The sequence below is a fragment of the Bartonella propinqua genome, assembly GCF_047263965.1.
Classification (GTDB): domain Bacteria; phylum Pseudomonadota; class Alphaproteobacteria; order Rhizobiales; family Rhizobiaceae; genus Bartonella.
On sequence record NZ_JBLEBK010000001.1, the window covers coordinates 384,336 to 442,006 of the forward strand.

Consider the following 57,671-nt stretch of genomic DNA (forward strand, 5'->3'; position numbering starts at 1 on the left):
GGGATAATTTATATGGTTCAGTCATGATAAACTTCCTTCCCGCGATAAATAACCTGTTTTGATAATGTACCTCCGAGCCAGTAACTTAATTCTGCTGGATGTTCTGCATCCCAGACAACAAAGCTAGCTTCTTTGCCTTTTTCCAGTGAGCCACACACTGCTTCTAGCCCCAGAGCTTGAGCTGCAAACAGAGTTACCCCAGCTAGAGCTTCTTCTGGTGTCATCCTGAATAAGGTACATGCCATATTCATTATTAGGCGCAACGAAAGTGCGGGAGAGGTTCCAGGGTTCATATCCGTAGAGATCGCTATGGGTACACGGTATTGCCTTAATAAATTCAGTGGTGGCTTTTGAGTTTCTTGCAAAAAGTAATATGCTCCTGGCAGCAATACGGCTACAGTGCCATGTTTTGCCATCAAAGCGATATCTTGCTCACAAAGATATTCAAGATGGTCAGCAGATAAGGCATGATATTGTGCTGCAAGAGCAGCACCGTGTTGTAATGAGAGTTGCTCTGCATGAAGTTTTACTGGTAATCCCAGCGATTGTGCAGCCTGAAATACCCTTTCAACCTGAGCTGTTGTAAATGCCAGATGTTCACAGAAGGCATCCACCGCGTCTATCAGTCCTTCTTTATGTAATTCCGGTAATAGTTTGTGACAAATATAGTCAATCCAATCGTCTGCTCGTTGTTGATATTCTGGTGGTACAGCATGGGCAGCAAGACAGGTACTACGCACAGTTAATGGCATTGTATCACCGATCTGACGAATTACGCGCAGCATTTTGCGCTCACTCTCAAGATCAAGACCATATCCAGATTTGATTTCCAGTGTTGTAACACCATCTTGACGTAGTGCATTGATTCGTCGGCTAGCACTATCTTGTAATTGTTGTTCATTGGCAGCACGAGTAGCACGTACTGTACTAGCAATTCCGCCGCCTGCAGCGGCAATATCTGCATAACTTACCCCTTGTAAGCGCTGCTCAAATTCTTTTCCACGGTTGCTGCCAAATACTGCATGGGTATGGCAATCCACTAGCCCTGGAGTAACCAGATTTCCATGGAGATCTACCTGTCGTGAAACGGGGAAATCTGGTACGGCATTTGCTTCTCCCACCCACATGATAGTAGAATCCTGAGTTAACATTGCACCATTTTGAATTAGGTTGTAATGACCACCAACCATAGTAGCTATCTGGCAATGTTGCCAAATTGTATACATGACAAACCTCTTTAATAGTTAGTGGATTGGTGTTTGCGTAAGTTGTAATAGATAACTGCAGGGATTACCAATCCGATAATCCACGAGATATCTACATTACCAAGGAGTTCCACCATTGGGCCACTGTAAAAAACATTATTGATAAACGGGATCTGTACGATCACTCCTAGAATATAAACTCCGAAACCAGTAGAATTCCAAGCTCGGTATTTCCCTTTAGGATCATTAAGAGCAGCAATATCGATAGTTCGGTGGTTAAAAAAATAGTAATCTACTAAGTTGATGGCGCTCCAAGGGGTTAAAAATGTGAGCAGAAAGAACAGGAAAGATTTGAATGCGATTAAAAAAGTGTGTTGTCCAAGGAGCGCTGCTCCAGTGGCTACAACAATAATCGCTACTAGCATCATAAACCGCTCCCACTGGCTGACTTTTCCCTTTCTGCTAATATAGCTGTATACTATTGTTAGGCACATCAGGCCGCTGTATGCATTCAGCGTGTTGACTGTCAGCTTTCCGAAAACGATACTTAAGTAGAGCACGATAGCCACCGCTCCAGTTCCACCTAGACTTACGATATAGTCCACTTCGTGTCCCATAAATTTGTTCTGGAAAATTGTTGCTGCCAACACTCCCATAGTCATTGCAGTCTGAGCACCGATCACTGAACCACCACCTACTGCATAAAAGACTTTGTATGGTGATGTATCACGAGGCAAATATCTTGAATAATCAGCAACATAAGGACCAAAAGTAATTTGCCATGAAGCAGATAACCCAACAGCTGTTAAAAATGTACTCCAGCGGAAAGGTTGTACAGTTATCAATTCAGTAAGAGGGTGGAGAGTACTAATTTTCCAAAACAGATAGACAAAGGCGATAATACCGATCAGGCTAGCAAGTTTTCCCAATACATGAATAAGGCGGTAGCCTACATAAGCAACAATTAATGTTGCGACAGTGAAGAGTAGAATACCGCTGTTTTCCGAAATACCAAACAGTGCAGAGATTGCTTGTCCAGAGAGTATGACTCCAGTTGCAATAAAGCCTAGATACATCAAGCATACCAGCAAAACAGGTAGACAAGCACCATAGACACCAAACTGCGCTTGGCTGCTAATCATTTGTGGAATACCTAATTTGGGTCCTTGCACTGCATGAAGTGCCATAACTACCCCACCAGCTACCTGACCGATAGCTAATCCTATCAGAGACCAGAAAACATCGCCACCAAAGACAATCGCTAGAGCACCTGTAATAACGGCGGTAATTTGCAAGTTAACCCCCATCCACAAAGTGAACTGACTGAAGATGTTACCATAGCGTTTGCTATCTGGAATCGGCTCAATAGAATGGGTTTCTATATAGCTGTTATTACTCATAATGGTACTCCGCTACCGTTAAACGTGTGATTTTAACCACACGTTGATTGACGGAAAAATTCAACAATCCATATTAGCCAGTAATCATTGGCAGATTTAGACCTTTTTCTTGGGCACATTCGATAGCGATGTCGTAACCAGCATCCGCATGGCGCATCACTCCAGTAGCAGGATCGTTACTCAGCACCCGAGCAATACGTTCAGCAGCTTCATCAGTACCATCGCAGACAATAACCACCCCTGAGTGCTGGGAGAAGCCCATCCCAACTCCACCACCGTGGTGCAAAGAGACCCATGTAGCCCCACTAGCAGTGTTCAGCAACGCATTCAACAGTGGCCAGTCAGAGACTGCATCAGAGCCGTCTCGCATAGATTCAGTTTCACGGTTCGGACTGGCAACAGAGCCAGAATCTAAATGGTCACGGCCAATAACAATAGGTGCTGAAAGTTCCCCTGTACGTACCATTTCGTTAAACGCCAGACCTAGACGTGCACGCTGACCAAGTCCTACCCAACAAATGCGCGCTGGTAATCCTTGAAAGCTGATACGTTCTCGAGCCATATCCAGCCAATGATGCAAATGCTTATCATCAGGAATCAGTTCTTTAACTTTGGCATCGGTACGGTAAATATCTTCTGGATCCCCAGAAAGAGCAGCCCAACGGAATGGACCTATGCCACGACAAAACAGCGGACGAATATAAGCAGGCACAAAACCTGGAAAATCAAAGGCATTTTCGACTCCCATCTCTTTAGCCATTTGGCGAATATTATTACCGTAATCAAATACTGGAATTCCCTGAGCATGGAAATCAAGCATAGCTTTCACATGTAGAGCCATTGATTTCTTAGCAGCTTGAATCACCTCATTCGGTTCCGATTTAGCTTTGGCACGATAGGTTTCCCAATCCCAGCCTGCAGGTAAATAACCATTTAGCGGATCATGGGCACTGGTTTGATCAGTTACCAAATCAGGTCGTATACCACGACGAACCAGCTCAGGTAATATTTCAGATGCATTACCGTGCAGGGCAATAGATCTTGCTTCTCCCTTAGCAGTATAGTGTTTTAATCGTTCTAGCGCATCGTTTAGATCCGTAGCTTGCTCATCCACATATCTTGTGCGCAGGCGAAAATCGATACGCGATTGCTGACATTCAATATTGAGTGAACTGGCACCAGCTAAGGTTGCAGCTAAAGGCTGTGCTCCGCCCATACCACCTAGACCTGCTGTTAGTACCCAGCGTCCACGCAGGCTACCGTTATAGTGCTGACGACCAGCCTCCACAAAAGTTTCATAGGTTCCCTGCACAATTCCTTGACTTCCGATATAGATCCATGAACCAGCAGTCATTTGGCCATACATTGCCAGCTCTTTAGCATCCAGCTCGTTAAAATGCTTCCAGTTTGCCCAGTGAGGTACCAGATTGGAGTTAGCAATTAATACCCGCGGTGCATCACGATGTGTTTTGAATACTCCTACTGGTTTGCCTGATTGAATCAGTAGCGTTTCATCATCTTCAAGTTTTTTGAGAGTATCTACAATTTTGTCGTAACAGTCCCAATTTCTAGCGGCTTTACCTATGCCACCATATACTACCAGTTCTTTTGGGTTTTCGGCTACATCTGGGTCGAGGTTATTCATCAACATACGTAGTGGAGCTTCTGTCAGCCAACTTTTGGCATTCAGTGTAGAGCCGCGTGGGGAGCGGATCTCAACATCACGAAAACGGTTTGTTTGCTTGCTCATAACCACCTTACCTCCTTAAATATGGATTGTTACTTGTTACGTTAATGCTTATTTTATGCTATAAACTATACTTGTATATACATATAATATTATTTTGTTGCAAAAAATTTTTTTAAAAAATATTCACGGCTTTTGTTTTTCTACAATTTAAAATGCTAAAAAAGCATGATTGCCTCCATTCTAGATAGAAAACAAAAATCATATCAATAATAATTTAAGTCAAAAACAAAACAGAAATGAGTGGTCAATAGTACAAATAGTGCATGTTGTACATTTGATAATATTATATATACATATTTATACGATATTTTGTTGTTCAATGGGGAATACCCATCAAACACATGGTGCATAAAAGTGATTACTTTCTAAAATGTAACCAGCACTATGATCGCGAGAGTAAAAAGAAATGGCTTGAATTTAAAAATACAAAGAGGGAAAAATACACTGTTAGTCTGTTTTAGTGACTGTGAAAAAAAATCCTATTAAGGATAATCAACGGTCTAGTAGAATTTGTAACAGGATAGACTTCCCTTGAAGAAGCAACCCATCAAATAGATATCGTGCAATTACGCAGCTGCATTTTGTTTCCCATAGCAATCTCCTAATATTGCTATGATAGTTATATTTAATGGCGTTCTTAAGCCGAAAATTTGCTAATGTTCTAGAGAATTATTGGAGATAATAGATCTTGATGTAACCAATGGTTAGATGTTTTTCATAGCTCTAAAATAAGTTTTACGTATCTAGTAGGCAATGAGCAAAATTACCTTATGGTATCCTACGATCTGAGGAAATAAAACTGGATGAGATTACATCACTACTGTATTGCAACATAGGGACGTTTGGGCTCGAATATTACCATGCTCTGCTCATTACTTTCGGCTATGATATTCATCTTCATCAATTTTTTTCATTTTGGCAAACAGGAAACAGCTCGTATAATGCTTGCTCTATTCTACGACAATGAAATTCTTGATACCTAAAAATATTATCGAAGTTTGGTATGTATACTCTTAGCTTACGGTGGGTGCATATTAAAAATTCATGGAGTAGTGCGCAATTAGCTAACTTGATAACTGCAACAAAAAACTATCACTAGAGGACTTAATAGTGTGATAGGTCAGTCGATTATTCCTAGTGGAAAACGATTAACTGGTTATTCTGCCAAGAGACAATGGTCATAATGCTCCAGTTTTTTGTTTTTGGATGCTTTGGTATAGCCATTGCCCAACTCGCTACCGTCACAGAAGCGACCTGATAAGATCACCAATGGTTATCTAATGGCTTTACAAGCTGCTTTATTGTGTTTTGTAGTACCAGATTAGGTATGGTGATCATATCTTATGACTGTGACTTTGTAGGATTTACCAGTATATACTGTGTCCACTTGTGCAGGACAGGAAAATCATATCAGTATGGGTGTATCTGCAAGCTCGTAAAGCCATGAAAGCAGTGAAAAATGTCTAAGATATCGTAAGTGGAATTGTTTTATGCCTACTAAGCGTTAGAGTTTCATTACCTTCAGAGTCTATCTTAAGGATAGTTGTAAAGTAACATTATTCAGAAAGCGAGACTTGGTTTTATACCTAGATCTGCATACTGTACGCGATTTGATCCAGAGTGGAACTCTGAGCAATTTTCTAAATAACGCTGAGCTGCTATTAATACTTATTTATGCAGAAACACTCATTGAGTGGGATGGGTAAATAGTGTGACTCTAGCAACGTTTTTTTCAGAATTTTCACTAATCATCAGCGATTCTTGACTATCCACTATGAGGCAATCGTAACGTTGCAATATAAACATCTTCCCTTCAATCTGAACTCTCAGATTATCTCCTGCATTAAATAATAACCGTATACCACGTTCATAGTCCCAGCATCCTCCACCTTCCCAGACTACAGAGGCTTGTACGCGATCAGCTCGATAAATCACATTAAAATCTAGAAGTGGACCGTTTACTACCTGACAATCAACTATAGCTTCGCCACTAAAATTTGTGGCTTGAAAACTGTTGATTAGTTTGCTCTTCTCACCATTAATGATGAGGTGCATCCCTCCACCTTCCAGCACGCTAATGTTACGGAGATAGCCATCAAAACGGGAAAATGGTCCAGAATTAGCAATAGTAGCTATCGAGATACGCCATTCATATTCTTTCATTCTCTCAGGGAAACGATATATTTCTCGAGTTACTCCCTGACCATTCTTCCATGACATGGCAGGGTAATCCTGATAACGCAGCAACCGAATCATTTACGAATACTTCCTTCGAGTCTATAACGGGAACCAGGGTAGATAAGACGTACACTGGTAACAATTTTCTTTTCTTTTTGACCAATCCAAGTTCGACGATTGACCAGCAAACAGGGAGTTAATTCATCGATCTCCAGATAAACACTCTCGGCTCGGCTCACATTTACTGCTTCAATGATGTGCTCCCCTTCAACAATCGGAATAATAGAAGAGAGATAGGCATTAGGGGTAATACGGGTAAAATCTTGTTGTAAATAGTCAGGGACTATCTGAGTATTTACTAGCCTATCTTCCAGCATCACTGGGATGCCATTTCCATAGTGGCAAATCAGAGAATTGTAGAGGCTACTTCCCTTCTGTATTCCAAAAATGAAGGCTTGCTGAATATCTGCGTTAATTTCTGTAAGCCTGAATACCCGAGCATGGTGTCGGTGACCACGACTGGCGATTTCATCAGCAATATTATTTATTTCTAGTAATGCTGATTGACCTCGTACTTCTGCTACAAAGGTACCAACTCCTTGCATCCGAACAAGTAATCCTTCTGCAGTCAGTTCACGCAAGGCTCGATTTACTGTCATTCGACTATAGCCAAAAAGCTTTACTAGCTCGCTTTCTGAAGGAAGTCGAAAGTTTACAGGCCAAACATTGCTATGAATTTTAGTTTTGATCATCGCTTTCACTCGCTCATAAAATGGAGTCGGATTATCCAGCGAATCATCTGTAATAATAAGTTTTTCTTGGCCATTCTGTACCATGATCAATCCTCATTCGGATAACAGTCTCAGTTTACTCTATGTTTAATTATATGTATATATACATATATATATAATTGTAATAAGGTGATGATATGGCTGTCTGGTTTGCAAAAAAAGCACTGTTACCTGAAGGTTGGACTAATAATGTCAGAATTACTGTATCTGATAACGGGGAAATTATCGATGTAGCTCCTAATGCGGAGCCTGATGGAGAGCGCCTGAATGGTATTGTTGTTCCTGGTATGCCAAATTTGCATTCTCATGCTTTTCAACGCGCAATGGCTGGATTAACGGAAGTAGCCACAGATCCAAGTGATAGTTTCTGGAGTTGGCGGGATTTGATGTACCGCATGGTTGGCAAGATAACTCCAGATCAGCTAGAAATTATCGCTCGCTATTTATATGTCGAAATGCTCAAAGCTGGATACACTTGCGTAGCCGAATTTCATTACTTGCACCACGATGCCAGTGGTAATCCCTATCCTCATCACGATGAACTAGCATTGCGGATTTCTAGAGCAGCTCGTCAATCTGGTATTGGGTTGACACTCTTACCAGTACTTTATAGTTATGCTGGATTTGGGGGACAACAGCCTGCACAAGGTCAGAGGCGTTTCATTAATGATACAGAATCTTACTTAGCTCTCTACGAGCAGATAACCAGCAAATTAGTCCATGAGCCTATGCAACGTACGGGGTTATGTTTTCATTCACTACGTGCGGTTACCCCACAACAAATTCAACAAGTAATGGATTATAATACTGAACCACAACCAATACATATCCATATTGCGGAACAAAAAAAAGAGGTGGATGACTGTCTTGTCTGGAGTGGTCAGCGCCCTGTCGAATGGTTGTATGATCATGTGGCAGTTGATCATAATTGGTGTTTGATTCACGCAACGCATCTTACAGATCAGGAGACGGATCGCATTGCAGATTCTGGAGCTGTGGTTGGTCTTTGTCTGACAACTGAAGCTAATCTCGGTGACGGTCTTTTCCCAGCTCAGCGTTTCCTTTCTAGAGGAGGTATTTGGGGAATCGGTTCAGACAGCCATATCACTGTTAGCGTAACGGAAGATTTACGTTGGTTCGAATACGGTCAACGGCTTAAGGATCAGCGCCGTAACCGGTTAGTTCTTCCTAAAGAAACGAATATTGGAAACGTATTATATCAGAGTGCATTGCGTGGTGGAGCACAAGCTCTTGGGCAAAATATTGGTCAGATTCAACCTGGCTACCGCGCCGATTTATTGGTTCTGAATAATGAGGATCCTTTTATTGCAACAGCTTCTGAAGATATGATTCTTAACCGTTGGATTTTTGCTTGCTCTCATAATCCTATTTCTCATGTTATTACTGGTGGACGTTGGGTTATCAAGGATGGTCAACATCGTGATGAAGAACAACTTCGTCAAGCCTTTATCCAAGTAATGATGCAATTAGCTCGTGTGTAGTGGCTTATGAAATAAAGACATAAGGATTGTGACTATCGTAGCTCAGTAATTCTGGATATTCCAATCTTATTAAGGTTAATATCTTAATCAGATGGATCATAATTAAAACGGGCAGAATTAACAGATTTTTTCCCTAGAGTTTGATTGGAAGCTATGGAGGAAATTATCAAATATCAATGCAATGTGCGTGAAATATCTCAAGGGATCAAGTTTGATCATTTTCGTAAGTAAAGTAAATTGTATAAACAAGAATTTCAGAGACTGGAGTTTTTCGGAGAGGCTGTTTTACTGCTGGATGATGCAAAATTTAAAAGATAAAAACACCAAATTAAACATTTTGAAACAAAAAAAGATGTAAGGCAAGCTGTCGTGTTAATGGGTAAGAATTCCAGAAAATGTTCTCGTTAATTGCATAGATTAAATCAAAATGGTTCATTGCCATGCTGTGTTATTTGCTCTGTATAAATCGCAGAGCCTATTATCGATTTATTGGAGGTAATTTGACATGAGGTTTTACGCTAAGTGAGAAAAAGGTGAGGGGTAGGTAGGAATTAATGATAATTCATCGTCTTACGCATGATTTTTGTTATTCAATGCGCTATTTATTAATTAGATTTTGACGCCAGAAAATCGAAAAAAGTGTAAGAGATTGCAAAAATCAAAATTGAGTACAAAAAAGGAGAGGGAGCTTTGAAAAATTTTTGAAAGCTCAGAAAACTGCTTTCGAAAGACTTTTGAAAAAAATAAATTGATACAAAGTCTCGTGTCATAATAAGCAAACTTTTAGAAAAATTCAAAAAATGGATGAAGAAACTTAACAAAAAAAATGCACATCATAGAGTGCATATTTAAAAATCCTATTCTCTTATCTTTATTTACATATCCACCATAAAAACATAAATAAAATCAATAAATATATGCAATTAAAAAGGTGCGGTGCCGCATGCCGGATTCGAACCAGCGACCCCATCATTACGAATGATGTGCTCTACCAACTGAGCTAATGCGGCGCAAATTTACGCATTGATTAGACAAAGGTCAGTTTGAGGGTAATAGCCAAAACAATACATAAAAGCAAGTATACATTTTGTTTAGCGATTTATAAGATATGGAAGCCGCTTGAGGTAAGAGGAGTAGCTTGCAGAAGTTAAGACCAACGGTATTTTTTGTCTTTATGTTATATCTCGATTTACGAGAACTGTGACTTTAGAGGTAATATCAAAAGCACATCTTTAGGATTGTAAATGATGTTAAAGTTTCTTTGTATAGAAAATACATACGATTTTTGTGAAAAAGAGAGAAGTTTATTTGGTAAGCTTTTATGTAGTAAGCTATTGAGGGAATGAGAAATATTACCAGCTATTTATCATATAGAGATAAGTTTAGTATAACAATCGTTTAATAAAAGTTGCTTCTCATTCTTATAGAATAGAAGTAAGAAGGGTAATTTGATCAAATTAAACATATTTGTCATTTAAGGTGGAGTAAGAAGTCACGTCAGATGAAAGTTGGCTGACAGACCTAGAAATGAAATTAGTGCATTACGAAAAACTCATGGAGGGATTTTTTTTTGCGTGGTAGCTGACCAATGAAAAAGTGTGAATGAAATATCTAAAAAGTAATGTTTTAATGAAGCGATTTTCAAATTTAAAAGATTACATTTGCTTTAAAACTGTTGTTCTACTCCTTCCTCTTTCTTATCAGTAAGAGCATTTGGTACTTTTGTTGAAAATTTCAAATTTTTTCTAGAAAGAATTTTTTGAACTTTTCAAGATATTACAGGGATATTATAAGCAGTGGACTACAATGGTGTGAAGTTTTTATCGCAATTGCTTGCGTTTACTGCTTAAATTTTTTCGTTTAATGTATTCTGACAGATACATGAGTAGACTTTTGCAAAATTTACACTTTCATTATTGTTTCAAAAAATGTCAATCCTATAAGAAGTATGTACGTTATTTCTTTGGTGTATTTTCTGTATGACAAGCGTGGTGTTGAAAAAAACAGAGAGAGGCTTTTTTTAGGAGATTAATTGAAAATCTAGATAATTTTCATCTAACTTTAGCATATGAGGTTTTCTCGTGCAGATTTTTTTGTAGATGGAATCCTAGGGTAAACTCTAGTGATTAAATATCTTAAATTTAAAATTTATCAAAATGGAAGTTTATAGCATAGTAACCTACGATGTTTATAAGTGATGTGTATGTTCATAGTCAGCCTTTCTTAATCTATATTTATTAACGAACTGACTTTCAAGCCTATCATAGGGTGAAGTTTTCTAAGTGTATCAGTTATATGTGGCATAGTGAATTTTAGAAAAATTTTTATAATATCAAATGTATTTTCCTTTTATAAACGAAGTTTTGTGAAAAAGTTCTTGTTTTTCATAGTTCAAGATACAAAACATTATTGCTAAAGCGCTTAAGAGAAACCGTGCTGGTAAACAAGTTAGAGTGGGGCAAATTAAAGATAGGAAAGGTGGCGTGATATTGTGTATAAATTGGTTAAAATCATAGATATTTGTTTGTAGGAAGTTTGCTAATATTTGATTAAAGGATGTTACTGTCTAATGTAATGCGCTTACAGTTATATGTTCCATCAATGACAGATACTATAATCGTCAGCATAACAAAAATAAAAACCATTAATTTAAATAAATAATAGAGTATATTTCTTCTTGTCATTTTAATGGAACATTTACGTAACACATAGAAAAACAAGTAATTGCATCATGACAAAAAAATAAATTTAGATTTGTTTTTGTGATTTTTTTGCAAAATGTACATAAAAATCATGGTTGGTTTTTTTAATAAAGTTTAGAGTGCATCGAAGAAAAGTAATGAGGAATGATGGTTGAGAATAAGCACAATGAATTAAAGCGCAGCCTTCAAAATCGTCACGTTCAAATGATTGCTTTAGGAGGTGTAATTGGAACAGGCCTTTTTTATGGATCAACAGAATCTATACAATTAGCTGGTCCTTCAACCATTTTGGCTTATCTTTTTGGAGGGCTTATTATTTATTTTATCATGCGGATGCTTGGTGAGATGTCAGTAGAAGAGCCAACTTCAGGTGCGTTTAGTTTTTTTGCTTATAAATATTGGGGAGGGCTTGCTGGTTTTATAACGGGTTGGAATTATTGGTTCCTTTATATTCTTGTTAGTATGACAGAACTTACAGTTATCGGATTTTATCTTGATCATTGGATTTTGATTGATCATTGGAAGTCATCCTTTATCGTTTTAATATTGGTTACATTGATTAATTTATTAAATGTTCGTTTTTATGGAGAGTTTGAGTTTGCTTTAGCTTTAATTAAGGTAGCTGCTGTTGTTGGTGTGATTGTTTTTGGAATTTTTCTGATTGTCACTGGAATAAGCGGGAATCAAGCAAGCATTCATCATCTTTGGGATTATGGAGGTTTTTTTCCTTATGGTGTGATGGGGGTCGTTTTGGCTACTTGTGTGGTGATGTTTTCTTTTGGGGGGACAGAGCTTATTGGCATTGCCGCTGGAGAGGTATCAGATCCACAGAAAACAATTCCAACTGCTATTCGTAAAGTTATGTGGAGAGTTGTGATTTTTTATATTGGTTCTATGAGCATTATCATGATGATAAGCCCATGGAATATGATTGGGAAGAATGGTAGTCCTTTTGTTACAATTTTTGATACCGTAGGAATTCCTGCAGCTGGTCATATTTTGAATTTTGTGGTTATTATGGCTGCCATTTCAGTTTACAATAGTGGCATTTATTCTAATAGTCGTATGCTTTATAGTTTAGCTATACAAAAAAATGCACCACATATTTTTAGTAAACTGAGTGCCGCTTGTGTTCCTTATGTTGCTATCCTTTTCTCATCGATTTGTACGGCGGTAATTGTTGTTATTAATGCTCTTGTCCCCGATAATAGTTTTATGCGTGTCATGGCTCTTGCAACTGCAGCAGCAATTATTACTTGGTTTATTATCGTTATTGTTCATTTAAAATTTCGAAAAGCACATAAAAACAGAAAGGAGCCATTTATTTATGCGTTTGGTTTGTATCCTTACGCTAACTACCTGTGTCTTTGTTTTCTTGTTTTATTGTTGTGCATTATGTTTGCAAGTGGTTTTGGAAAAAATGGATTGATGGCTCAACTTTTTAATATTGTAGGAATAAGAGTATCCTCCATTGAATCATATATCCCTGCGCAGATGCCTGATATGAGTTTGGCAATTATTATTATTCCTCTATGGTGTTTACTTTTGCTTTTGTGCTATAGACTTAAACGATAAAAAAAGATAAGATGAGAGGATTGATTGGGGGCAGTCTTGGGAATCATAAAATTTGATAAAGTAACACAGGTCTTTGGTGACTTGTGCGTTTTAAGAGATATTACTGTACAGCTTACTGAAAGACGAATTGCAGTTATTGGTGCAAATGGTTCTGGAAAAAGTACATTTGTTCGTCTTATAAATGGGTTACAATTACCATCTCAGGGTTTTGTGAGCGTTGATGGGCTTGATACAAAACGTGATGCAAAGGCAGTAAAACGTAAAATAGGATTTGTCTTTCAAAATCCTGATAATCAAATTGTTCTGCCATTAGTAGAAGAAGATTTATCTTTTGGTCTCAAAAATTTAAAATTTAGTAAAGATCAAATAAAAGAGCGTGTAGATGAGATTTTACAGCGTTATGATCTCCAAATTTTCAGAAATCACGCGGTTCATTTATTAAGTGGTGGGCAAAAACAACTAGTTGCCATTTCAAGTGTGGTGGCAATGAAACCAGATTATATTATTTTTGATGAGCCAACGACATTACTTGATTTGCGAAATAAGCGCCGTGTTACACAAGTTATAGAAGAGTTATCACAAACAGCAATCGTTGTGTCACATGATTTGGAATTTCTTAGAGATTTTGATAGAGTACTTGTTTTTGATAAGGGGGAAATAGCTGTTGATGATGTACCTTCTGTTGCAATTAAAGAATATATAAGCAGAATGTCGTGATTGGTTTATATTTTCCCCAAGATACACTTATCCATCGGCTTAGACCAGAAGTTAAGCTCGTGTTCCTCACTATTTGTGCAACCATTATAATCATGGTCTCATCGATACCCTTGCTCTCATTATTTTTGTTGTTTGTGGCTTTATTGTATAGAGTTGCGAAGATTCCTTTCGAAAATATTTTAAAACAGCTTAAATCTACGGGGTTATTTTTAGTACTTATATTTGTTTTTCAAGCTATTTTTAATAACTGGCTTACGGGATTTGAGGTCATATTACGTTTGGTTACTCTTATTTTTCTAGCTTCACTCGTTTCTCTAACAACCAAAGTTTCAGATATGGTAACTTCAATTGAGGCAGGGCTTCGACCATTTCGATGTTTGGGTATAAATCCATCAAAATTTAGTATGGTTTTATCTATGACAATCAGATTTATTCCAGTTGTTAGTGAGAAGTTTAATGAGGTGCGTGAAGCACAGAAGGCACGCGGGTTTGATACCAATATTTTCGCTCTTGCAATGCCCCTAATTCTACGAACTATCAAGATGGCTTCAGAGGTTGCTGAAGCTTTAGATGCACGCTCTTATGATAGTGATGCTGATGATGAAGTTTAATGATTGATAAAAACATTTATGATTATGAGGGAGAATAATTCATGAATACAAAAGATTTGACTTATATTGCTTTATTTGCTGCTATTTATGCAGTTTTAGGCCTTTTTCCCCCTATTCATTTACCTTTTCTTATGGGAGTTCCTATTACGGTTCAGTCTATGGGGCCGATGTTAGCGGGATCTATACTTGGGGCAAAAAGAGGAGCCTTAGCATCAGTTCTTTTTCTTGTCATGGTTGCGGCTGGATTTCCTTTATTGGCTGGAGGCAGTGGAGGTTTTGGTGCTTTTTTAAGAGCTGGAGGTGGCTATCTGGTTGGTTTTGCAGTTGCTGCATTTTTTATTGGTTTTATGGTTGAGTTGTTTTGGCATCGATTAAATTTTATTACATTAGTTGTAATAAATACTGTAGGTGGTATTGGGATTGTGTATCTTTTTGGGATTCCATGGATGGCTTATATTCTTCAAATTTCTTTACCTAAAGCTTTAATAATAGCATCAGGTTTTATAATTGGTGATTTTTTAAAGGTGCTGATTGCTTCCTCTGTAGCACTTGCAGTTAAGAAGTCTTCTCCTCTTATTTCGTCAAAGAAGGGTGGTTTTTACTTTAAATGATGGTTTTGTATAGCTATACATTTTTGGATAAAGGTGAAGAGTGATCACACGATAAATTTCCTCTTAAAATTTATTCTAATTGTTTGTGGAAAATTTTAATTAGATTCGTAAAGCACAGAAGGCACGCGGATTTGATACCAATATTTTTGCTTTTACAATGCTCTTAATTTTACGAATTATCAAGATGGCTTCAGAGGTTGCTGAAGCTTTAGATGCGCGCTCTTATGATAGTGATGCTGATGATGAAGTTTAATGACTGATAAAAACATTTATGATTATGAGGGAGAATAATTCATGAATACAAAAGATTTGACTTATATTGCTTTATTTGCTGCTATTTATGCAGTTTTAGGTCTTTTTCCTCCCATTCACTTGCCTTTTTTTATGGGAACTCCTATTACGGCTCAGTCTATGGGACCGATGTTAGCGGGATCTATACTTGGAGCAAAAAGAGGAGCCTTGGCATCGGTTCTTTTTCTTGTCATGGTTGCGGCTGGATTTCCTTTATTGGCTGGAGGGCGTGGAGGTTTTAGTGTTTTTTTAGGAGCTACAGGTGGCTATCTGATTGGGTTTGCAGTTGCTGCATTTTTTATTGGTTTTATGGTTGAGCAGTTCTGGGATCGGTTAAATTTTATTATATTATTTGTGATAAATGCTGTGGGTGGTATCGGAATTGTGTATCTTTTTGGAATACCATGGATGGCTTATATTACTGAAATTTCTTTACTTGAAGCTTTAACGATTTCATCAGGTCTTATGATTAGTGGTTTTTTGAAAGTATTTATTACATCCTCTATAGCACTTGCAGTTAAGAAATCTTTTCCTCTTATTTCGTCAAAAAAGGATAATCTTGACTTTAAATGAAGCTTTTGTACAGCGATATAATTTTGAATAAAGATGGGGAATGATAACAGAATAAAATTCCCTGTCTTATTTATTTGTTTCCATTTAATAAGAGGGAACAGACACATAAAAAATCTTATTGTATGTTATCTAAATGCTTATCTCAAAAAGAAATATTATACAATTCATGTATATTGTTATTACGAGGATAAAGCACAAAAATATTATTGATAAACTGCATAGTTTAATTTTTATGCTTTATTGTTGAAAATTGTATTATTGTAGGAAAATTAGGTGACGTATTGAACGTAAACTGTGCAAAATATTATTTTTTCTATCCGCAAATTCGCAAATTTTTGTCGAAAAAAGAAAAATTATAGCATTTTGATCATATTTTAATTTAAAGTTTAGTAATCGACGATTTATTGATAACTGTATAACATGTAATATATTTTATATTCAAAATATTATTTTAATAAGTATTTTTTATACTATATAAGTGTTAGTAAAATTGTATTGACTCCATTATGGATGTTTGTTAAATACAGTTAATACAAATTATTAAAAGTTATGAATACAATTGAAAATAAATTATAAAGACAAAGCTATGAATATGAAATATTTTTTTGCTATATGCGCTATTGTTTTGGGTTTTTCCTCTGTTGTGAAAGCATCTAATCATCCATTTCTTCAAGAAACGACGTTTGTAATTAATGCTCCTACTATTTCTGGAATAGATTTATTGTGTAGTGAACAGGTTGATTCTTTATTGAATAGAGTTATACTATACACTACTCCAAGTAATGGTGATGCATTGGAGAAAGCTGTACAATCAACGTTTAAAAAAATAAAACGTGTGTTTGTCAATTTATGGCGATATTTATACACTTCTATATTCTACATATTTAAGTAGTAGGAATATAGTATTTTTTAATCTAATTTTTCTCAGTAAAAATATAAGTATTTTAAGAAGTATTTCAATTTTTAAAAGAGCGGTGTAGTTTTTGTTTTTGCAACGCTCTTCTGAGTAGGGAGAAAAGAACTATAAATTTTTCATATTTTGATTAAGGATAATTATTATTTTATGGGTAATTTTGATGCAGCTAATTTCATCAGTATAATATATGCATCATAAAGGAAAAGCGCAAAACTTTTAAAAGATTACCTATAGGTTCTCCTGAGCATCCGCATATCATGCGTTTTTCAGAGGATGCACAGAAATTATTTTGTGAATGGATGCAGGGTCTTCATACAGAAGCAAGGTAGGGTGTATTTTTTGCTGCTTTAGAGGCTCATATACTGAAAATGCCTAAGACGATTGCAAGTTTTGCACTGATTTTTGAATTGGTCACGGGAGGGCGCTCTGATATTGGTAGAATGTCTCTTGAAAAGGCGTTTTGCTGGAAAGAGTATCTACTTAGCCATGTTAAGCGTCTTTATGCTGCAGGTGATACTATGGCGGGCGAGGGTGCAAAACTAATTGTCAAACGACGTACAGATTTACCACCAATTTTTCTTTACGTGATATTCATCAACGGAATTGGAGCAATTTAAAAGGGCATGAAGACGTTAAATGTGCTTTTTATACGAATTTTCAAATCCCTCAAAATTCCTTTTAAGGTAGTTTTGAAGGTTTTCATTTTAGGCATTTTTATAATTTTTTAGCATAGAGATCAGCTTAGTTTTATAATTCCATTTGTTTAGGAATAATTTTAAAGTCTCACTAGAGATGTTCTCAACTCTTTACAAATTATGGACATAAAACTTGCTGCTGCATGCTTCTTTGAATAGTCTAATTTTTACGTAAAAGATCAAATGTCTTGTTTACTCAAATGTGGGTTTTGTGAGCAGTGCAGTATAAGACATTTTTAAGAGCGATTTTTTACTGTTTTAGCAGTGCAGAAAAAATTTCCTACAATTCCTGATTCTTACAAAATGATATAATGTAATCTCAATCAAAATAACAAGTATCACACATAATGAATGCATAAAAAGATGGTATTGTATATGTTGTTCAAGTCCATTTAATATTTTATTGATTATAAAACAGAATATTAGAAAAAGAAGGATACTTCTTAAAATATTAAAAATAAATTGTATATAAATCATATTTTGTGTTTTATTTTATATTCAATCAATATACATATTATGATTATTATGGCTTGATGGAATTGCTGACTGATCTTCGTGAAAAAGTAGCATAACTTATGGTGATATTTTTCAATAAAATATGTGTCTGAATATGCAGATTTGTCAGGTTACGCTGAATAATCGTTCTTAATCTTATTTCGGAAAAAATAATATGAAAAAAATAGTTTTTGTCTTGATAGGAATCATCTTGGCTTCAAGTGCTGCTTCAGCTGAAACAGTGAATGTAAAGTATCATGGTCCAGTAGATTTAGATGATTTTCAATGCCAAGCTACAACGAGTTCATTTGTCCACCGTATTTGTTATCAGCCGCAACAAAATTATGTAGTGGTGCTTTTAAAGAAAACTTACTATCACTATTGTCGAGTTCCTTCCCATATCGTAAAAGTTTGGCTATCTGCACCTTCAAAAGGTAAATTTTATATTCAAAACATTAAGGGCAATTTTGATTGCCGGTTAGGTGGAATACCTAATTAACTTACATGTTAAATGCTATTACTCGGAAATATACAACTATGAGAAGATCATTAAATGTTTTTTATGCTTCCGCAAATGCTCAACAAAATGGTTTGGATAGAGCAAAAAACAGTGCCATATAAAATGTTGGCAGCAGTTCTCAATACCTCAGCGAGATTTATATTTACGGCAATGGTTTTCGTCAGGATTATAAAAAAGTAGTCAAATACTTCTAGCAAGTTTGTGATATGAAAGATGGAGCGAGTTGGCTTTATCTAAAATCTTTTTATGAATTAACATAGGCATATAGAAAGGTCATGATCAAGATGAGCAGTTAGGCAGCAAAAGATATAACATTTTAAAGTGAATTACCGTATCTCCGGAGAAGCAATGCGGTGTTCGTCATCAAATGATATTCTTGATAAATTTAAAAATATTGGAAATGCTTTTATGACTAGAATGATGGGTTGCATTATTTTGACTTTATGGTCTTCTGTTGTTTTTGCTGACAAAGGGATAGTCATCAAAGAGGATGTTTGTGGCATTGGTAATGTGATTATTGAAACTACAGATGGTTGGTATATTGCAGCAGAATATTATTCAGGAGTCTATCTTTCTGAAGGTGATCTAGTTTACGGTGAAATGAAGACTTACGGCTTTAAAGACTTATATAAAAACAATGGTAATTTTGGTCGATTCTATATCGAAAACTGGGTTTTAGATATAGGTGATGCATTGAAAGAACTTTGCAAATAAGGTGAAACAAGCTCCACCTATATAAATAATTAAGTTTAACCTTATGACTGGAATGTAAGATCTTTAACATTTCACAAATTGAGCATTGAGTATATTTTTACGTTAGCAATTGTTTTTAAGATGTATGTAGTCGTCGATTCTAGTAGCTTGTTTAAAGTCCCGATGAGTAATTTTAATCAAGCAACAAAAGGTGGATTGTCGAGTGGATTAAAAAACAATCAAAGCGATTAATTTATTGATATTACTGCATTTTTCAAGATAAAGTGGTGCCCAGACGCGGATTCGAACCACGGACACGCGGATTTTCAGTCCGCTGCTCTACCAACTGAGCTATCTGGGCACATTTTACTGAACATGTAAAACGTGTGCGGTTATAACATTAAAATCTCTTCTGTCCAGTATCAAAAGAAAAATAATCGGTTTTTTATAAGTTATTTTCGTATTCTCTAGGCATTATAATTATCCTTTTCGTAAAATCAACTTGATAGGTATATTGCGATACGTTAGTGTAAATTCATCAGATGCTATTTTGTCGTAGTAATGAACGTAGGCAATTCCTTTTATAAACCAATCTAGAGGGTAGGATGGTGGGTGAGAGTGTTTTTTATAAAGATTCTGCGTATTTTAAATTTACGAAATAAATAGAAAACATTTTTAGTGTCTGTGTAAAAAGGCTTTTAGCACAGCCTTTATAATAATTTGTCGTTCTTTAAAAAAGGCAAGCTATTTGAAAGGGGAGAATAATAATAATGTTAAAAAAACCAGACCGCCGTCCAGCGAATCCTCATTTTTCTTCAGGTCCTTGTAGTAAGTATCCTGGCTGGACTGTTAAGGTCTTAAAAAAGGCATTATTAGGGCGTTCGCATCGATCTAAAATAGCACGATTAAGACTTGCTGAAGTTATTGATTTAACTCGTGAAGTTCTTGAAGTGCCTTCTGATTATCGTATAGGTATTGTTCCTGCTTCAGATACTGGTGCTGTTGAGATGTCTTTGTGGTCTTTATTAGGTGCACGTGGTGTTGATATGGTGGCATGGGAGAGCTTTGGTTCGGGGTGGGCTGCTGATGTTGTCGAACAATTAAAGCTTCCTGATGTGCGTTGTTTTAGAGCTCCTTATGGTGAATTGCCAGACTTAACACAAATTGATTTTGATCGCGATGTTGTTTTTACATGGAATGGAACGACTTCTGGTGTGCGTATTCCTAGTGCATGTTTTATTCCAGATAAGCGGGCAGGATTAACAATTTGTGATGCAACATCAGCAGCTTTTGCGCAAAATCTTGATTTTTTAAAATTAGATGTTGTTACTTTTTCATGGCAAAAAGTTTTAGGAGGTGAGGCTGCACATGGTATATTGATTTTAAGTCCTCGTGCTGTTGAACGGCTTGAGAATTATACTCCAGTTTGGCCTATGCCCCAGATTTTCCGTATGACAAAAGATGGAAAACTGAATGAAAATATTTTTAAGGGAGAGACAATTAATACGCCTTCCCTATTGTGTGTTGAAGACTATCTTGGTGCATTGAAATGGGCCAAATCGTTGGGTGGTTTGCCAGCATTAATGGCACGAGTTGATAAAAATTTTGCGGTAATGGATGCTTTTGTTTGTAAAACACCTTGGTTAGAATATTTAGCAAAGGTTCCTCAAATACGTTCTAATACATCTGTTTGTTTAGAAATTGTGGATCCAGTCATTACTGCTTTAGATGTTGAAAGGCGGGCATCTTTTGTAAAAGCAGTAGTGGATCGTCTTGATGAAGAGGGTGTAGCATATGATATTGGTTCATATAGAAATGCTCCTCTAGGTTTTCGGATTTGGACAGGTATAACAATTGAGGTTTCTGATCTTGAACTTTTAACAAAATGGCTTGAATGGGCATTTCAGGTTGAAAAAGCTCGGCTTTAAAATAATTTTTTATGATTTTTATAACGCGTATTTTTTATCAGAAAAGTTCTCTTCAAGCGTGACATAGATTGTAAAAAATTATGGGGAAGGGGTGTTATTTTTTGCTAGATATTGGAAAAATAATAACCAAAAGCTCTGAGTTTTTCTACTTTTTCAGAAAAAATAACGGGTTTAGAATAAAGATACATTTTATATCTTCATGTTGTTTGCCTTTATTATCATGAAATTGGGGATTTAATAATATGAAGATTGGGAAAAAGCTAAAATGAAGAGTCGCACTTGCTCTAAGGTTTCGTTATAAGAGAGCGTTTGTTTTTTTATGCTGGTTTTATTTTACCAAACACGACGGAGAAAGTTATGGCCAATGTAGTAGTTGTCGGTACACAATGGGGCGATGAAGGTAAAGGTAAAATTGTAGATTGGTTATCTGAGCGAGCAGATATCGTGGTGAGGTATCAGGGTGGACATAATGCAGGTCACACATTGGTTATTGACGGAGTTAGTTATAAATTATCGCTTTTGCCGTCTGGCTTAGTTCGTGGGAAGCTATCAATTATTGGCAATGGCGTTGTTATTGATCCTCATCATTTTGTTGCAGAGTTAAAAAAATTACGTGACCAAGGTGTGAAGGTTACGCCAGAAATTTTACGTATTGCTGAAAATGCTCCTTTAATTCTTTCTGTGCATCGTGATCTTGATACAAGTCGAGAGAGTGGTTTTTCGGGTTTAAAAATTGGTACAACAAAGCGTGGTATTGGTCCAGCTTACGAAGATAAAGTGGGGCGTCGTTCTATTCGCGTGATGGATTTGGCAGAAGCTGATACGCTTATGGTTAAGATTGAACGGCTTTTGCGACATCATAATACTTTGCGTCGTGGGATGGGGATTGCAGAGGTTGATTCTCAAGCGCTTTATGATGAATTAATGCAAGTAGCGGATGAAATTTTACCTTTTATGGATTGTACTTGGCGTCTTTTAGATGAAAATTATCAGATGGGAAAACGCATTCTTTTTGAAGGTGCGCAAGGTGCTTTATTAGATAATGACTTTGGGACTTATCCTTATGTGACGTCATCAAATACGATCTCTGGACAGGCTTCCACAGGTTCGGGTATGGGGCCTAATTCAATTCATTATATTTTAGGTATTGCAAAGGCTTATACAACACGCGTTGGAGAAGGACCGTTTCCGACAGAGCTGAGAAATGATATTGGCGAATTTCTTGGGATGCGTGGCAATGAATTTGGCGTTGTAACGCGTCGAAAGCGCCGATGTGGTTGGTTTGATGCTGTCTTAGTACGTCAGATGGTAGCGATTTGTGGTGTTCAAGGTATAGCACTAACAAAGCTTGATGTATTGGACGGATTGGATGAAATTAAAATTTGTGTTGGTTATGAACTTGATGGTAAAAAAATTGATTATTTACCCTCTTCCATGGGAGCTCAAGCTCGTGTGAAACCAGTGTATGAGATATTGGAGGGCTGGAAAGAGGCAACAGCACACGCGTTAAGCTGGGAAGATTTACCCGTGCAAGCTGTCAAATATATACGCTATATTGAAAAGTTGACCAATACACAGGTAGCTTTATTATCCACGAGCCCTGAGCGTAAAGATACTATTCTTATTACTGATCCGTTTGCAGATTAATCATTATTATCATAGTGGTTTTCATGTTATCTCTATACTTTTTTACATATAAAGGCTTAAGAGCAAGTGATAAAAAATATCAAATAGCATTGTTTAATTTATATATTCATTTTAGACTGCAACAATAGATATTTCAACTATACAGAGCAATCAATTTAGATGGCTAATAAGGCACTGTACCTCGCAGCTGGGATTTTTCTTCAGTTTGAGAAAGATTAGATAGGATATGATAGATTTTGTTAAAATCTTAAAAAAAGCAATTAGTGCGCAAAGTAATGTTACATCACAAGTGCGCGAGCGGATTTATAAACGAGCTATCGAAACACTAGAGCATCAATTTATAGCAGCGACAATACCACAAGCAATGGCTGATGAGCAAAGACAGATTTTGCAAAGTGCTATTACGACTGTTGAAGAAGAATATTTAGCGATTGAAAAGGAATTGCTTTCTTCAGGGGTTAGATGGAAATCTACAGGTACGGTTGAAGGTGACAAGAACATAGATTTTGTTTTACCACAAGGTGATGATGTTTCAGTTGTAATAGCAGAAAAAAAACAAGAATTTTTTGTAACAAATTCAAAGAACAATAGGGCGTCTGATGCGCTTTCTACATCAGACATACCAGATGCAGAGCCTGTTAATATGGATGCCTATTTAGCCTCTCAGCATATTGATAAAAATACTTTAAAGGATTCTGCTGTAGCTTCTGCTGCGCAAGTCGATAATTTACATGTTGTTTCGCATATTTTTTCTCAAGCTTTACGTCGTGCTAATCGGTCATCGATGCAAAAGCGTGTTATGGTAGGGGTTGCTGTTTGTACTAGTTTTATCATTTTAACTATTGGTGTTTGTTTCGTTTTTGGACGTGTATTTGTATCAAGTGATTATCAGTTGTCAGAAGAAAATTTTCGAGCTTCTCATACAATACCGCATGCACTATCAGTGAATAGAAAGTTAACGCAACGTTTATTAGAGGATGGGAGCGAAATTGATACTAGTTTAGATAAAATAGCAGATTCTTTGAATAAAGGAGGAACCTCAACCGTTGTTTCTCCTAACTTACAGCCAATCGATCAATTGGGTGAAGCTGTTCTTTATCAAACGCGTACGAACCATGATGCAGAAAAGGTGGCAACGGGTCGTGTACGGTGGTCGCTTATAAAAGGGGCTCGTATTAAGGGAGAATTAGAAGAATCAGCTATACAAGGTGATATAACAATTCCAGATGAAGGATTATCGTTACGGTTAATTTTACGTCGTAATACTGATTTATCTTTTCCTGCTGCGTATATTATGGATTTTATTTTTACTCTTTCTGATAAATTTTCAGGTCAAGCTATAAGCAATGTTCAAGCATTGACTTTTAAGGCAAGTGAACAATCAATCGGGCAAACTTTAACAAGGACTGTTATGGCGAAGATTAAAGATGATTTTTTTCTTATGGCGTTAAGCGCTAATCACCCATTTCTTAGTCGCAATTTGCAGATAATGCAGGAATTGGATTGGATACGTTTGGTATTAATTGACAAAAATGGACGTGTAAATGAATTAACTTTTACAAAAGGGTCAATAGGTAAGGCTATTTTTAACAAAGTTATTGGGCAATGGCTTGCACAATCGGATAATAACAACTTTTAAAGCGAATAGAGACACAGCTGTGAATAAATAGACATCTCATCTCTGTGAACAGGAAAAAAGCTTAATTCAGAAGTATAAAGTCAATATATTGAATATATTGACTTTAGTATACCCTAAAAATATGCCAACATTATTGGCTTTGCATCTGCTTTCGGGAAAAAGTAGAAGTTTTTATGGAATGCTGCACCTTTTCAAATGCGCGCATTTCAATTTGTCTTACACGCTCTCGACTGATGTTGAATTCGCTTGAAAGTTCTTCTAATGTTAATGGTTCGTCACTTAAACGACGCGCTTGGAATATACGCTTTTCACGTTCATTTAGGTTATCCATAGCATATGTTAACATAGAACGACGATTTTCCAATTCATCCTGTTCAATTAAAATCTGTTCTTGATTGTCAGAGTCATCAACCAACCAATCCTGCCATTCACTATCTTCACCTTCATTGGTGCGAAGAGGCGCATTGAGTGAGGTATCACCGTTAAGCCGACGATTCATCGATATGACTTCATCTTCCGTAACATTCAATCGGGTTGCAATTTCTTTGACTTGTTCTGCGTTAAGATCACTATTATCAAGTGCTTGAAGGCTACTTTTTAATTTACGAAGGTTAAAAAACAAACGCTTTTGATTCGCAGTTGTCCCCATTTTAACCAAGCTCCAAGACCGCAACACATATTCTTGAATTGATGCTTTAATCCACCATATTGCATAGGTTGCAAGACGAAATCCACGCTCTGGCTCAAAACGCTTAACAGCTTGCATAAGTCCAACATTACCTTCTGAAATAACTTCTCCAATAGGCAACCCATAACCTCGATACCCCATAGCAATTTTAGCAACGAGACGTAGATGACTGGTAACTAATCTATGTGCAGCTTTTAAATCGTTATGCTCATGATAACGCTTAGCCAACATATATTCTTCTTTTGGTTCAAGCATCGGGAAACGGTGTATCTCTTCTAAGTAATGATTTAATCCCCCATCACCTGCTATTACTGATACTAGATTCATATGGGCCATATAGCACCCTCCTTTTGTATGAATTCCCTAATAAGGCAAATTCTATTTTCAGACATTGCATAACTATATCTTACAATACTATCATTTTTATAGTTTTTAATTTTGTTCAAAAAGAGATATTTTACTGTGAAATCATAAGAAAGCCAAAAGTTTCAATTAATTTTTTTAAAATGCTTGATAAGCTCAGTTATATCTTGGGGGAGTGGTGAAGAAAAAGACATAATTTCACCTGTAGAAGGATGCTCAAAGGTAAGGCTTGTTGCGTGCAGTGCTTGTCGATTGAATTGATCAATGGCATTTTTTATTACAGGGTTAAGCGCATTTGATTTTGTTTTAAAAGCATTTCCATAAACAGTATCACCTACTAGCGGGTGTCCAATATGAGCCATATGAACACGAATTTGGTGTGTGCGTCCAGTTTCTAGACGACATTCCAGAAGACTGGCAAAAGATGTTGTATCTGCACAAAAACCATATTTTTCAAGTAAGGAAAAATGCGTAACAGCACGGCGGGCATGAGGATTTTTGCTATGGATAACAGCTTGCTTTATTCGGTTATGGGGAGAGCGACCAAGAGGGGCGTCAATTGTCAAAACATTACGGTTGGGGGATCCCCAAATTAAAGCATGATAACGTCGATCTAATGCGTTAGTACGTCCGTGATCAGAAAATTGGGCACAGAGATTTTTGTGAGCAAGATCATTTTTGGCAACAACCATGACTCCGCTTGTATTTTTATCGAGACGATGGACAATACCAGGACGTTTAACGCCTCCGATACCAGACAAACTATTACCACAGTGGTAGATAAGAGCATTAACAAGCGTGCCAGTCCAATTGCCATTGCCAGGATGAACAACGAGACCAGCGGGTTTATTTATGACAATGATGTGATTATCTTCAAATAAAATATCCAATGCAATAGCTTCGCCATTTGGTTTTGCATCATTAAGGACAGGCATTACCAATTCGATCATTTGATTGGATTTTAATTTTGTTTTCGGCTCTTTTATGAGTTGTCCATCAATTTTAAGGTAGCCTTCACGGATGAGGGTTTGCAAGCGTGAACGTGACAGTTCATGGTGATATTGTTTAGCGAGCCACTGATCGAGTCGTTGTCCAAGAGCACCTTCATCCGTTATCTGCTGTATCACTATAGAATTCCTATCAAGTTTTTAATAAAATCTTTTACCAGTATGAAATTGCTTTGGTATCCAGAAACTCTTTAATTCCCCATTTTCCACCTTCACGGGCACGTCCAGAAAACTTTACACCCCCAAAGTAACTACCATTGGGTAAACTGTGTCCGTTAATTTCTACCATACCAGACCGTATTTGCACAGCAATACGACGACATTTGCTTCGATCTTGTGATTGTATATAGTTTGTAAGACCGTATTCTGTGTTGTTGGCTAAGGTTACGGCTTCATCCTCTGTGTTAAAGGGAATAATTGAAAGGACTGGACCAAATATCTCTTCTTTAAAGATGCGCATATTGGGTTTCACATCAGCAAAAACTGTTGGGCGGACATAATAACCCCGTTCCATTCCTATTGGTAAACCTGTTCCCCCTGCGACAAGAGTTGCACCTTCATCAATTCCAGATTGTATAAGCTCTTGAATTTTGTCGTATTGCTGTTTTGAGACTACGGGACCAATGTGATTTCCTATTTGGTGACCAGAGTCTACTTTTGTTTTTTCGGCAATATCTCTAGCTATTTTTATGGCTTTTTCATAGCTATTTTGTTCCACAAGCATACGTGTTGGTGCATTACAGCTTTGCCCACTATTGTAAAAGCAGTGGTGTACACCACGTTGAATAGCATCTGTGTCGGCATCATCGAAAATAATATTTGCTCCTTTTCCTCCAAGCTCCAGACAGACTCGTTTTAAAGTATTGCTGGCATTTTTAGAAATAGCTTTTCCCGCTCTAGTTGACCCAGTAAAGCTAATCATTTCCAGATCTGGGTGAGAAGATAGATAAGAGCCTACATTAGCGCCATCTCCGTTGATGAGATTAAAAACGCCAGCAGGGAGGGCAGCTTCATCTAAAATTTCAGCAAAGAGCATAGCAGAAAGAGGAGCAATTTCAGAGGGTTTTAAAACCATAGTGCAGCCAGCTAATAGGGCAGGGATAACTTTGAGGGTTATTTGATTCATGGGCCAATTCCATGGAGTAATCAATCCTACAACACCAATTGGGTCATAGTGAAGAATCGCTTGTTCATTGCCTTTTATTAAAACATCTTGAAACGAAAACTCTTTAAATGCTTTGATAAAGCTGCGAATATGATGACTACCAGTTGCAGTTTGCGCATTGCGTGCCATATCAATAGGTGCTCCCATTTCCATTGAAATGGTTTTTGCCATGTCTTCTGAGCGTTTTTCATAGATATCTAAAATTTTTTCAACAAAGCTGAGACGCTCACTCGGTGGGGTTGTTTTCCAATTTTGAAAAGCTTTTTGAGCAGCGCTAATCGCTTTATCTACATCTTTTATGCTGCCAATGCTAATGATAGCGCAAGCTTCTTCTGTTGATGGGTCAACTACATGTAAATCATGAGGAGTATTTGGATCATCCCATAGACCATTGATATAAAATTTTCGCTTATTAAACATGATTTGCTCCCTATTTCATTATTGTTAAATTGTATACTATTTGAGTCTTTTGTAACAAGGACAACAAAGATAATTTTATTAAAAGTAAAGAAATTAAACTGTTTTGTGGCAATAAGAAATGGAAAGTTAAGTGGTATTACTAATATGACGTGGGAAGAAAAGAGAATAAAGTAGTTTGTAATTTCTGTGATAGAATTTTTTTTAAAATTCATGGATTGCAGTTGGATGACGCTGTAGATTTTGCAATTTATGTAGGAAGAGTGCAGAGAAAGTATTATCGATAGGCGTCACTTTTTTTGTTAAAAAGTGGATGCTGGCAAAAGGTTATTAACCTTCATACTATAGTTTTCATGCGTTCTTTATCGAAAAGGTCATTATTCTCATTGCTATAATTTTGTTGGGTGTCATGCATAATTCGAAAACAAAACCTATTTCTACGTTTTCTTTTTCTAATGAAGGTGCAAAAGTTGCATCAGAAAAAAAATTATCTGCCAAAGCTGTGGAAATATTTCCTTATCCAGAAGTATGGAAAAAGGCGTTTACCCTTGGGCAGAATGTGCGTTTTACACGAACACCAGAAGTTGAAATTTTGCGTCGTCGCATAGAAACAGATCCAATTTTTGCAAAACAATTTAAAGTTTCTACAGAGCAAGAATCGCAAAAACTTACAAGTGTTATGCCTTGTAATAGGGAAATAACAAATTCTCACTCGTCTGAAGAAGTGATTAATCCTCGATTAGTTGAGAAGGAAACGTCATTGTGCCATTCGCCAGTTTTGGAGCAATTATCACAGCAGAATATGCGTACTTCAATTGAAGAAAATGCAGAGAAGTATAAATTACAACAAGTAGAAAATACTGTACAAAAAATGAAGTCTTCTTTTCATCTTTCTGATGATGTATTTTTTGAATGCGGACCATTTATATTTGAGAAGATCGATACTAAAATTTCAGCAAAAGACGCAACATCTATTGATGTTATAAGGGGTGAGGTTTTCTTGAATAAGGTTTCTACCTTTGATAAATCAATTACTGCTCTTTATCGTGTTCTTGAATACCGTTTTCCACAGTTTTACGATTCAGTTATATCAGAAACTTCAGTGGAGAATATGCAAGAAGGCAAAGAAAATTTTGATTTAATGCATACAAAGAGTGATACCACTAAAAAGATTCAAGAATGCGATTCTAAGCTTATTATTGAGGGTTCGAGTCAAGCATTAAGTGATGTAGGAACTCCTAAAATAGTCAACAATTCCAGAAATATTGCTGATTATATAGAAAAAAATGTAGCGAAAAGTTCAGAAGATTATTCTGCGCTGAAAGTAAAAGGCAAAAAGCTACCTACTGCCAATGTCTCGTTAGGTAGTTGTCATTCTGCTTTTATGCCAAATTTTCAATCTCTTAATGATAGTGATTATGAATTTCCTCCAATTGATTTATTGCAGGAGCCTGTTTTTCACGAAGGTACAATTATTACGCAAGAAATATTAGAACGTGGTGCTGAACTTTTGGAAAGCGTTTTGGAGGATTTTGGAATTAAGGGTGAAATTATTCACGTTCATCCAGGACCAGTGGTGACAATGTACGAATTTAAACCTGCCGCTGGAGTAAAATCATCGCGGGTTATTGGTCTTTCTGATGATATTGCTCGCTCTATGTCTGCGATTTCTACGCGTGTTGCTGTGATTCCTGGGCGCAATGTTATTGGGATTGAATTGCCAAATGCAGTTCGTGAAATGGTTTATTTGCGTGAATTAATTCAATCAAACTCTTTTCGTGAAAGTCAGTTCAAATTAGCTCTTGCTTTAGGGAAGGGGATTAATGGTAAGCCTGTTATTGCAGAATTAGCTAAAATGCCCCATTTATTGGTTGCAGGAACGACAGGATCGGGTAAATCCGTTGCTATTAATACAATGATCTTATCGATTCTTTATAGAATGACACCAAAGCAGTGCCGTTTGATCATGGTTGATCCTAAAATGCTAGAACTCTCTGTTTATGATGGTATTCCACATCTTTTAACGCCTGTTGTGACGGATCCAAAGAAAGCTGTAACAGCTTTAAAATGGGCAGTTCGTGAAATGGAAGAGCGTTACCGTAAAATGGCTAAATTAGGTGTTCGTAATATTGACGGTTTTAATACGCGAGTTGCACTTGCAGCACAAAAAGGCGAAACGATTATGTGCACTGTACAATCGGGTTTTGATAAGGAAAGTGGGGAAATGCTTTATCATGAAGAAGCGATGGATTTGGCGCAACTCCCTTATATTGTTATTATCGTTGATGAAATGGCCGATCTCATGATGGTCGCTGGGAAAGAAATTGAGAGCGCTATTCAGCGTTTAGCACAAATGGCACGTGCTGCAGGTATTCATCTTATTATGGCAACGCAGCGTCCTTCCGTGGATGTTATCACAGGCACAATTAAGGCGAATTTTCCAACCCGCATTTCTTTTCAGGTAACGTCAAAAATTGATAGTCGCACAATCTTGGGAGAACAGGGTGCGGAAACGCTTTTAGGTCAAGGAGATATGCTTCATATGGCGGGCGGTGGGCGCATAGTACGTGTTCATGGGCCTTTTGTTTCTGACGAAGAGGTTGAGTTTGTGGTTGCGCATCTTAAAATGCAAGGAAAGCCTGATTATTTAGCAACAGTAACGGATAGTGAAGAAGACAGCCAAGGAATGGAGTCCGCTGATTCAGTTGCTAAAACTGCGGTGGCGGAAAGTTCTAGTGAGAATGGTGAAGAACTTTATGCGCAAGCTGTTAAGATAGTCATGCGTGATAAAAAATGTTCGACGTCTTATATCCAGCGCCGGCTTTCAATTGGCTATAATAAGGCAGCTTCTCTTGTTGAACGGATGGAAGAAAAAGGTATTGTTGGAGCTGCCAACCATGTTGGTAAACGTGAAATTTTGCTTAATGAATATAATAATCAAAGCGATATGGTAGATACGTGATGATATTATTTTAAAAGGTTAATGTTTGATTTTATGAAAGTGGGTGCTATCCTGTATTTGTTTTTTACTGTGAAAAATTAAAATTTTGAACAGAAAATGGCAAAGCAGAAGCAATGTCTTATGTTAAAGATACAAGCGAATAGCACAGAGTATGATACAAAGAAGAGGTGAAGACATCTTTGGCATTTTTAGATTATCTGGAATGTAAGAAAATTAAATAAACTTTCAGGAAAAGATTCTTGCTCTGTTGTATGATTATAAAATATTCTTTTATTAGAGAGTTCTGCAACGTATTTTTTGTTTCTTCTGTAGCAGTTAGTGTTAAAGAGTGCTCAACGTACAAATTATGTTGCGTTTGGCAGTTTAAAGCGTTAGGCTGAGTTTCTTGTAGTTTTATTGGTATATTGGTGTAAGCAAGGCATTTTTGGTTGCAGCTTTGCTGAAGAAAAATATTTCTCTTATCGCTGGCTTGCATGATTCAATAATGTCCGTTGCAGTAATTGATGAGCATGCAATTATGTTGGAGGTTTCTCGTTTTTGTTGTTGTGGTAAAACAGCCAAAATTCTTCTGTAAACACTTTATAATGAGATGCTAGCCAAAACCATTTTCTTCATAGTAAGTGTAAGCACGCAAGTTTGCCAGTTTTTAATGCCAAATGTAAGCTTAAGGAATTTCGTGGCTTTGGTGTTTTGAAGATGCAAGAAAAAATACAAAGAAAAAGAGATGAAAAGCAGGATATAAAAGTATCAAGTCTTTCGGAGACAGAGCGCACAGCTTTTCGTGAAATTGCAGAACGATTGCGTGGCGAATTGCATTCATCTATCGGATCTGAGCATTTAATTGAGGAAACGGGAATTCAGTTACCATGTGTGCAGACATTGCATGTAAATGTTATAAAACAAATTCTCATAAAAGAACCAGCAGTGGTTTTATCATTATTGGAGACAGCGAGTGATGGTGTTTTATGGTTGGATGGGCAGAGCTTCATTCAATCGGTCAGCAGTGCTGTTTTGGCATTGACTGGTTATGAAATAAATGAATTACTGACACAGCCATTATCGTCATTATTTGCTTTGCAAAGTCAACCTTTGGTTAAAAAATATTTTAATTTGATCCGTGCAAAGGGGAAAAGCCAAGTTTTTAATTATGGTAAGACAGTTGACTTAGTGACGAAAAGTCATAAAAATATAACGGTTTCTATGACGATTATACCTTTGGCACGACAAGACAATTATGCTGTTATGCTGCATGATATGACAGAAGCGCTTCTCCCCTTAGATCGAAAGACTGAAGAAAATAAAGTGATTGGAGTTGTTCATGAAATGCGAACACCTTTGAATGCTCTCATTGGGTTTGCAGAAATTATGAAGGATGGACGCTTTGGTTCGATAGACAATGAGCGTTATCATGGATATTTACGCGATATTATCTCATCGGGAAAGCATATATTATCGCTGGTGAATCAATTACTAGATTCTTCAAAAGCAAGGCATTCTGGCTCAGATAATCAGGTTAATACGTCTTTTATCGCTGAAGCATTTGATGTGATATCTTGTTTGCATTCTAGTGTGGCGTTTCTTGAAACACAGGCGAACCATAATGGTATTATCATGCGCATTATTGCACCAGAGTACGTACCGTTTATTTGTGTATCGCAACAGATATTTCGACAAATTATATGGAATCTTCTTTCCAATGCCATCCGTTTTACACCATCAGGTGGGCAGATTATTATTCATGTTTCTTATAGAAAAAAAGAGTACGTAAAGATTGCAGTGAGTGATAATGGTATAGGGATGAGCAATGAAGAGATTGTACAAGCCATGAAACTTTATGGTCAGGTGAAGCGCAAAGATAGCAGATCGGGTGACAGTGTTTTTATCGGAACAGGTTTAGGGTTACCAATGTGTAAGACAATGGTAGAAGAGTGTGGTGGTCAATTTTTATTATTTTCAAAACCTAATCACGGAACGACAGTGGAAATGTTTTTCCCTGTATTCCATGAGTAAGTTTATTCATAAATTCATTTTTTCTGAGCTAACAGATCTCTGATTTCTGACAAGAGTTGTTCCTCCAGAGACATTTTTTTAGGGCTTTCTTCTTTTTCTTGTTTTCGACGTATTTTATTCATGCCTTTAACAAATAGGAAAAGGATCCAAGCAATAATAAGAAAATTGATAAGCAAAGTTATGAAGTTGCCGTAACTAATGGTTGCTCCCGCTTCTTTGGCTGCACTTAGTGTCGCTTGTTTTTCACCAGCAAGCTGGATAAACATGTTAGAAAAGTCAATCCCACCTGTAATAAAGCCAATGATCGGCATAAAGATATCATTGACAATTGAATTGACTAAACTCCCAAAAGCACCTCCTATAATCACACCGATCGCAAGATCAACCATATTGCCTTTTATAGCAAATTCTTTGAATTCTTTAAGCATTGTTACGCCCCTGTTTATTTATGCGATATACAGTAATTCTAATTATCGCTTTTAATACAAAAGGAAAGGGCAGTTTTTATTTTCTTGCAGTTCTATATACTACAGATATTAAAACTTTTTTCCAAGAAAACATCTTATAGTATATTGAAGAGCTCAGCTATGAGCTTTGCTCAATGTCCATAAACATAAATGGCAATTATATTATGAATTTTTTTGTGATAGGAGAATAACGTTTTTATTTGGATAAATTTTCCATCTTGTGTGTTAAATGGTTTGTGTAAAATGCAGAAGGTCGTTTTTATGTCTGTGGAGAAGGATTGATGAGTTTTTTTCGTTGTATTGGTCATTCTGCTTTATTTATGTTGGATCCAGAGCACGCACACCGTTTAGCGATTGTTGGGCTGAAAAGTGGATTAAGCAGTTGTCAGAAGGTCGTTGATAAGCGTTTGGGCGTGACTGTTGCGGGTCTTGATTTTGAAAATTTTGTCGGTCTTGCTGCGGGTTTTGATAAGAATGCAGAGGTTGTAAATGCTGTTTTTCGTTTAGGATTTGGTTTTACTGAAATTGGCACAGTAACTCCAAAACCTCAGGTTGGAAATCCTAAGCCACGTCTTTTTCGCTTAAGAGAAGATGAAGCTATTATTAATAGAATGGGTTTTAATAATGATGGGCATCAAACTGTTTATAACAGACTTCGTATATGTAAAAGACTTGGTATTGTAGGGGTCAATATTGGAGCCAATAAAGATACGATTGATAAAATTGATGATTATACTATTGGTCTTGCTCGTTTTTATGATGTTGCTGATTATTTTACGGTTAATATTTCTTCACCTAATACGCCAGGTTTACGAGATTTACAGGCTCGTGATAGTTTGCACCTTTTGATTAAGGCGATTTCGCAAGCTCGCAGTGAACAAAAGAAAAAACATGGGTTTTCCGTTCCAGTTTTTTTAAAAATTGCACCTGATTTATCAGAAAAGGAGTTGGACGATGTGGCTGAAGAAATGCAACTTTCTGATTTTGATGGTTTAATTGTTTCCAATACCACTCTTTCACGCCAAGGTCTTATGAATAATACATTGAGTAGTGAGGAGGGAGGGCTTTCTGGGCGTCCATTATTTGAGCGTTCTACTATTGTGCTTGCAAAGATGCGTCAAAAATTAGGTAAAGAGATTGCAATCATTGGCGTTGGTGGCATAAATGATGCGCGAACAGCTTTGGAAAAAGTTAAAGCTGGTGCAGATTTAATCCAGATATATAGTGGGATGGTTTATGAAGGTCCAGACCTTGCTGTAACCATTTTGAAAGAAATTTTGCAATTTATGCAGCAAGATGGTGTTGATACCATAAAAATCTATCGCGATCACCGTGTTGAACATTGGGCAAAATGTGAGCTTCCTTTGTAATGAAGTTGTTTTTTTTGATAAAATTTGATAAAAAATGTGGGATTTTTTTTAAGAGGCTTGCAAACTCTTCTGATCTTCCTTATGTCACAAAAGCAGAGGATAAATGTTTACTAAATTGTGACCAGTTATAGAGTCATTTTTATGCGGTTGTAGCTCAGTTGGTTAGAGCGCTGGTTTGTGGCACCAGAGGTCGTAGGTTCGAATCCCACCAACCGTACCAATTTTTCACTATGTTTGATATAGTAAGCAGCTTATAATGATCGCAAGGTGTTTTTGCCTTGATGAAAGTTATGGTATTTTAAAAAATTAAATTCGATAAAGTTTTTATGTGATATTTATATAGGGAGGAGATTTCTCATAGCTACTATAATAGCGAAGCTTTGTTGTTTTTTAAGTTAGTGTGTTATGGCTGTGTAAAATGGTAAACAAATGAAAAACGAAGATTCTCAGCTTGCTTCTAATTTTCTCGAAAATTTACGTGGTGTAAACAATTGGGAACAAGTTTCGCGATGGCTTGCTTCCCGAGGCGTAGAAGATATTGAATGTATTACGCCTGATCAAGCAGGTGTGGCACGCGGTAAGATGATGCTTTCTAAAAAATTTATATCAGAGACATCATTGGCATTGCCTTCAGCAGTTTTTATGGCAACAATTTCAGGAAATTATCCTGAAGATGGTCACGGTTTTCAATATCCCAAAACAGATGGTGATTTACGTCTTGAGCCTGATCTTTCTACGTTAAGCATTGTACCATGGGAAGATGCTCCTACGGCACAGGTAATTTGTGATCTTGTGTATCAAAATGGACAAGTTGTGGATTACACGCCGCGAAATGTTTTACGGACAGTGATTAATTTTTACACTCAAATGGGGCTAAAGCCAGTTGTTGCTCCAGAAATTGAGTTTTATTTGGTACAGAAAAATCCTGATCCTGATTATCCTTTAGTACCTCCAGTTGGTCGTTCGGGGCGTTCAATTGAGGGAGGACAGGGGTATTCGATTGCTGCTGTGAACGAGTTTGATGATTTGATTGATGATATTTATCATTTTTCGGAAGCGCAGGGGTTAGAAATTGATACGCTCATTCATGAAGAAGGGGCTGGTCAGTTTGAAATCAACTTACGTCACGGCGATCCAATTGAATTAGCTGATCAAGTTTTTATGTTTAAGCGGACAATTCGTGAAGCAGCACTAAAACATAATATGTACGCAACTTTTATGGCTAAGCCTATTCAAGGGCAGCCAGGATCTGCTATGCATATTCACCAATCGGTTATTGATAAGAAAACGGGCGTAAATATTTTTACGGAGAAGGATGGTGGAGAAAGTGTTTGTTTTCGCCATTTTATTGGTGGACTACAAAGACATATGGCTGGTGTGCTTGTGATGCTTGCTCCTTATGTGAATTCATATCGACGTCTCATGCCTAATATTTCAGCGCCTGTTAATTTGCGATGGGGATATGATAATCGTACAACAGCTTTTCGCGTACCACGTTCTGCTCCACAGGGGCGACGTGTTGAAAATAGGATTCCTTCATCAGATACTAACCCTTATTTAGCATTTGCAGCTTCTTTGGCTTGTGGTTTCATTGGTTTACAGCAAAAACTTGAACCCGATGAACCAACAACAAATAATGTAAATGCTGATACAATTGAATTACCGCGTGGACTTATTGAGGCTGTTAATTTATTTGAACAAGATACAGCAATACGTGCTATTCTAGGAGATGTGTTTGTAAGTACTTATGCTGCAATCAAGCGACAAGAGTTTGAAACTTTTATGGAAGTGATTAGCCCATGGGAGCGTGAATATCTCTTGCTTAATGTTTAAAGTTTTATCACGATGATCAATCCTAACCCGATTTCTCCAGGATTTTCTTGGTATGAAGATACTTTAAAAGAACGCCCTTCTTATCCGTTTTTTGGCGGACAGATACAATGTGATGTAGTTATTATTGGAGGTGGGTTTACGGGGCTTTCTGCTGCATATCATTTAGCTAATGCTGGGGTTAGCGTTGTTTTGTGTGAAGCTTCGCGTTTTGGGGATGGTGCTTCAGGACGCAATGGTGGTCAATTGGGTACTGGACAACGACAATGGGTGGAAACACTAGAAAAAAAATATGGTTTTGAGCGAAGTAAGGCACTGTTTGATTTAGCTGAAGAAGCTAAAGGAGATATTTTATCTTGGTGTTCTCTGCCTGATTGTGATAGCGATTTTATGGCAGGACAGCTTTCTGTGACCCATAAAAAACGTGAGCTAGTATCTTATCAGCGGCATGTTGAGATGATGTGGCGTTATGGATATCAGGGGCTCACTTTTATGGATAGGGATGAAACAGCTAAACGGCTTGGCTCGTCTTTTTATTATGGTGGTATTTTTGATTCAGATACTGGTCATATAAATCCCTTAAAGCTAGTTGTTTGGTTGGCAAAAAAAGCAAAAAATGCGGGCGCACAGCTTTATGAGAAGACACAAGTAACCGCAGTAAAGCGCGATGGTGGCCGTTGTATAATAATAACAGAACGAGGTAACATAACAGCAGAGCATGTTTTATTAGCAACCAATGCGTATAAGCTTGGGCTTCAACGTTTTGTTGAAAAAAATATTGTTGCTATCCGTTCGTATATTGGAGCAACTGAACCATTACCAAAGCATAATTCGATTCTTTTGGGAGGAGAATCGGTGGATGATTCTCGTTTTATGGTTCGCTATTTTCGAAAAAGCATTGATAATCGCTTATTATTTGGTGGAGTAGAAAGTTATGATAATAAGCATCCTGCAAAATTAGATGAACGTATACGACAGCAAATTTCTGAAATTTATCCGCACCTCAAATCTATAAATCTAACTCATCGTTGGGGTGCAACGGTTGCTATCACAGTTGAGCGTATGCCTTATGTTTGCCAACTTGTACCAGGTATAACCTATTGTGGCGGTTATTCAGGACATGGAGTTATTCTTGCTCCTTTCATGGGAAAATTATACGCTGAATGGCTGGCTGGAAAGCGTGAGCGTTTTAAGTATTTTCAGGACTTAAAGATCTCCTCTTTTCCAGGGGGAAAGATTCTGCGTTATCCGCTTGTATTTTTAGCAATGCGTTGGTTTTCTTTGATGGATCATTTTTAACTGGATATCATGAAAAATGGAGAAAATTAATAGCTTGTTTAGTATCTATCTGCTTTAATGGTAAGGGAGCTTTTCTATAAATTTTTTTAAGCTTTTATAATTGAGTAGGAAGATAGACAAGTTCATGGTTAATAAAGTTATTTCAGTCTCTTCCTTTGATTATATTGTTTTTGTAATAATGGCGGTTTAGCATTGCGCAAATTTATACCTGCCCACTGTTATTATCAGTGTGTTAAATATTTACTCAACCAACGCGTTCTGTCGGAATTGCGCATTTAACTGTTATTTTTACTTATACCATATTAAACAGAGAGTGGGGAAATTTAGCTTTATTGTAAAATTTTGATGATAATTAGAGTTTTTACTTAGCGGTTGATTTGTTGCTTTTTAGTGATATTGCAATGGGCGTGGGGTAGGCAGTTTGGTGATACAACGGACACGGATTATCATTAAAAAACAACTGGTAGCGATATAAAGACAGCAATTAAATTTAATGATATATTGGCAAAAATATTTGATGAAAATCAAATTTTTCATCGTATTAACTGTTATTGTAGCAAAAAAACTGCTCAAAACTTATAGTATTACGGTTTGTTAATGCGCTTTATAAGCTGCTATGTAATTTCTAACTATATTAATCATATTCAGCTAATAGTCGGCTAAGTTTTTAGGATTGGAGGGGCATGCAGAATATAATGGTATACAGGTGCGCTATATACAGAAATTATATGCTGCAATTGCTTTGTTTGGTTACCATACGGAGATACCGTTTATTATTAATGCGAACATTGTATGTGACAAAAAACTTAAAGTTTTGCGTTTTTTATGTTTCTCGATGTTCATAATGTAGAGCAATATACTATTATACATGGGCAGTATCTTGTTGGTATATGAGATGGTACTTTTGTGAGACTTTATCTAAATGATCTAGGCAAAAAGATTCGTAGAAATAAAATATTTGTGGTGCCTAATATTAATAAAGTTAAGATTGATAGTTGGCATTGGGCAGGTATACATTTTTATTTACAAATGTGTAAACGCATATACATGTAAATGTCCAAAATTGTTATCGTTTTCAGATTTTTTCTCCATAATATTTCTCATGCAGATTTGGATAAAGCTTTTTCTAATCAGTTAGTTGTTTATCTTCAGCTTGGTGGGAGTAGGAAATAAGTTGGCAGTTATAAGAACTTAGGTTTTAGTGGTATACAATCTCATCATATTTTATTGGGCACACGTTTTGTTGACATTTATAAACGCTTGTTGATGAATATTATTCGCAGATATCAAATATTATTGGTATATCGTGATGAAATTGAAGCAGCTTGGTGTTAGATTGGTCCGATCCTTAAGGGATGGAAAACAATAAAACATTCTGTTCATGAATATAGTGCTGATTCATGGGGAGAGTATATTTGTCTCGACCGTTTTGATGAAACATGATGTGTGTAAATGGAATAATTTAGTTTAGAGCGATGATAATGCATAGAATGAATATCGACCGTTTAAATTTTGAAACACCTACTGCTTTAGCTGTGAGATTGGCTGATCGCGTTGCAGCAGAGCTTAGTGTATCTATTCTTGAACGTAAGCGAGCAATTTTAGCAGTTTCTGGTGGAAAAACATCAGAACTGTTTTTTCATTATTTGTCAAAAGCTGATATTGATTGGAAAAATATTATTATAACTTTAGTCGATGAACGTTTTGTCCCTACAGATCATGAGCGTTCAAATGAACATATTGTACGGCGCTATTTGTTACAAAATTTTGCAGCTAAAGCGCGTTTTGTAGGACTTTATCATAAGGCAATTACTGCTGAACTTGCCGCTTTTTCAGCAGCCAATCGTATAAATACTTTACCTAAACCATTTGATGTTATTGTTTTGGGGATGGGGGCTGATGGACATACTGCTTCCTTTTTTCCTGATGCTGACCGTTTAGATCAAGCGCTTGATCTTCAGACGCAGGCACTTGTTTTACCTATTCATGCAAAGAGTGCTCTTGAGCCAAGGCTTACGTTAACTTTGCCAGTTATAATGCAATCTCGCTGTATTATCCTCCATTTTGAAGGTTTCCAGAAACGTGATTGTTTTGAAGCAGTTTGTCAAGAAGGGTCTGAAATGGAAATGACTGTTCGAGCGGTTTTGCGCCATGCTCATCATCTTGTGCAGGTTTATTGGTCACCTTCAGAAAATGAAATAAATGAAATGGAACATAATATAGGTGCAGTGAGCACCTAACCTCTCTTTAATGATAGGGATGCACGCACCTACAGGTAAAAAATAAACATAGCATTTTCGAAGACAACTTTTATGGTCATGCAAAAAATTTATGCGTGTCCTGTAGGAACACGAAAAATTTACCTAGATCGTATTAAAAATTGTAAAAAATTATCCAAGATGAAGTTTTGGAGGCAATTGGATTCATGGTTTTCCAGCCTATAATTCAACAGACAAAAAGTGCTTAAAGTAATAAGGTCGTTTATTTTGAAGACTATGTGGGTGAATTCGCTATTTAAAAAGAGATGGTAAAATTTAATGCACGAACGACTGCATTTCATAATTCTTCCGATAATGAATATGGTATAAGACGCGAACTTTTTCGTTAATCAGTGAATTGTATAGACAAAAAGACACCTTTTATCATAGCATGAGTAAAGCGTAAAAAATAAAAAGCGATAGCGTATGCAATGGAAATGCCTACAATAGGTTAAAATTTTGGTATAGGCAGATTATGCGCTCGAGTAGCAGCTTTGAGCGTATTAACCATGAGCATGGCAATGGTCATAGGTCCAACCCCTCCTGGAACAGGGGTAATTGCGGCGGTTTTGTCTTTTATTCCTTCAAAATCGACATCACCGACAAGGCGTGTTTTTCCTATACCTTTTTCTGGTGCTGCAATGCGATTAATGCCAACATCAATAACGATGGCACCACTTTTAATCCAGTTTTTTTTGATCATTTGTGGACGACCTACAGCTGCTATTAAAATATCGGCACTACGACACACGTCATCGAGGTCGCGTGTACGACTATGGGCGACTGTCACCGTAGCGTTAGCTGCTGTTAAGAGGGCTGCCATGGGCTTTCCGACAATGTTGGAACGTCCAACGACGACGGCATCAAGACCAGATAAGTCTCGTCCGCATTGTTGTTCAATCATCATCATGGCACCAGCTGGTGTACAGGGAATGATAGCATCTTCAAGTGCATTTGCTGCAAGTTTTCCTATATTAATATAATGAAAACCATCAACATCTTTTTGAAAAGCGATGGCTTGTGTTATGTGATTTGTATTAATATGAGCAGGCAGGGGAAGTTGCACCAAAATACCATGAATTTTAGGGTCAGAGTTTAATGTTGCAATAAGTTGAAGGAGCTCTTCTTCTCGTGTATTTTCAGGGACTGTATGTTTGATTGAAAAAAAACCACATTCTTCAGCTTTCTTGCTCTTTGATGCAACATATACTTGACTTGCAGGATCCTCTCCAACAATGATAACAGCGATACCAGGTTGTATCTTATAGTTATTATGGAGTTTTGTTGTTTCAGCCTTAACTTTCACAATGATCTCTTCAGCGAGCTTTTTTCCGTCGATAATATTGTTCATGAGAGGGATCCTTTCGGTAGGGCTGTTTGCCTTTTTGTAAAGCATTTGCTGATAATACAATGAAGGCTTGTAATAACATTAATATTTTGCAGTAACATTAATATTTAAGAGCGATACGATAATATTACGTGTTTTTTCTTTTTCAGAAGATTTTAAAATAATTACTTTATTAAGAAGCAGCAATATTGCTGTTCCAATAAACTTTGGATAAGAACAAGAATAATTAAGTTATTAAATGAGATATATGATTTCTAGAATTATAAAAAGCTTTTTAATGATAATTTAGAATTGCTTTTAAACTATTATGGGAGCAAAAGTATAGAGGAAGATCGTGCGCATCAGAGTAATAAAGTTTTTAAGCGGGATTTTTGTTACGACTGTTTTTTTGTTTGGGGTTGGTATTCTTATTTTACCATATCTTGTATCAACAGATGCGATTCGTATTCGTTTAGCGCAGGATTTGAGCGCGTGGACAGGTTATGATGTACAATTACGTGATCCGCCACGATTGAATCTCTTTCCTTATCCTAAAGCATTTCTTTCTGGTGTTACTTTAACATCAAAAATGAATAGTTCTGTACCTTTTTTGGAAGCTGAATCGATAGAAGTTGAGCTTTCTTTGATGGATCTTTTTTGGGGACATGTTTCTTTTTCAGAGACGCGTATTGTACGTCCACAATTTGTTATGGAAAAATCTGTTAAAACAATAGCAGATTTTTTCGATAGATTTTTGTGGTCACAAGGTGCGTTAGGATTAGCAATACGTAATGCGCGTGAAATAATTAAGAATAATCCTGATCAGCCAGATATAGAGCATCTTTTGAATCAACCTTTTGGACGGATTATTATTGAAAATGGTGTGCTCGTCTATCATGATAGTGCTTCTAGGGTAGCAGAAAAAATAACAGGCTTAAATGCGACTTTAGATTGGCCAGAGTTGACGCAAGGGATACGGTTTCGTGCAGATGCCCGTTGGCGTGGAGAGTTGACAAAATTATTGATTGATGCAGATCAAGCGTTGCTGCTTTTAGCGGGAGGGAAAAGTCAGATTAAGGCAAGTATCAATTCTGTGCGGGGTGGTATAACTTTTACAGGGCAGGCACAATTATCTGAATATTATATTTTAGATGGAAAGGTATCAATGCGCTCTCCAAGCTGGAATCAGACATTGGCTTGGATTGGAGGCGATCAGTTTTTAGGTCATAAATTAAAAGCGCCTATTGTATGGGAATCGCGTTTTTTAGCTCAGCCGATGCATATCCAAATGAATAATGTTACGTTTATGATAGGTACGGCAAATGCGCGTGGAGCTTTAGAATTTGATTTTCAAGATGATGTACCAATTGTAATTGGGTCTTTAGCATTTGATAACCTAGACTTTAATCTTTTAAAGTCGGTTTTTTCTTCCGTTGAAGAAAAGAAGACATTTCTTGATATGACAATTTTTGATCGTGTTGGAGTAGATATACGACTTTCTGCACCACAGGCAAAAGTAGAAAATATCGTACTCACTAATTTAGCTGCTGTGGTACAAATAAAAAATGGACATGGTATTTTTGACCTTGGACACGCAAATGTTTTTGGTGGATCTATTCAAAGTAACATTCAAATTACATCAGCAGCTGATCAGAAAGTACGTATAAAAGGACGTGCTTCGGGCGTTTCTATTGATATGCAGGCTGCTTTAAAGGCTTTGGGAATTATCCCATTTGCTCAAACCAAAGCTAGCTTTATCGTGACAATGCAAACGCTTGCATGTTGTTGGTCGGAAATTTTTGCAAAGATTCAAGGTGAACTAGCACTAAATATGTCTTCTGGTCAGCTATTAGGGTATGATTTAAATGATTTGCAGACAAGGCTTTTAAAAAATGAGCAATTTCTTTTAGTGAGTAACGATATTCTATCAACAGCTTTTGATCACTGGGATATCCAAACAAAATTTTCAGATGGCACGATTACAGTAGCAGAATCATTAATGCGTACGGCAAATTGGAGTTTATTCATTCAAGGACAAATTGCAGCAGCTATTGCCCAGAATCAGAAAAGTGAATTTACATTGCAGGCAAAGTTACGAAAAAATAATAGTTCAGAAACTTTATGTAGAGATGTTCAATGTCTTGCTGATAGCCTTGTACGGCCTTTTATTTTTTCTCTTAGCTCTACGGGGCAAGATCGTGGCAATTTTTGGATAAAAAAAGATATCTATACAGATTGATCTTTGTTTTTCATTGTTGACAAAAATTTAGTAAATTGCTGAAAGATATTGTGTCGAGACAATCAGGATATGCTCCTATATATCTATTGAATCTGAGAGGAGATGCCATATCCATCTTTGGCGATTGTGCGCTTTTCATCCGCTCCGACTGACCCAATTCCCACAGTAATTAAAATAAAAGATAGGATGGTAATGATAGTAATAACTGTAGCTTTTTTAGCAGACATATTTTCCTCAAATCATGCGGTAAATCATTAATTTTAATAGTGAATAATACGTTATTATGAACTTACATGAGACTAGAATCATTTAATATTCTATTTGTTCCACTGATATTTCATAAAGCTAAAGAAATTCTATAACTTTTAATATAAATAGTTGTATAGATGTGTTTCTTTCTTTTTGTTATATATTTTTTTCATTTTTTTGTGATTATGATTAATTTTGGCACGATTGTTATGCGTACAAATTATAAACTTAAAAGATTATTCATTCAACAACCACTTTCTTTGAATAAAAAAATACAGATAGAAGGATCGCAAGCTTCCTATCTTATACATGTGTTACGCATGCAGGAGGGAGCTGAAATTTTAATTTTTAATGGACAGGATGGTGAGTGGCTTGCTACACTCACCACTATTAAGAAAAGATTTGTTATAGTTCAGCTTATCCATCAAGAAAGGTTGCAGACAGCGCATTCAGATCTTATTTACTGTTTCGCTCTACTCAAAAATGCACGTTTGGATTACATGGTGCAAAAAGCTGTAGAAATGGGGGTATCGGTTTTGCAGCCTGTTATAACGCATCATACGCAGGTTACTCGTGTTAATATGGCGCGTATGGAAGCTAATGTTATTGAAGCTTCTGAACAATGTGGTATTTTATCTTTACCTGTATGTGTGCCAGCTGTATCTTTAACACAGCTTTTGACGCATTGGGATGAAGCACGACCTTTATTTTTTTGTGATGAGGCATATAAAGCGCATAATCCACTATCTCTTTTGAAAAAACACAAAATTTCTGCATTAGGTGTCCTTATTGGTCCAGAAGGTGGATTTAGTGAAGAAGAACGCAGCTTGTTAAAAAAACATTCTTTTGTAGTTCCGATATCATTAGGTTCGCGTATTTTACGTGCTGACACTGCAGCTGTTGCTGCTTTGGCTCTTCTTAATGCTACCGTGGGGGATTGGTCAATTGATTAAGAAGTGTGTAAAATCATTCTAAACGATTCATTTAAAATGTTGGAATTAGTGATAGGATAAAATAAGTTATGGCGCTTGATATAATTGATGAAAGTGAAATTGATAACTTAGATTCCCTCGTCAGCTATTTCCAAGGGGGATGTAAAGCAAAAAATGATTGGCGTATTGGTACAGAACATGAAAAATTGCCGTTTTATATAGATAGCTTTCGTCCTGTTCCCTATGAAGGCACAAGAGGGATCCGTGCACTTTTAGAGGGAATGAAAGAAGCTTTGGGATGGAAGCCCATTTTAGATGAAGGAAACATTATTGGACTCGTAGGGTCGGTTGGTCAAGGTGCTATTTCTTTGGAGCCTGGAGGACAGTTTGAGTTATCTGGTGCACCGCTGAAAACAGTTGGTCATACTTATTGCGAGGTGGTGGAGCATTTAGCTCTTCTTAAGAAAATTTCAGAGCCTTTGGGTATTGGTTTTCTTGGTATTGGTGCTAGCCCAAAGTGGACGTTAGCTGAAACGCCACGAATGCCTAAGTCACGTTATCAGATTATGGAAAATTATATGCCGAAAGTTGGTCACAGTGGTCTTGATATGATGTATCGAACCGCAACTGTTCAAGTTAATCTTGATTTTTCTTCTGAAGCGGATATGCGGCGCAAAATGCAAGTATCAATGAAGTTGCAGTCTATTGTAACAGCATTATTTTCCAGTTCACCTTTTACTGAGGGGCGTCCCAATGGCTTGTTGTCTTGGCGTTCTGAAATTTGGTGCGATACTGATAATCAGAGGTGTGGGATTCTTCCCTTTATATTTTCTGAACGTTTTGGTTTTTCAGATTATGTGGAGTGGGCACTTGATGTACCAATGTATTTCGTTGTGCGCGATGGTCATTATCATGATTGTACACACATAACTTTTCGGCAGTTTATGGCTGGGGCGTTAAAAGGAGAGATTGCAAATCCAAGACCCAGTATGGGAGATTGGGTAAATCACTTATCAACTTTATTTCCTGAAGTTCGTTTAAAACGATTTTTAGAAATGAGAGGTGCAGATTGCGGTTCTTGGAAGCGTATCTGTGCGTTATCAGCTTTTTGGGTGGGGATTCTTTATGATAGTGAAGCGCTAAATGAAGCAGAAGCTTTGACAAAAGATTGGTGTTTTGAAGAAGTTTTAGAAATGCGTAAAAGTGTTCCTAAAGAAGGGTTGAGAACTCCTTTTCGGCAGACTGTAATTTTAGAATTAGCACGTCAAGCTATTAAGATTTCACGCAAAGGCTTAAAAAATCGTAAACAATATGATGTAGATGGTGTTGATGAGACAATTTTTCTGAGCCCCTTGGAAGAGGTGATTGCAATGGGTCAGACAGATGCTGATAAATTTTTATCTCATTATCATTCTATTTGGAACAAGTCTGTAGAGCCAGTATTTTTAGAACACGCCTATTAGACCTTTTGAAGTAGAAAGGATTTTTTGCAATTATTCAAAAGAAAAATTGATGGTTTATGATACTGTTATTTCATAATAGCAGTTTTTTTAAGCTAAACGATTGTAAGAATGAAGTGCATAGTTTATTTATGTATCATACAAATTAGTTTTTAAATTTGTACTGACAAAATTAAGAAATTTAATCATACAAAAGAAATTATCGCGTAATTTTCTGAAGCTATTGATTAAGAGCAATAAAAAAAGAGCGCGGGTAAGTGGTAATGAAACTTTAAATGCTGTTAATTTGATTTATACAGTATGTTAAGATGCAAATGTGCCATTATTTTCGAAAGTTTGTTATTTCTTTTCGAAATGAGCGCATAATTTTTTGTTTTTATTGAAAAAGCAAATTCGTTAAGAGCATGGGTTATTTTACCCGATTGTAAATCTTATTCTCTAATCTTTGTTTGTGTCTTTTTACCCTGTAAAACAGATAAAAATCACTAGATTCTGCATAACAAAAAATGAATGGTTTTCCCTTTTATGAACTACAAGTGATCAATATTTATTATAGACTTCACAATTCGATCATAAGGTTCCATAATATTATTGGATAATTAGCTAATGATAGATGAAATGGGCAGATTAAGTTGTATGAGCGCATGTTAACATTGAGATCATTAATATTAATAGATGCTAAAAATCAACGCATTTTATAGGTTTAATTTTATAAATGAGAGGGGAGGGATGTGCTCGATGTCATACTTTTTACTTGGCTACATATTATAATGGTAATTTGTGTTTTGCGAACTAATATATTCAGGAAATTTAAATGATACTGGATGTTTGATCCCAGACAAGGAAAGCTATCACAGGATTTATGCACAAAGAAGAATTTTATTGAGAAATCGCAACAAAGCACTTTATAATAATTATTTAGCATAGCAGTATATATTACGAGCAATTTCCAACAATCCTCTTTACTTGCCTAGTTTAAAAGGATGAAAAGTTATCTGAAGTTTTCACTATAAACAAAGAGCCAGCTATCATGTCTGAATAAATTATGATATATAAAATTGGCAGCTCATTACAATAGAAAGAGGTTTTATAAATTTTAATTAAATTTTTAGCTTCTGTTTTGTAGTGTTTTATCGATATAAAAGCCAGTATCTTCACTCCCCTTCTTGTAGAAAGAGAGTATTTTATCGCTCACCCAAAAATGCTCTGATTATAATGCTGCTACACTTGAACTTGCAGCATACATAGTGGCTGACTTTTCCTATGTATACGCCTTTAAAATCCTCAACGCATTGTAAATATCTCTAAATAAACCATTAACACTTCATTTCAATCAGCTACTAGGCTATTTTGATTACAGATTATTTTAATCTCTATCATGGTAGTTTAAGGTAACTAAGTGCTTCAATTCATTCAAAGAATACGCACTTAAAATTCACTTTTTTGTCTTCAAAGTGAATACCAACAACTATACAAAAAACTCTGAAATCTCTATAAACACAGATTTTTTTCTGCTCTATTAGCGTTGCAACTTCACAATACACCAATAAAGACGTACTACCTTATAGAAGCAGCCCACCCGTTGCTAACAAGACCTTCTCTCTGTGCACGTTTACGGGCAAGTTTACGGGTACGACGAACAGCTTCAGCCTTTTCACGTGCACGCCTTTCTGATGGCTTTTCATAATACCCACGCATCTTCATTTCACGGAAGATACCTTCACGTTGCATTTTTTTCTTTAGCGCACGTAGTGCTTGGTCAACATTATTATCACGAACGAGTACTTGCACGATCTATCCTGTTTTGTGTTAATGCCATAAATAATAGATAAAAAATTCATCCTTTAAAAAAAGGATGTATACCATAAATAAATGTATCACACAAATAAGGTGCTTGTCTATATTGCTTTTTAAAAACACATTATTTTTGCTATAAAGAGCTTTTCATGACAGATATAAACTTATGAAAGCCCCTGAATTTCATTATTTTTATCAAGATAAATTTTTTCAGCGCTGGGGTAATGCGGTAAGCCTGGCATGGTCATGATATTTCCACAAATAACGACAATAAAACCCGCGCCTGCTAACAGGCGAACTTCTCGTACAGGAATTTCAAAGTCAACAGGAGCACCGTACTGTGTTGGATCCGCAGAAAAGGAATAGGGTGTTTTTGCCATACAAATAGGATATGCTCCGTAACCTTCCTTTTCCCAACACTCAAGCTGTTTGAGAATATGATCTGAGATTATGGCTCCACGTCCACCATATAAATTTGTTATAATACAATTAATTTTCTGAACGAGTGGAAGGTCATCTTGATACAGAACTTTAAAGTGAGCATCTTTTTTTTCAATTAAGGTCACGAGCTCTTGTGCGAGATCTATAGCACCTTTCCCCCCCTGTTTCCAATGTTTGCAGAGAATAGCTTTGTGTCCAGTTGTGGCAACTATTTTTTGTAACATGTGTATCTCAGCATCACTATCAGTATCAAAGTGATTGATAGCAACAACACAGGGGATACCATAATGTTTCATGTTTTCGATATGTCGCACAAGATTGGCTGCTCCTTTTTGTAAAGCAGGGATATTTTCTACTGCAAGATTACTTTTTTCTACACCACCATTCATTTTTAATGCGCGTGTTGTTGCGACAATCACTGTAGCATTTGGTATAATATTTGCTTGTCGACATTTAATATTGAAAAACTTTTCCGCTCCAAGGTCGGCTCCAAATCCTGCTTCTGTAATAACATAATCGGCAAGTTTTAAGGCAGTTTTTGTTGCGATAACTGAATTACAACCATGAGCAATGTTGGCAAAAGGTCCCCCGTGAACAAGAACAGGGTTATTTTCAATTGTTTGTACAAGGTTGGGTTGTATAGCATCTTTAAGAAGAGCGGTCATTGCACCTTCTGCGTTAAGATCAGCAACTGTTACAGGCGTTTTATCATAGCGATAGGCAACAATGATTTTTTTAAGCCTTTGTGTGAGATCTTCCAGATTTTCAGCGAGACAAAAAATAGCCATAATTTCTGATGCAACGGTAATATCAAAACCTGTTTGACGTGGAAAGCCATTAGTTATTCCACCTAATGAAATAACAATATCACGTAATGCGCGATCATTCATGTCAAGGACACGCTTCCAAACAATGCGGCGTGAATCAATGTTCAGGGGATTTCCCCAATAGATGTGATTATCTATCATTGCAGCAAGAAGATTATGAGCGGCTGTAATAGCATGAAGATCGCCAGTAAAATGTAAATTAAGGTCATCCATTGGTACAACTTGGGCATAACCACCTCCTGCAGCACCTCCTTTTACGCCAAAGCAAGGACCTAAAGATGGTTCTCTCAAGACTGCTATTGTTTTTTTCCCAATAAAGTTGAGCGCATCACTCAATCCAATCGTTGTCGTTGTTTTTCCTTCTCCAGCAGGTGTAGGGTTGATAGCGGTGACAAGGATAAGTTTACCATCTGAGTTTTTGTTGAGTGATTTTATATATGCAGAGGAAATTTTTGCTTTATCATGTCCATAAGGAATAAGATTTTCATGCGCGATACCAATTTTTTGCGCAAGTTTAGTGATGTGCTGCTTTTGAGCAGCGCGAGCAATTTCAATATCTGTCTTAGGCATAGGTTTAAGCTTGCTTTTCGTTGGTGTTTAAATTGTGTGCTATAAGTTAAGCAATATAATTATAGCATATAAACATATAACAAAACACCGTAAAGGTCGATTGCATGCGGCGCAAGAGGAAATGCTGAAATAGAATAAATTATTATGGATTTTTATTGAGGTGTATAAGAGAACAAGAATAATTTAGTTTTGAAAAAAGCAGTAAATGATTATGCGCAAGAATAACTTAATATTGCACCAAGTTGAGTGAATTATGAAAAACTCACTTCACAGCAATTAAAAAGCTGCTCGTCATTGAATATAGTTTGTTATTCAATATCAACAAAAACTCTGTACTTTGTACATGCTTAATTTATTATTCACAATTTGCATTTTTAGGTAATTAATACCGATACACTATTATGGAATTGATGCGATAGTATTGTGTTTCAAACTTGAGGATGATTCTATCCGTAACACATCAATGGAAAATATCATGGATAGATTTTTTATTATTCTTAAGTTGTAGGAACTTTTGTGTTTGATAATATTATAATAATTGATTCATAATTCCAAATATGAAGTCTGCATAGATAATTTAAAAGATTTTTCGATTCTGTCACGCAAAAAGTTTTGCCAGATGGGAAAGGCAGCGAAATCCAATAAATTAAAAGCTGATCTGATAATTTTATAAGCTCAGCTTTTGGTTGTTCACACTGTTACGCTTGCTAAATTAAATGAAAACAATTTCAAAAAGTTTATTTATAAGGCAATCATTTGGTAATATGCGTGCGAAGGATTTGTGTATTTAATACCAAATTTTAAGCGAGAAGTGCTTGTTTCGTTTGATAAGTTTTTTGTTATTGTATTACATACATATTATATGTATATTAAATATTAATTATGTTTAATTCATTGTAGTACAATGCAGTTTGTGAGGGGTAATTGTTATGGCTGCTAGTCGTATAGTTCAGGCACGAGTTTCGGAAGATATTCAGCGTGTGGCAAGTCAGGTTATTCAAGCGTCTGGTTTGTCGGTTAGTGATGTGGTGAGAGTCTTGATGACCCGTATTGCACAAGATAAAGCTATTCCATCAATATTGTTCCAACCTAGTGTGGAAACAAAAGCGGCTTTTTCTGACTGTGATGAAGAGAATTAAAGATTTACTTCTGTGGAAAAGTTATTCGATAATTTGTGTGCGAATGATTGGGTGTGCTGCTGTTTTGAATTATAATTTTGGGTAATTTCAAATGTGAAATGAGTTCAGAATAAGGTTATTTGAGAAAAGTTATTATTATGCAATCTAAGTATAAATTTACAGGTCAAACGTTGCTTTGGTATGATACTGTGCTTCACAAAATTCAGGCAGTTAGAGATTTTGGAGACGTAAAATCTGGAACATTAGGTGGCTGGATAGAGTCAGAAAAGAATTTGAGTCATTTTGGAAATGCTTGGGTTGCCGATGATGCTAAGGTTTTTGGTAGTGCTCAGGTTTCTGATAATGCTATGATTAACGGCAAAGCTGGGGTTTTTGATGGTGCTAAGGTTTTTGGCAATGCCGTGCTTACTGATAATGCTTTGGTTTTTGGAGATGTCCAAGTTTCCGATAATGCTAAGATTTTTGGCAATGCCAAAGTTTCTGATCGTGCTCAGGTTTCTGGCAATGCTCAAGTTTTTGATAATGCTACGGTTGATGGTAATGCTAAAATTTCTGATAATGCTGAGATTTTCGGCAATGCTCTCGTTTATGATAATGCTCAGATTTATGGTGATGCTGTAGTTTATGGCAAAGTTCACGTTACTGAAAATGCTCAGATTTTCGGAAATGCTAAAATTTCTGATGATGTTCAAATTTTTGGTAATTCCAAAATTTTTGGTGATGCCAGTGTGTCTGATAATGCTGTAATTGATGGTAGTGCCAATGTTTCTGGCAAGGCTATAGTTTCTGGTAAGGCGCTGATCTCTGGCGATGCTCAAGTTTCTGGTTATGCCAATGTTTCTGGCAATGCTGTCATTTCTGGCAAGGCTATAGTTTCTGGTCAAACTCAGGTTGCTGGTAACACAAAAGATCTTGGGAATGTTTGGAACTGTTACTCAAAACAAGATTGGTTGGTACTCGCTTCGATTTTTGTTGTAATTTTCATTGTAGGAATTTTATTGGGTCGAATATTGCGCAGATCCAAATAATTTTTTTGTTTCTTTATAAGAATATAGAGAAGATCTCTTGAGTGGTGAATATGGGGTTCATTAAGAATTTACTTCATATCTGTTTTACACATTAAATTTTTTAAGCGATGTCCGATATAAAAACTTCATATTTTTCCAGTTTGATCGAATACCGAGAGGGAATTTTTTGTATTTTTTGAAAAAATGGTATCGGTTGAACAAAATTTTTTGATAATTACCGAAAGATTGTACTTTTTTCATTATGTTATAAGGGTACAACGGTTTTTGCTGCTTTAATAATTATCAAGCTGTAAGAATAATGGCTATATCATTATAATCTATAGCATACGGCACACACTATTCAATTCTTTAGAATCGATGCGAACAATAGCGTTTAAAATTATACGACGAAAGATACATTGCTCTATGAACTGAAGAACAACCAAAACAGCCAATTAACTGATTATAGTTTAATTTCTTAAATATGGCGCACCCGAAGAGATTCGAACTCCTGACCCCCAGATTCGTAGTCTGGTGCTCTATCCAGCTGAGCTACGGGTGCATACATTTTTAATTTGCTATATTATAATTTATAAGAATAAAGGGTTCCTAATCGTTTCATCGAGGAATTGCAAGTAAAACTTGCTGAAAATAAAACTTTTATCTACTCATTCGTTATATTTTCTTAAAAAGATTACAGTATATTTTCAGCTCCAGTTGGATTTTTGCATGGTGATTTTTTTATGTTCACAGTGTAATTCAATATGGATAATAGTTAACTTGACAGTTTAATTTATGAAATTATAATCAGATTTGCAGCGTAGTACTGGGTGAAGTATGCTTTTTTTTGGTGGGGATTGGGGCGCATTGTCTACATCTACATTCATTTTTTGTGCATTCAGGTATTGCTGTTGAGGAGCATTTCAAAAAAATTACGTATTAATTACGAAGCAAGGATAGATCATGGGGGCATTGAAAAAGATCGTTCCATTAGTATTTTTAGTAATCGTTCTGGTCACCGCCTATTTTTGGTCAAAACACCGTTCAGAACAATCTATTCCTACAGTGGATAAAAAAGAAAATGTATCACATACAACATCAGAAGTATCGAAGGGGATACATTCATCGCATGTTGTCGTCAGTTCTGTGAAAGTTCAAGATTTTTATAAACAGTTTAATGCACTTGGTAGTGGGCGAGCTATTGCGACAGCAGAGCTAACACCTTGGTCAGCTGGTATGATCGATGAGCTTTATGTATCTGCAGGAGCAAAAGTGAAAGCAGGCGATTCAATTGCAAAGCTTGATTCTAAAAAGGAAGAAATTGCGGTTGCAAGGGCAAAAGTGCAACGTGACAATAATGCATTAGCGCTTTCGAGGACTCTTAAGTTGCGTGCTACCAATACTGCAACAGAGGTTCAGGAAATTGCTGCACGCTTGGAACTGGATAACGCAAATTTGGCTTTGCGTGATGCTGATTTAGCACTTGAGCGACGAACAATTCGTGCACCAATTAGTGGGGTTGTTGGTATTTTACCCATTGATATAGGGAATACGGTTGCTCTTAATACTATAATAGGTCGTATTGAAAATAGGGAACGCGTTTTAGTTGATGTGTGGATTCCTGAGCGATATGCACCACACATTCATAAAGGAGATGAAGTGGTTGCAAGTTTGACCGAACAACCGGATAAAACCTTTGTTGGTCATATTTACGCACTTGACAATAAGATTGATGCAGAAAGTCGTACACTTCATGTTCAAGTTGAAATTCAAAACGAAAAAGATGTGCTTATGTCTGGTATGTCTTTTTCTATAGAGTTTCAGTTTTTCGATGGCTCTTTTCCTGTCGTTGATCCTCTTGCAATTCAGTGGAACAGTAAGGGATCTTTTGTTTGGCGTGTAAAAGAGGGTAAGGTAGGATACGTCCCTGTATCGATTATTCAACATAAAGAAGATCAAGTATTTGTGGAAGCTCCTTTAGAAGATGGTGATCAAATTGTTATTCAGGGAGTGCAAATGCTTTACCCAGGTGGCAGCGTTATTATTGATGATTCAACGGTCCATCAACAAAAATTATCGACAGCTGATGGGCAGGATGATGCATAATGGTTCAAGAATCTGAAGCGAGACAACCTTTGGCAAAGCCAGAGCAGGGTGGTATTCTAGGGATTTTTATTCGTAGACCAGTTTTCACTTTTGTTTTGAATGCCATGATCATAATTGCAGGGTTTGCTGCATGGGTGGGCATTGAGATACGTGAATTGCCTAATGTAGATATTCCAGTGATGACGATTGTAACACGTTTTGCTGGTGCATCAGCAGAAACAATTGATCGTGAAGTTACGAAAACTATAGAAGATGGGGTTTCTCGTGTTTCAGGAGTCAAAACAATTTCTTCAACATCTTCTTTTGGTCGTTCTCGTATCGAGATTAAATTTAATGTTGGTGTTGATCTCAATGTTGCGGCTTCGGATATTCGTGATGCTATTTCTCGCATTGCTAACTCTTTACCCAAAGAGGCTGACTCTCCTCAGATTATTAAGGCAGATGCCGACGCTGCTGCGATTATGTACTTAGTGGTGACTTCACCAACGATGAGTATTGATGATTTGACAGAGGTTGTAGACGATCAAATTGTTGATTTGCTTTCTGCAGTTGACGGTGTTGGTGATGTACAGGTGGATAGCGCCCGCACGAAAATTTTTCAGATTGATGTGGACCAAGCCAAGCTTGCTAGCTATGGATTGACTGTGGCAGATGTCGCACGTGTTCTTTCTGATATGTCTACCGATGCTCCTGTGGGATCATTGCGAAATTCCAAAGAATCATTAATTGTGCGTGCTACTGCTCGATTAACGACGCCAGAAGATTTTGAGCAAGTTATATTGAAGCCTCATGTCCGTATTAGTGATATTGCGCGTGTTACTTTGTCACCTGATATAGAAACAGTTATTCTCCGCGTGAATGGAGAAACGGGAATTGGGTTGGGTATTGTGCGTAAGGCGCAATCTAACGTGCTTGACATTTCTAAAGGTATTCGAAAGGTTGTTGATCATCTTAAAGCTATTCTTCCTCCTTCTGTGCAAGTAAATATTATTAATGATGATGCTATTTTTATTAAGAGTGCTCTTCATGAAGTTGAAGCGGCGTTGGTCATTGCTATACTTAGTGTGATTGTAGTCATTTTTCTTTTCCTTAGAGACATTCGTATAACGCTTATTCCTGCCTTATCTATTCCAGTAGCGCTCATTGGGACAGTTGCTGCGATTTATTTTGCAGGTTTTTCTTTGAATATTTTAACGTTTTTAGGGTTTGTTTTAGCAACTGGGCTTGTCGTGGATGATGCAATTGTTGTTCTTGAGAATATTGTTCGACGACGCAATATGGGGCTTGGTGCTTTGTCATCAGCGGTGTTAGGAACGCGAGAAGTATTTTTTGCTGTTTTGGCAACAACATTGACTCTCGTGGCTGTTTTTGTGCCTATTTCTTTCCTTCCTGGACAAATTGGAGGGCTGTTTAGAGAGTTCGGTTTTGTGCTAGCAATTTCTGTTTTGCTTTCTTCAGTTGTTGCTTTGACGCTTTGTCCTATGCTTGCTTCACGTTTTCTTAAAGCACATGTTGAAGATGATGGGAAGAGTACGCGCTATTTTGTTTTTTTAGATAAATTAGGTACTTTCTTTAGTGAGAGTTATGCTCGTAATTTGCGTAGGTGTTTAGAGCGACCGTGGACTGTTATCTTTGTTTCACTTATTTTTTCTGGTGTTTGTATTGGAAGCTATATGAAACTACAACACGAGTTAACGCCAGAAGAAGATAGGGGTGCTGTCCTAATGGTTATTAATGGACCGCAGGGAATGTCAACGCAATATCTGAATGAGCAGGTAGAGCAAATTGAAGCGAGCTTGCAGCCATTGCGTGATGCTGGTGAGATTGCTAATAGTTACTCTATAGCGGGGTTTGGTGGTTCTCCTAATAAAGCTTTCCTTATTTTACTGCTTTCATCTTGGGAGAATCGCTCGCGTAGCCAACAAGAAATCGTAAAAGATATTAATGGAAAAGTTAAACAATTTCCAGCAGTGTTTGTATTTGTTGCTCAAGGTAATTCTTTAGGGGTTCGGGGAACTGGTCAAGGATTACAATTTGCAATTCTTGGAGATAATTATGCGAAATTACAGTCAACTGCTGATGAGCTACTGCATGCTTTACGAACTGATAAACGTTTTATTCGTCCTCGCCTTACCGTTGATGCAACACAGTCGCAATTTTTTATTGAAATTGACCGAGAAAAAGCTTCTAACTTAGGAATTGATATTACCAATTTAGGTAATACGTTGCAGGCAATGTTGGATGGGAAAAAAATTGGCTCCATTTATGTGGACAACCATTCTTACGATGTAAAACTTATGTCGCGTAAAAACCCTATCAATAATCCTGCCGATTTAGAAAATGTTGTTTTAAAAACAAAAGATAATAAATATATTCCTTTGTCGGTTATTGCAGACATGCATGAAAAAGCCACTGCGCCTCAATTAAAACGAGAAGAACGTATGAGTGCTGTTGTTTTAAGTACAAATCTTGCTCCAGGTGTTGCATTAGGAAGTGGTTATCGGATTGTGCAAGAAATTGCGTCTCCTTTGTTATCGGGAGAAAATTATATTATTCCTTTGGGAGGGGCTGCAACGCTTGGTGAAACGTCTTCCAACTTAACGATTGTTTTTGGAGTTGCTTTTTTAATCATTTTATTGGTTTTAGCTGCACAATTTGAAAGTTTTATTTCAGGGTTTATTATAATGGCTACTGTGCCATTGGGGCTTGGTTGTGCGGTAATTGCTATGCTTTTGAGTGGTGTTAGTCTCAATATTTATAGCCAAATTGGTTTGGTTTTATTGATTGGTGTGATGGCTAAAAATGGTATTCTAATTGTTGAATTTGCGGATCAGTTACGTGACCAAGGTAGAAGCGTACGTGAAGCTGTAGAGGAAGCAGCCAATATTCGTCTTCGTCCAGTTTGTATGACAATGATTTGTGCTATTTTAGGAGGGATTCCTTTGATTTTAGCAAAAGGAGCTGGTGCGGAAGCACGCATAGCTTTAGGTTGGGTCATTGTTGGTGGTTTGGGGTTGGCAACTATTTGCACCCTTTATGTGACACCTGTCGTTTATCTCTTTCTTGGGCGTTTTGTGAAACCAAAAGCAGAGGAAACTGCACGTTTAGCGAGAGAATTAAGCCAAGCTGAATGATCTGTTTGGCACAAAATAGCCGAAAGATTTTTTAAATGTTTTCTTAAAAGATGTCATTTAGGGATCTTATCATTTTAATTTCTCACTGTTTCATTTGTGTATGGACAGTGAGAATTAGTTGCAGTAAAGGAGCTTTTTTTATCCTATTATCATCTGTGTTTAAATTCT

Annotated in this window: 39 protein-coding genes, 4 tRNA genes and 2 pseudogenes (1 of these 45 only partly in view); 29 read left to right on the plus strand and 16 right to left on the minus strand. The window is 36.7% G+C overall.

Annotation, left to right across the window (positions count from 1 at the left end; all coding sequences use genetic code 11):
- The 6 genes from hutG to hutC all read right to left on the minus strand — a co-directional run.
- Positions 1-25, minus strand: partial view of an N-formylglutamate deformylase gene (hutG, locus tag ACMFKV_RS01565; protein ID WP_413154331.1) — the 5' end (the start) only. Its footprint begins 797 nt before the window's first position; only the first 25 of its 822 coding nucleotides appear in the window; the start codon lies at positions 23-25; its stop codon lies beyond the left edge, outside the window.
- Complete coding sequence (gene hutI, locus ACMFKV_RS01570; protein WP_413154333.1) at positions 18-1,226, minus strand: imidazolonepropionase; 1,209 nt, start codon at positions 1,224-1,226, stop codon at positions 18-20. The genes hutG and hutI overlap by 8 nt, the downstream gene beginning before the upstream one ends.
- Positions 1,227-1,237: 11 nt before the next feature.
- Positions 1,238-2,605 (minus strand): purine-cytosine permease family protein, encoded by a 1,368-nt coding sequence (locus tag ACMFKV_RS01575; RefSeq protein WP_413154335.1) that lies wholly within the window; start codon positions 2,603-2,605, stop codon positions 1,238-1,240.
- A gap of 73 nt (positions 2,606-2,678) precedes the next feature.
- Positions 2,679-4,355: a urocanate hydratase gene (gene hutU, locus ACMFKV_RS01580; RefSeq protein WP_413154337.1), complete on the minus strand. Its 1,677-nt coding sequence runs from the start codon at positions 4,353-4,355 to the stop codon at positions 2,679-2,681.
- A gap of 1,686 nt (positions 4,356-6,041) precedes the next feature.
- Positions 6,042-6,611: a HutD/Ves family protein gene (locus ACMFKV_RS01585; protein ID WP_336287775.1), complete on the minus strand. Its 570-nt coding sequence runs from the start codon at positions 6,609-6,611 to the stop codon at positions 6,042-6,044.
- Positions 6,608-7,369 (minus strand): histidine utilization repressor, encoded by a 762-nt coding sequence (gene hutC / locus ACMFKV_RS01590; protein ID WP_336287776.1) that lies wholly within the window; start codon positions 7,367-7,369, stop codon positions 6,608-6,610. The genes ACMFKV_RS01585 and hutC overlap by 4 nt, the downstream gene beginning before the upstream one ends.
- A 92-nt stretch (positions 7,370-7,461) precedes the next feature.
- Between hutC and ACMFKV_RS01595 the strand changes: the two genes are divergently transcribed.
- The gene (locus tag ACMFKV_RS01595; protein ID WP_413154338.1) at positions 7,462-8,826 is read left to right on the plus strand and encodes a formimidoylglutamate deiminase; all 1,365 of its coding nucleotides are present in this window, start codon (positions 7,462-7,464) and stop codon (positions 8,824-8,826) included.
- 937 nt (positions 8,827-9,763) lie between these two features.
- Here ACMFKV_RS01595 and ACMFKV_RS01600 read toward each other — a convergent pair.
- A tRNA-Thr gene (locus tag ACMFKV_RS01600) sits at positions 9,764-9,836 on the minus strand.
- A gap of 1,836 nt (positions 9,837-11,672) precedes the next feature.
- Between ACMFKV_RS01600 and ACMFKV_RS01605 the strand changes: the two genes are divergently transcribed.
- From ACMFKV_RS01605 to ACMFKV_RS01645, 9 genes and pseudogenes are all read left to right on the plus strand, one after another.
- Positions 11,673-13,103 carry an amino acid permease gene (locus ACMFKV_RS01605; protein WP_413154339.1) on the plus strand — a complete coding sequence of 477 codons (1,431 nt, stop codon included), beginning with the start codon at positions 11,673-11,675 and terminating at the stop codon, positions 13,101-13,103.
- 36 nt (positions 13,104-13,139) lie between these two features.
- Positions 13,140-13,820, plus strand: a complete 681-nt coding sequence (locus ACMFKV_RS01610; protein ID WP_336287778.1) for an energy-coupling factor ABC transporter ATP-binding protein — start codon at positions 13,140-13,142, stop codon at positions 13,818-13,820.
- The gene (locus ACMFKV_RS01615; protein WP_336287779.1) at positions 13,817-14,431 is read left to right on the plus strand and encodes an energy-coupling factor transporter transmembrane component T family protein; all 615 of its coding nucleotides are present in this window, start codon (positions 13,817-13,819) and stop codon (positions 14,429-14,431) included. Before ACMFKV_RS01610 ends, ACMFKV_RS01615 begins: the two co-directional genes overlap by 4 nt.
- Positions 14,432-14,472: 41 nt before the next feature.
- Complete coding sequence (locus tag ACMFKV_RS01620) at positions 14,473-15,042, plus strand: biotin transporter BioY (RefSeq protein WP_336287780.1); 570 nt, start codon at positions 14,473-14,475, stop codon at positions 15,040-15,042.
- Positions 15,043-15,145: 103 nt separating this feature from the next.
- Positions 15,146-15,295, plus strand: a pseudogene (locus ACMFKV_RS01625) (energy-coupling factor transporter transmembrane component T family protein); the annotation flags it as partial.
- Between the two features lie 41 nt (positions 15,296-15,336).
- Complete coding sequence (locus ACMFKV_RS01630) at positions 15,337-15,906, plus strand: biotin transporter BioY (RefSeq protein ID WP_336287781.1); 570 nt, start codon at positions 15,337-15,339, stop codon at positions 15,904-15,906.
- Between the two features lie 1,272 nt (positions 15,907-17,178).
- Positions 17,179-17,439 (plus strand): annotated as a pseudogene (locus ACMFKV_RS01635) (hypothetical protein); the annotation flags it as partial.
- Positions 17,440-18,223: 784 nt separating this feature from the next.
- Positions 18,224-18,511 carry a KTSC domain-containing protein gene (locus ACMFKV_RS01640; protein WP_413154340.1) on the plus strand — a complete coding sequence of 96 codons (288 nt, stop codon included), beginning with the start codon at positions 18,224-18,226 and terminating at the stop codon, positions 18,509-18,511.
- A gap of 369 nt (positions 18,512-18,880) precedes the next feature.
- On the plus strand, positions 18,881-19,246 hold the full coding sequence (locus tag ACMFKV_RS01645; protein ID WP_413154341.1) for a hypothetical protein: 366 nt from the start codon (positions 18,881-18,883) through the stop codon (positions 19,244-19,246).
- 264 nt (positions 19,247-19,510) lie between these two features.
- Here ACMFKV_RS01645 and ACMFKV_RS01650 read toward each other — a convergent pair.
- Positions 19,511-19,586: transfer RNA gene (locus ACMFKV_RS01650), tRNA-Phe, on the minus strand.
- A gap of 409 nt (positions 19,587-19,995) precedes the next feature.
- On the opposite strand from ACMFKV_RS01650, the gene ACMFKV_RS01655 reads away from it, so the two are divergent.
- From ACMFKV_RS01655 to ACMFKV_RS01665, 3 genes are all read left to right on the plus strand, one after another.
- Entirely contained in the window at positions 19,996-21,153 is a 1,158-nt protein-coding gene (locus ACMFKV_RS01655) for a phosphoserine transaminase (protein ID WP_413154342.1), read from the plus strand.
- 357 nt (positions 21,154-21,510) lie between these two features.
- On the plus strand, positions 21,511-22,800 hold the full coding sequence (locus ACMFKV_RS01660) for an adenylosuccinate synthase (protein ID WP_413154343.1): 1,290 nt from the start codon (positions 21,511-21,513) through the stop codon (positions 22,798-22,800).
- A gap of 226 nt (positions 22,801-23,026) precedes the next feature.
- On the plus strand, positions 23,027-24,439 hold the full coding sequence (locus ACMFKV_RS01665; protein WP_413154344.1) for a hypothetical protein: 1,413 nt from the start codon (positions 23,027-23,029) through the stop codon (positions 24,437-24,439).
- Positions 24,440-24,569: 130 nt separating this feature from the next.
- On the opposite strand, the gene rpoH is transcribed toward ACMFKV_RS01665, so the two are convergent.
- The 3 genes from rpoH to ACMFKV_RS01680 all read right to left on the minus strand — a co-directional run bounded on the left by rpoH (position 24,570) and on the right by ACMFKV_RS01680 (position 28,082).
- Positions 24,570-25,463: an RNA polymerase sigma factor RpoH gene (rpoH, locus tag ACMFKV_RS01670; protein WP_336288552.1), complete on the minus strand. Its 894-nt coding sequence runs from the start codon at positions 25,461-25,463 to the stop codon at positions 24,570-24,572.
- 152 nt (positions 25,464-25,615) lie between these two features.
- Positions 25,616-26,620, minus strand: a complete 1,005-nt coding sequence (locus ACMFKV_RS01675; protein WP_413154368.1) for an RluA family pseudouridine synthase — start codon at positions 26,618-26,620, stop codon at positions 25,616-25,618.
- A 31-nt stretch (positions 26,621-26,651) separates the two neighbouring features.
- Positions 26,652-28,082 (minus strand): aldehyde dehydrogenase family protein, encoded by a 1,431-nt coding sequence (locus ACMFKV_RS01680; RefSeq protein ID WP_413154345.1) that lies wholly within the window; start codon positions 28,080-28,082, stop codon positions 26,652-26,654.
- 406 nt (positions 28,083-28,488) lie between these two features.
- Here ACMFKV_RS01680 and ACMFKV_RS01685 point away from each other — a divergent pair, with 406 nt between their 5' ends.
- From ACMFKV_RS01685 to ACMFKV_RS01695, 3 genes are all read left to right on the plus strand, one after another.
- Positions 28,489-31,041 (plus strand): DNA translocase FtsK, encoded by a 2,553-nt coding sequence (locus ACMFKV_RS01685; protein ID WP_413154346.1) that lies wholly within the window; start codon positions 28,489-28,491, stop codon positions 31,039-31,041.
- Between the two features lie 424 nt (positions 31,042-31,465).
- Positions 31,466-31,615: a hypothetical protein gene (locus ACMFKV_RS01690; RefSeq protein ID WP_336288555.1), complete on the plus strand. Its 150-nt coding sequence runs from the start codon at positions 31,466-31,468 to the stop codon at positions 31,613-31,615.
- Positions 31,616-31,737: 122 nt separating this feature from the next.
- The gene (locus tag ACMFKV_RS01695; protein WP_413154347.1) at positions 31,738-33,051 is read left to right on the plus strand and encodes a PAS domain-containing sensor histidine kinase; all 1,314 of its coding nucleotides are present in this window, start codon (positions 31,738-31,740) and stop codon (positions 33,049-33,051) included.
- A gap of 14 nt (positions 33,052-33,065) precedes the next feature.
- Here ACMFKV_RS01695 and mscL read toward each other — a convergent pair whose 3' ends face one another.
- Positions 33,066-33,479 (minus strand): large conductance mechanosensitive channel protein MscL, encoded by a 414-nt coding sequence (gene mscL, locus ACMFKV_RS01700; RefSeq protein ID WP_413154348.1) that lies wholly within the window; start codon positions 33,477-33,479, stop codon positions 33,066-33,068.
- 320 nt (positions 33,480-33,799) lie between these two features.
- Between mscL and ACMFKV_RS01705 the strand changes: the two genes are divergently transcribed.
- The 6 genes from ACMFKV_RS01705 (at position 33,800) to pgl (ending at position 40,257) form a co-directional block, all read left to right on the plus strand.
- Entirely contained in the window at positions 33,800-34,888 is a 1,089-nt protein-coding gene (locus tag ACMFKV_RS01705; RefSeq protein WP_413154349.1) for a quinone-dependent dihydroorotate dehydrogenase, read from the plus strand.
- A 143-nt stretch (positions 34,889-35,031) separates the two neighbouring features.
- A tRNA-His gene (locus ACMFKV_RS01710) sits at positions 35,032-35,108 on the plus strand.
- 209 nt (positions 35,109-35,317) lie between these two features.
- A complete protein-coding gene (locus ACMFKV_RS01715) occupies positions 35,318-36,721 on the plus strand; it encodes a glutamine synthetase family protein (protein WP_336288559.1) in 1,404 nt (467 codons plus the stop codon).
- Positions 36,722-36,733: 12 nt separating this feature from the next.
- Complete coding sequence (locus tag ACMFKV_RS01720; protein ID WP_413154350.1) at positions 36,734-38,017, plus strand: NAD(P)/FAD-dependent oxidoreductase; 1,284 nt, start codon at positions 36,734-36,736, stop codon at positions 38,015-38,017.
- Between the two features lie 501 nt (positions 38,018-38,518).
- Positions 38,519-38,599 (plus strand): hypothetical protein, encoded by an 81-nt coding sequence (locus tag ACMFKV_RS01725; RefSeq protein WP_413154369.1) that lies wholly within the window; start codon positions 38,519-38,521, stop codon positions 38,597-38,599.
- A gap of 899 nt (positions 38,600-39,498) precedes the next feature.
- Positions 39,499-40,257, plus strand: coding sequence for a 6-phosphogluconolactonase (pgl, locus tag ACMFKV_RS01730; protein WP_336288561.1), 759 nt, complete (start codon positions 39,499-39,501; stop codon positions 40,255-40,257).
- Between the two features lie 469 nt (positions 40,258-40,726).
- On the opposite strand, the gene folD is transcribed toward pgl, so the two are convergent.
- A complete protein-coding gene (gene folD, locus ACMFKV_RS01735; RefSeq protein ID WP_336288562.1) occupies positions 40,727-41,626 on the minus strand; it encodes a bifunctional methylenetetrahydrofolate dehydrogenase/methenyltetrahydrofolate cyclohydrolase FolD in 900 nt (299 codons plus the stop codon).
- A 331-nt stretch (positions 41,627-41,957) separates the two neighbouring features.
- Between folD and ACMFKV_RS01740 the strand changes: the two genes are divergently transcribed.
- The 3 genes from ACMFKV_RS01740 (at position 41,958) to ACMFKV_RS01750 (ending at position 46,485) form a co-directional block, all read left to right on the plus strand.
- Positions 41,958-43,841, plus strand: coding sequence for an AsmA family protein (locus ACMFKV_RS01740; protein ID WP_413154351.1), 1,884 nt, complete (start codon positions 41,958-41,960; stop codon positions 43,839-43,841).
- A gap of 458 nt (positions 43,842-44,299) precedes the next feature.
- Entirely contained in the window at positions 44,300-45,043 is a 744-nt protein-coding gene (locus tag ACMFKV_RS01745) for a 16S rRNA (uracil(1498)-N(3))-methyltransferase (protein ID WP_413154352.1), read from the plus strand.
- A 68-nt stretch (positions 45,044-45,111) separates the two neighbouring features.
- The gene (locus ACMFKV_RS01750) at positions 45,112-46,485 is read left to right on the plus strand and encodes a glutamate--cysteine ligase (RefSeq protein WP_336288565.1); all 1,374 of its coding nucleotides are present in this window, start codon (positions 45,112-45,114) and stop codon (positions 46,483-46,485) included.
- A 1,554-nt stretch (positions 46,486-48,039) separates the two neighbouring features.
- Here the strand turns inward: ACMFKV_RS01750 and rpsU are convergent.
- Both rpsU and ACMFKV_RS01760 read right to left on the minus strand, forming a co-directional pair.
- Entirely contained in the window at positions 48,040-48,273 is a 234-nt protein-coding gene (gene rpsU, locus ACMFKV_RS01755; protein ID WP_413154353.1) for a 30S ribosomal protein S21, read from the minus strand.
- A gap of 170 nt (positions 48,274-48,443) precedes the next feature.
- Complete coding sequence (locus tag ACMFKV_RS01760) at positions 48,444-50,117, minus strand: formate--tetrahydrofolate ligase (RefSeq protein WP_413154354.1); 1,674 nt, start codon at positions 50,115-50,117, stop codon at positions 48,444-48,446.
- A gap of 929 nt (positions 50,118-51,046) precedes the next feature.
- Between ACMFKV_RS01760 and ACMFKV_RS01765 the strand changes: the two genes are divergently transcribed.
- Entirely contained in the window at positions 51,047-51,256 is a 210-nt protein-coding gene (locus ACMFKV_RS01765; protein WP_336288567.1) for a type II toxin-antitoxin system RelB/DinJ family antitoxin, read from the plus strand.
- A gap of 137 nt (positions 51,257-51,393) precedes the next feature.
- On the plus strand, positions 51,394-52,284 hold the full coding sequence (locus tag ACMFKV_RS01770) for an LbetaH domain-containing protein (RefSeq protein WP_413154355.1): 891 nt from the start codon (positions 51,394-51,396) through the stop codon (positions 52,282-52,284).
- A 464-nt stretch (positions 52,285-52,748) separates the two neighbouring features.
- On the opposite strand, the gene ACMFKV_RS01775 is transcribed toward ACMFKV_RS01770, so the two are convergent.
- Positions 52,749-52,825, minus strand: a tRNA-Arg gene (locus ACMFKV_RS01775).
- Between the two features lie 401 nt (positions 52,826-53,226).
- Here ACMFKV_RS01775 and ACMFKV_RS01780 point away from each other — a divergent pair.
- Entirely contained in the window at positions 53,227-54,369 is a 1,143-nt protein-coding gene (locus ACMFKV_RS01780) for an efflux RND transporter periplasmic adaptor subunit (protein WP_413154356.1), read from the plus strand.
- Positions 54,369-57,503, plus strand: a complete 3,135-nt coding sequence (locus tag ACMFKV_RS01785; protein ID WP_413154357.1) for an efflux RND transporter permease subunit — start codon at positions 54,369-54,371, stop codon at positions 57,501-57,503. The genes ACMFKV_RS01780 and ACMFKV_RS01785 overlap by 1 nt, the downstream gene beginning before the upstream one ends.
- Positions 57,504-57,671 lie beyond the last annotated feature (168 nt).

What these genes read in the sequence shown, in the direction of transcription:
- hutI (WP_413154333.1), bottom strand. Translation starts at nt 1,226, where the DNA reads ATGTATACAATTTGGCAACATTGCCAGATAGCTACTATGGTTGGTGGT.
- ACMFKV_RS01575 (WP_413154335.1), bottom strand. Translation starts at nt 2,605, where the DNA reads ATGAGTAATAACAGCTATATAGAAACCCATTCTATTGAGCCGATTCCA.
- hutU (WP_413154337.1), bottom strand. Translation starts at nt 4,355, where the DNA reads ATGAGCAAGCAAACAAACCGTTTTCGTGATGTTGAGATCCGCTCCCCA.
- ACMFKV_RS01585 (WP_336287775.1), bottom strand. Translation starts at nt 6,611, where the DNA reads ATGATTCGGTTGCTGCGTTATCAGGATTACCCTGCCATGTCATGGAAG.
- hutC (WP_336287776.1), bottom strand. Translation starts at nt 7,369, where the DNA reads ATGGTACAGAATGGCCAAGAAAAACTTATTATTACAGATGATTCGCTG.
- ACMFKV_RS01595 (WP_413154338.1), top strand. Translation starts at nt 7,462, where the DNA reads ATGGCTGTCTGGTTTGCAAAAAAAGCACTGTTACCTGAAGGTTGGACT.
- ACMFKV_RS01605 (WP_413154339.1), top strand. Translation starts at nt 11,673, where the DNA reads ATGATGGTTGAGAATAAGCACAATGAATTAAAGCGCAGCCTTCAAAAT.
- ACMFKV_RS01620 (WP_336287780.1), top strand. Translation starts at nt 14,473, where the DNA reads ATGAATACAAAAGATTTGACTTATATTGCTTTATTTGCTGCTATTTAT.
- ACMFKV_RS01630 (WP_336287781.1), top strand. Translation starts at nt 15,337, where the DNA reads ATGAATACAAAAGATTTGACTTATATTGCTTTATTTGCTGCTATTTAT.
- ACMFKV_RS01645 (WP_413154341.1), top strand. Translation starts at nt 18,881, where the DNA reads ATGCGGTGTTCGTCATCAAATGATATTCTTGATAAATTTAAAAATATT.
- ACMFKV_RS01655 (WP_413154342.1), top strand. Translation starts at nt 19,996, where the DNA reads ATGTTAAAAAAACCAGACCGCCGTCCAGCGAATCCTCATTTTTCTTCA.
- ACMFKV_RS01660 (WP_413154343.1), top strand. Translation starts at nt 21,511, where the DNA reads ATGGCCAATGTAGTAGTTGTCGGTACACAATGGGGCGATGAAGGTAAA.
- ACMFKV_RS01665 (WP_413154344.1), top strand. Translation starts at nt 23,027, where the DNA reads ATGATAGATTTTGTTAAAATCTTAAAAAAAGCAATTAGTGCGCAAAGT.
- rpoH (WP_336288552.1), bottom strand. Translation starts at nt 25,463, where the DNA reads ATGGCCCATATGAATCTAGTATCAGTAATAGCAGGTGATGGGGGATTA.
- ACMFKV_RS01680 (WP_413154345.1), bottom strand. Translation starts at nt 28,082, where the DNA reads ATGTTTAATAAGCGAAAATTTTATATCAATGGTCTATGGGATGATCCA.
- ACMFKV_RS01685 (WP_413154346.1), top strand. Translation starts at nt 28,489, where the DNA reads ATGCATAATTCGAAAACAAAACCTATTTCTACGTTTTCTTTTTCTAAT.
- ACMFKV_RS01695 (WP_413154347.1), top strand. Translation starts at nt 31,738, where the DNA reads ATGCAAGAAAAAATACAAAGAAAAAGAGATGAAAAGCAGGATATAAAA.
- mscL (WP_413154348.1), bottom strand. Translation starts at nt 33,479, where the DNA reads ATGCTTAAAGAATTCAAAGAATTTGCTATAAAAGGCAATATGGTTGAT.
- ACMFKV_RS01705 (WP_413154349.1), top strand. Translation starts at nt 33,800, where the DNA reads ATGAGTTTTTTTCGTTGTATTGGTCATTCTGCTTTATTTATGTTGGAT.
- ACMFKV_RS01715 (WP_336288559.1), top strand. Translation starts at nt 35,318, where the DNA reads ATGAAAAACGAAGATTCTCAGCTTGCTTCTAATTTTCTCGAAAATTTA.
- ACMFKV_RS01720 (WP_413154350.1), top strand. Translation starts at nt 36,734, where the DNA reads ATGATCAATCCTAACCCGATTTCTCCAGGATTTTCTTGGTATGAAGAT.
- pgl (WP_336288561.1), top strand. Translation starts at nt 39,499, where the DNA reads ATGCATAGAATGAATATCGACCGTTTAAATTTTGAAACACCTACTGCT.
- folD (WP_336288562.1), bottom strand. Translation starts at nt 41,626, where the DNA reads ATGAACAATATTATCGACGGAAAAAAGCTCGCTGAAGAGATCATTGTG.
- ACMFKV_RS01745 (WP_413154352.1), top strand. Translation starts at nt 44,300, where the DNA reads ATGCGTACAAATTATAAACTTAAAAGATTATTCATTCAACAACCACTT.
- ACMFKV_RS01750 (WP_336288565.1), top strand. Translation starts at nt 45,112, where the DNA reads ATGGCGCTTGATATAATTGATGAAAGTGAAATTGATAACTTAGATTCC.
- ACMFKV_RS01760 (WP_413154354.1), bottom strand. Translation starts at nt 50,117, where the DNA reads ATGCCTAAGACAGATATTGAAATTGCTCGCGCTGCTCAAAAGCAGCAC.
- ACMFKV_RS01765 (WP_336288567.1), top strand. Translation starts at nt 51,047, where the DNA reads ATGGCTGCTAGTCGTATAGTTCAGGCACGAGTTTCGGAAGATATTCAG.
- ACMFKV_RS01770 (WP_413154355.1), top strand. Translation starts at nt 51,394, where the DNA reads ATGCAATCTAAGTATAAATTTACAGGTCAAACGTTGCTTTGGTATGAT.
- ACMFKV_RS01780 (WP_413154356.1), top strand. Translation starts at nt 53,227, where the DNA reads ATGGGGGCATTGAAAAAGATCGTTCCATTAGTATTTTTAGTAATCGTT.
- ACMFKV_RS01785 (WP_413154357.1), top strand. Translation starts at nt 54,369, where the DNA reads ATGGTTCAAGAATCTGAAGCGAGACAACCTTTGGCAAAGCCAGAGCAG.